The 57,671-nt window shown below is 64.7% G+C and carries 41 protein-coding genes and 1 pseudogene (1 of these 42 running past the window's edge); 17 read left to right on the forward strand and 25 right to left on the reverse strand.

What is annotated here, in order from left to right:
- Window positions 1-49: 49 nt before the first annotated feature.
- The 5 genes and pseudogenes from PXK01_RS13590 to PXK01_RS13605 all read right to left on the reverse strand — a co-directional run bounded on the left by PXK01_RS13590 (window position 50) and on the right by PXK01_RS13605 (window position 6,528).
- Entirely contained in the window at window positions 50-1,087 is a 1,038-nt protein-coding gene (locus tag PXK01_RS13590) for an ATP-dependent DNA helicase (protein WP_274860493.1), read from the reverse strand.
- A gap of 294 nt (window positions 1,088-1,381) precedes the next feature.
- Window positions 1,382-2,395 carry a hypothetical protein gene (locus PXK01_RS13595; RefSeq protein ID WP_274860494.1) on the reverse strand — a complete coding sequence of 338 codons (1,014 nt, stop codon included), beginning with the start codon at window positions 2,393-2,395 and terminating at the stop codon, window positions 1,382-1,384.
- Between the two features lie 93 nt (window positions 2,396-2,488).
- Window positions 2,489-3,067: a hypothetical protein gene (locus PXK01_RS13600; protein ID WP_274860495.1), complete on the reverse strand. Its 579-nt coding sequence runs from the start codon at window positions 3,065-3,067 to the stop codon at window positions 2,489-2,491.
- 138 nt (window positions 3,068-3,205) lie between these two features.
- Window positions 3,206-3,327: pseudogene (locus PXK01_RS22000) on the reverse strand (IS3 family transposase); the annotation flags it as partial.
- 537 nt (window positions 3,328-3,864) lie between these two features.
- Window positions 3,865-6,528 (reverse strand): PAS domain S-box protein, encoded by a 2,664-nt coding sequence (locus PXK01_RS13605; RefSeq protein ID WP_274860496.1) that lies wholly within the window; start codon window positions 6,526-6,528, stop codon window positions 3,865-3,867.
- Window positions 6,529-7,000: 472 nt separating this feature from the next.
- Between PXK01_RS13605 and PXK01_RS13610 the strand changes: the two genes are divergently transcribed.
- The gene (locus PXK01_RS13610) at window positions 7,001-9,646 is read left to right on the forward strand and encodes a methyl-accepting chemotaxis protein (protein ID WP_274860497.1); all 2,646 of its coding nucleotides are present in this window, start codon (window positions 7,001-7,003) and stop codon (window positions 9,644-9,646) included.
- Window positions 9,647-9,686: 40 nt separating this feature from the next.
- Here the strand turns inward: PXK01_RS13610 and glmM are convergent, their stop codons facing one another.
- The 9 genes from glmM to PXK01_RS13655 all read right to left on the reverse strand — a co-directional run bounded on the left by glmM (window position 9,687) and on the right by PXK01_RS13655 (window position 20,831).
- Window positions 9,687-11,030 carry a phosphoglucosamine mutase gene (glmM, locus tag PXK01_RS13615; RefSeq protein WP_274860498.1) on the reverse strand — a complete coding sequence of 448 codons (1,344 nt, stop codon included), beginning with the start codon at window positions 11,028-11,030 and terminating at the stop codon, window positions 9,687-9,689.
- A gap of 46 nt (window positions 11,031-11,076) precedes the next feature.
- On the reverse strand, window positions 11,077-12,351 hold the full coding sequence (locus PXK01_RS13620; protein WP_274860499.1) for a nucleotide sugar dehydrogenase: 1,275 nt from the start codon (window positions 12,349-12,351) through the stop codon (window positions 11,077-11,079).
- A gap of 240 nt (window positions 12,352-12,591) precedes the next feature.
- The gene (locus PXK01_RS13625) at window positions 12,592-12,834 is read right to left on the reverse strand and encodes a hypothetical protein (RefSeq protein ID WP_274860500.1); all 243 of its coding nucleotides are present in this window, start codon (window positions 12,832-12,834) and stop codon (window positions 12,592-12,594) included.
- Window positions 12,835-13,009: 175 nt separating this feature from the next.
- Window positions 13,010-13,717: a YjbF family lipoprotein gene (locus PXK01_RS13630; RefSeq protein ID WP_274849560.1), complete on the reverse strand. Its 708-nt coding sequence runs from the start codon at window positions 13,715-13,717 to the stop codon at window positions 13,010-13,012.
- A complete protein-coding gene (locus PXK01_RS13635) occupies window positions 13,714-15,942 on the reverse strand; it encodes a YjbH domain-containing protein (RefSeq protein WP_274860501.1) in 2,229 nt (742 codons plus the stop codon). Before PXK01_RS13635 ends, PXK01_RS13630 begins: the two co-directional genes overlap by 4 nt.
- A gap of 112 nt (window positions 15,943-16,054) precedes the next feature.
- Entirely contained in the window at window positions 16,055-17,941 is a 1,887-nt protein-coding gene (locus PXK01_RS13640) for a polysaccharide biosynthesis protein (protein ID WP_274860502.1), read from the reverse strand.
- A 327-nt stretch (window positions 17,942-18,268) separates the two neighbouring features.
- Entirely contained in the window at window positions 18,269-19,162 is an 894-nt protein-coding gene (gene galU / locus PXK01_RS13645) for a UTP--glucose-1-phosphate uridylyltransferase GalU (protein ID WP_274860503.1), read from the reverse strand.
- A gap of 102 nt (window positions 19,163-19,264) precedes the next feature.
- A complete protein-coding gene (locus tag PXK01_RS13650; protein ID WP_274860573.1) occupies window positions 19,265-19,876 on the reverse strand; it encodes a sugar transferase in 612 nt (203 codons plus the stop codon).
- 10 nt (window positions 19,877-19,886) lie between these two features.
- Window positions 19,887-20,831, reverse strand: coding sequence for an NAD-dependent epimerase/dehydratase family protein (locus tag PXK01_RS13655; protein WP_274860504.1), 945 nt, complete (start codon window positions 20,829-20,831; stop codon window positions 19,887-19,889).
- Window positions 20,832-20,974: 143 nt separating this feature from the next.
- On the opposite strand from PXK01_RS13655, the gene PXK01_RS13660 reads away from it, so the two are divergent.
- The 7 genes from PXK01_RS13660 to PXK01_RS13690 all read left to right on the forward strand — a co-directional run bounded on the left by PXK01_RS13660 (window position 20,975) and on the right by PXK01_RS13690 (window position 39,000).
- Window positions 20,975-22,090: a polysaccharide biosynthesis/export family protein gene (locus tag PXK01_RS13660; RefSeq protein WP_274860505.1), complete on the forward strand. Its 1,116-nt coding sequence runs from the start codon at window positions 20,975-20,977 to the stop codon at window positions 22,088-22,090.
- A gap of 177 nt (window positions 22,091-22,267) precedes the next feature.
- Window positions 22,268-22,750: a hypothetical protein gene (locus tag PXK01_RS13665; RefSeq protein ID WP_274860506.1), complete on the forward strand. Its 483-nt coding sequence runs from the start codon at window positions 22,268-22,270 to the stop codon at window positions 22,748-22,750.
- A gap of 53 nt (window positions 22,751-22,803) precedes the next feature.
- Window positions 22,804-24,003, forward strand: a complete 1,200-nt coding sequence (locus PXK01_RS13670) for a hypothetical protein (RefSeq protein ID WP_274860507.1) — start codon at window positions 22,804-22,806, stop codon at window positions 24,001-24,003.
- 92 nt (window positions 24,004-24,095) lie between these two features.
- Window positions 24,096-25,628 carry a class I SAM-dependent methyltransferase gene (locus tag PXK01_RS13675; protein WP_274860508.1) on the forward strand — a complete coding sequence of 511 codons (1,533 nt, stop codon included), beginning with the start codon at window positions 24,096-24,098 and terminating at the stop codon, window positions 25,626-25,628.
- 133 nt (window positions 25,629-25,761) lie between these two features.
- Window positions 25,762-26,640, forward strand: coding sequence for a glycosyltransferase family 2 protein (locus PXK01_RS13680; RefSeq protein WP_274860509.1), 879 nt, complete (start codon window positions 25,762-25,764; stop codon window positions 26,638-26,640).
- 193 nt (window positions 26,641-26,833) lie between these two features.
- The gene (locus PXK01_RS13685) at window positions 26,834-29,974 is read left to right on the forward strand and encodes an FG-GAP-like repeat-containing protein (protein WP_274860510.1); all 3,141 of its coding nucleotides are present in this window, start codon (window positions 26,834-26,836) and stop codon (window positions 29,972-29,974) included.
- A gap of 176 nt (window positions 29,975-30,150) precedes the next feature.
- Window positions 30,151-39,000: a beta strand repeat-containing protein gene (locus tag PXK01_RS13690; protein WP_274860511.1), complete on the forward strand. Its 8,850-nt coding sequence runs from the start codon at window positions 30,151-30,153 to the stop codon at window positions 38,998-39,000.
- Window positions 39,001-39,088: 88 nt separating this feature from the next.
- Here the strand turns inward: PXK01_RS13690 and PXK01_RS13695 are convergent, their stop codons facing one another.
- The 3 genes from PXK01_RS13695 to PXK01_RS13705 form a co-directional block, all read right to left on the reverse strand.
- Entirely contained in the window at window positions 39,089-40,333 is a 1,245-nt protein-coding gene (locus PXK01_RS13695) for a tetratricopeptide repeat protein (protein ID WP_274860512.1), read from the reverse strand.
- Window positions 40,333-41,904 carry a tetratricopeptide repeat protein gene (locus PXK01_RS13700; protein WP_274860513.1) on the reverse strand — a complete coding sequence of 524 codons (1,572 nt, stop codon included), beginning with the start codon at window positions 41,902-41,904 and terminating at the stop codon, window positions 40,333-40,335. The genes PXK01_RS13695 and PXK01_RS13700 overlap by 1 nt, the downstream gene beginning before the upstream one ends.
- 87 nt (window positions 41,905-41,991) lie before the next feature.
- A complete protein-coding gene (locus tag PXK01_RS13705) occupies window positions 41,992-42,780 on the reverse strand; it encodes a prepilin peptidase (protein ID WP_274860514.1) in 789 nt (262 codons plus the stop codon).
- A 152-nt stretch (window positions 42,781-42,932) separates the two neighbouring features.
- Between PXK01_RS13705 and gspG the strand changes: the two genes are divergently transcribed.
- The 7 genes from gspG to gspM all read left to right on the forward strand — a co-directional run bounded on the left by gspG (window position 42,933) and on the right by gspM (window position 47,654).
- Complete coding sequence (gene gspG, locus PXK01_RS13710) at window positions 42,933-43,367, forward strand: type II secretion system major pseudopilin GspG (RefSeq protein ID WP_274860515.1); 435 nt, start codon at window positions 42,933-42,935, stop codon at window positions 43,365-43,367.
- Complete coding sequence (locus tag PXK01_RS13715) at window positions 43,352-43,828, forward strand: prepilin-type N-terminal cleavage/methylation domain-containing protein (protein ID WP_274860516.1); 477 nt, start codon at window positions 43,352-43,354, stop codon at window positions 43,826-43,828. Before gspG ends, PXK01_RS13715 begins: the two co-directional genes overlap by 16 nt.
- Window positions 43,825-44,208, forward strand: a complete 384-nt coding sequence (locus tag PXK01_RS13720; protein WP_274860517.1) for a hypothetical protein — start codon at window positions 43,825-43,827, stop codon at window positions 44,206-44,208. The genes PXK01_RS13715 and PXK01_RS13720 overlap by 4 nt, the downstream gene beginning before the upstream one ends.
- A complete protein-coding gene (locus PXK01_RS13725; RefSeq protein ID WP_274860518.1) occupies window positions 44,205-44,909 on the forward strand; it encodes a type II secretion system protein GspJ in 705 nt (234 codons plus the stop codon). Before PXK01_RS13720 ends, PXK01_RS13725 begins: the two co-directional genes overlap by 4 nt.
- Window positions 44,906-45,832: a type II secretion system minor pseudopilin GspK gene (gene gspK, locus PXK01_RS13730; RefSeq protein ID WP_274860519.1), complete on the forward strand. Its 927-nt coding sequence runs from the start codon at window positions 44,906-44,908 to the stop codon at window positions 45,830-45,832. The genes PXK01_RS13725 and gspK overlap by 4 nt, the downstream gene beginning before the upstream one ends.
- An 89-nt stretch (window positions 45,833-45,921) precedes the next feature.
- Window positions 45,922-47,151, forward strand: coding sequence for a type II secretion system protein GspL (gene gspL / locus PXK01_RS13735; RefSeq protein WP_274860520.1), 1,230 nt, complete (start codon window positions 45,922-45,924; stop codon window positions 47,149-47,151).
- Window positions 47,148-47,654, forward strand: coding sequence for a type II secretion system protein GspM (gspM, locus tag PXK01_RS13740; RefSeq protein ID WP_274860521.1), 507 nt, complete (start codon window positions 47,148-47,150; stop codon window positions 47,652-47,654). Before gspL ends, gspM begins: the two co-directional genes overlap by 4 nt.
- A gap of 39 nt (window positions 47,655-47,693) precedes the next feature.
- Here gspM and PXK01_RS13745 read toward each other — a convergent pair whose 3' ends face one another.
- Window positions 47,694-48,200: a hypothetical protein gene (locus tag PXK01_RS13745; RefSeq protein WP_274860522.1), complete on the reverse strand. Its 507-nt coding sequence runs from the start codon at window positions 48,198-48,200 to the stop codon at window positions 47,694-47,696.
- Between the two features lie 127 nt (window positions 48,201-48,327).
- On the opposite strand from PXK01_RS13745, the gene PXK01_RS13750 reads away from it, so the two are divergent.
- Complete coding sequence (locus PXK01_RS13750; protein ID WP_274860524.1) at window positions 48,328-48,801, forward strand: type II secretion system protein N; 474 nt, start codon at window positions 48,328-48,330, stop codon at window positions 48,799-48,801.
- Window positions 48,802-48,834: 33 nt separating this feature from the next.
- Here PXK01_RS13750 and PXK01_RS13755 read toward each other — a convergent pair whose 3' ends face one another.
- From PXK01_RS13755 to rfbC, 7 genes are all read right to left on the reverse strand, one after another.
- Window positions 48,835-50,055, reverse strand: coding sequence for a type II secretion system F family protein (locus tag PXK01_RS13755; protein WP_274860525.1), 1,221 nt, complete (start codon window positions 50,053-50,055; stop codon window positions 48,835-48,837).
- Window positions 50,052-51,614, reverse strand: a complete 1,563-nt coding sequence (locus PXK01_RS13760; protein WP_274860526.1) for a GspE/PulE family protein — start codon at window positions 51,612-51,614, stop codon at window positions 50,052-50,054. Before PXK01_RS13760 ends, PXK01_RS13755 begins: the two co-directional genes overlap by 4 nt.
- Window positions 51,547-53,544: a type II secretion system secretin GspD gene (gene gspD, locus PXK01_RS13765; protein ID WP_274860528.1), complete on the reverse strand. Its 1,998-nt coding sequence runs from the start codon at window positions 53,542-53,544 to the stop codon at window positions 51,547-51,549. Before gspD ends, PXK01_RS13760 begins: the two co-directional genes overlap by 68 nt.
- A gap of 201 nt (window positions 53,545-53,745) precedes the next feature.
- On the reverse strand, window positions 53,746-54,627 hold the full coding sequence (gene rfbA, locus PXK01_RS13770) for a glucose-1-phosphate thymidylyltransferase RfbA (RefSeq protein ID WP_274860529.1): 882 nt from the start codon (window positions 54,625-54,627) through the stop codon (window positions 53,746-53,748).
- On the reverse strand, window positions 54,624-55,472 hold the full coding sequence (gene rfbD, locus PXK01_RS13775) for a dTDP-4-dehydrorhamnose reductase (protein ID WP_274860530.1): 849 nt from the start codon (window positions 55,470-55,472) through the stop codon (window positions 54,624-54,626). The genes rfbA and rfbD overlap by 4 nt, the downstream gene beginning before the upstream one ends.
- Window positions 55,473-55,539: 67 nt before the next feature.
- Window positions 55,540-56,592 carry a dTDP-glucose 4,6-dehydratase gene (rfbB, locus tag PXK01_RS13780; RefSeq protein WP_274860531.1) on the reverse strand — a complete coding sequence of 351 codons (1,053 nt, stop codon included), beginning with the start codon at window positions 56,590-56,592 and terminating at the stop codon, window positions 55,540-55,542.
- A gap of 3 nt (window positions 56,593-56,595) precedes the next feature.
- On the reverse strand, window positions 56,596-57,150 hold the full coding sequence (rfbC, locus tag PXK01_RS13785; protein WP_274860532.1) for a dTDP-4-dehydrorhamnose 3,5-epimerase: 555 nt from the start codon (window positions 57,148-57,150) through the stop codon (window positions 56,596-56,598).
- A 133-nt stretch (window positions 57,151-57,283) separates the two neighbouring features.
- Between rfbC and PXK01_RS13790 the strand changes: the two genes are divergently transcribed.
- Window positions 57,284-57,671: the 5' portion of a glycosyltransferase family 4 protein gene (locus PXK01_RS13790; RefSeq protein WP_274860533.1), read on the forward strand. The gene runs 860 nt beyond the window's last position; only the first 388 of its 1,248 coding nucleotides appear in the window; it begins with the start codon at window positions 57,284-57,286; the stop codon falls past the right edge of the window.

The raw sequence follows: 57,671 nt of genomic DNA on the forward strand, positions 1-57,671 counted from the left end.
CATCAACACCATGATTTATATAGGTAATGTCGAGTTCAGGACAGCGAAATCAGCGGGTTACTTGGGGAATACGGGCCCACTGGCTTCCCTGGGCCTTGTGCGCTGTCAACGCGTAACCATACCTGAAACGCTGAGTGTTTCTTAATTCCTTCCCGGACACTTCAGTTTCATCGCGAGCGAAGAAGTCCGGATGCACGCGCACGCGATAGATTTCGTTGCTCGGAAAGTCGAGTGATTTCAGTTCCAACGAAATGGTCTCCGCAAACCGTGATTTCTTCGGTTTGGAGACTACGGTGAACATGCCACCGTTAAAGATTCCCAGACCATGGTCATTGCGCTGGCACGCCAAGCGATCGCCAATCTCTGGCAGATCGCTAGTGCGCCCCAGCGCTCGACGAATTTCTTCGTTGTAGTGTCTGCGGGTGACGTTTCTACCGACCAGGAGCTGGTCCGCACAAAGGACTTCATCGATCTCAAGGCTCCCATCCGGCACCACACAGCTGCGTCCATATGAACCATACTTCAGCGGTTTGCCTTCGCGAATGTCAGTCGCTAGCCGCAGGATCGGGCTATCCTTGGCCTGACGGTGGATTTCGGTCAGCATTATGTCGGGCTCGGTGTTAGTGAAGAATCCGTCACCATTCACAGGAGGCAACTGAGCAGGGTCTCCCAACGCAAGAATAGGTGTGCCGAACGACATGAGGTCGAGCGCCAGATCATCGTCCACCATGGAGCATTCGTCGAGTACGATGAGGTCGGCATCTGCTGCCGCACTGTCCATATCAAGCCGGAAGCTGATTTTGCCATCCAGTCCCTTCTCTACCTGGTAGATCAAACTGTGAATTGTGGATGCGCCTTCACATCCATTGCGCTGCATCATCATGGCGGCCTTACCGGTGAAGGCTGCATAGACGACCTGTCTGTTCAGGCCAGCAGCCAAGTGTTTGGCGATGGTCGTCTTGCCGGTGCCGGCATACCCGAAGAGGCGGAAGACCTTGTCCGTCTGGGAGTCCTTCTTCAACCAGGATGCAACGCGGTCGAGTGCCGAAAGCTGCTGGCTGGACATGACAAAACGGGTGGCATTCATGTGTTTGTTTCCTTTTCAAGATGGGGAGCTCTCGCCCACCGGGCGCGGTTGGCAGGGGGATTGTTTCTCGGGGGCGGTCAGGCCAACTGTTTGTTCGCAAGAGCAGCGTTCGCAGGGCTGACTGTGTAATGCCCCCCTTGTTTCGGTTTGAACTTCAGGAGGGGTGTTCCGGAGGAAGCTAACAATTAGGGGAGCATTACATATCCGGGGGGAGTGTTCTGGTTTCCGGAGGGTGTAATACGTCCCTAATATTTTCTTCTTTCTTTTTACGCTGTGCTCGCAACACGGGGGGCATTACATGGCAACTTCCGGCGACGGAGCCGCATTGGCCTTAGATTTCATTGCACGCTGACGCGCGCGGTATTCGTTCACGCGCCTCCGATTTCCCCGCCTGTCAGCTTCGTCAATCGGATCAGCAAATCCCGTCTCGGAAAGTGACCTTGAAATAACTGACTGACGAGTCAGTTCGCATTCTTTACGCTGCTGACAGGAAGAACAGACAGGATTATCGGACACGACGATGCCAGGAACCCCAAAACAGCTCTGGTAGAAATCTTCCTTGCTCAGTGTCCGATAGTCGGTCTGTGTCAGGAGGCCGATGCCCATGTCCGCGCGTGCATTGCGTTCGGCATTTTCAGCTGCAGACCTTTCCAGGAAATCGCAACTGTCGATCCGAAAGTACTGGCGCTCGAAGACATGCTTTGCCACGAAGCTGTTTGTCGACATTGCGCCAGTTGAGACCATATCGATCAATTCAGAGCGAAACCGATGCTGTGCCGGAAGGCCCCGGTCAGAGTAATACGCATATTGGGGCATGCTTTTCATCCGGTTCAATTCCAGGCAATGGCGGTCGTTGTTCCAGAACTCCACTATCTTGGTCAGCCAGGCATCAAGTTTCTTCTCGTTGGGCCAAAGCTGATTAGGCTGCGGCGGTTGTCTATATCTGCGCGCGGCCGCAAATGTGAAAATGAACTCCAAGTAGGCAGGATAAGGCAAACCAATCTCGTCGGCTTTCTGGCGTGCGACGTAGAGCTGGGTCAGATGGGCGTTCCGTTTATGGAAATTCAGTTTGAAGCCGATCTTGATGTCGGCTGCGGTAGTGGCGTCGATGTTGGTGCGAAGATAATTTTTATAGGCCTCTATAAAGGACTTGTGGAACAGCCGGTTGGCATCCCAAGGCGTCAGAAAACGGTATTCTGGCCATTTATTCGGCATCAGCTCGGCTTCACGTGCGCGATACTTGGCGGGTATCAGGTTCAGAACGCGGTAGAGTTTGTTCAACCTGATGTCGTGTGCGGTTCTTGTCATTTGACATGTCTCCATCGTGCTGGGACCAGCCGTGCGGCTGAAATCCCAGTTTTTGGTTCGTATCTTGTTTTCAGGGAGGGTCTTGGGGGCGCGTCAGACGAGGTGTGTTTCTTCTGAACCCGCCTCCCAACGTCCATCTGTCCAGTGGCCCAGCTTCATGGCCGTGTCGCGCAGTTTGCGATACCTGCGGCGGGCCTGCTCGATCATGCGATAGTCGAGCCGATAATCTGGCGCTTCATAGTAACCGAGCCTCAAGCCTTCGATTTCGCGCATGAGATCACTTGCCCGCTTGTCGAGAAAGCGAGCCTGATCTTCACGAGGAAGACGATGAAGCTGAGCAAGTGAAGGCAGAGGAGGTATCCGGGGCGGAAGCATAGGAGCTTCGGTGGCCGAGCCAATCCCGTTAGTGTCAGCGTGTGTGATGTGGATCAGCTCGTGGTGCTCAAGGGTCTGCACCAGCTCATTGGCCATACCCAGAAGGCAGCGCACAAGCTCCGGCGCGTCTTTTTCACTATTAAGTTCATCGGCCATCCACTGGATCATGGAAAAGACCATGTCCTTGTCTATGAAATCGTGTTTGGCTCCGGAGAGAGACTTGCCATTGTTAATAGCGGAGGCATTAAGTGCGCAAACATCTACTGGTCCGCCAAGGCGGTTGGAGGTGGTGTCCATTTCGGCATCCTTATTTAGTGTGTGTTTAAGGCAATCCTCTGATTGCTTCCTTCATTATAGCGTTGAGGACGTCGGATTGCTGCGGATTGCTTCGATTTTCAAAATCTGATGGCCTTGCCCGGATTTAGTGGAGAGCGTTTAGCTCACTTTCCGGGCCTTTCTCTCGAATGCGATGGGGCTTTTCAATCCAGTGCTGAGTGCCGCCGTCGCGGATTGTAGAAGCCGTTGATGTATTGGAAGATGGCCAACCTGTGGTGCCTATGGCGTCGGTGAGCGTATACATTGCCTTGGTATGCGGAGCGACTGAAGCTGAATGTGGTGCCCGCCTCGGTGCCTAAGAGGCGGATCCCATTACCGGCACTTCCCGGCTGTCAAATTCGCGTGGCTTGCGCAGGGTGCAACTCCTGCGGCGTCTCTGCGCGCCTCGATATGGGGGAGTGAGATTTATGCTGGGACCACGGCGAGGAATGGCTCGACATCCCGGTAGGTCCCGCCGGTGCTAGACATGTGGAGCGAAGTCCTAGGTTTTTTCGATGGAGACGAGGGGGATGCACTCTGGCGCCGGGGTAGCTGGGCGTTTGGAAGCTCCTACGACCGCCAGAGCCGCAAAGTGCTCCCTGAATTTGCATAGAGCATTGGGTTGGAAAAGCTCAGTCGCTCTCGAACGGACAGTGGCCTAAACGAGAACGTGTAGCGGCATAAAACGGGACAAGTCTAAAGTGATTACATCGGTGCCCGGGCATTGCTGAGCGGCCTGCTTGGTGTTGTGATGCCTGCGGAAGACCAGGCCCCGCGCCTTATTGCAAGGGTTCGGACCTGGATCGGCAGCCATCCAGCATCCGGTCCAGCTCCCGGGCATGGATCGGCTTGCTCAGCACCGCGTCAAACCCTTCGCGCAGGAGGGCCGCGACCTGATCCGGCATGGTATGGGCGGTGACCGCAATGGCCGGTGTTGCGCTCTGGCCCTGGGCCCGGGTCTGCTTGCGGATCTCCTGCAGCGCCTCGATGCCGGACAGCCGGGGCATCGAAATATCCATCAACAGGCAGTCAAAGGCGCCGGGCTGCCAGGTGGCGACCGCCTCGGCCCCATCGTTGCACAGCACCACCTCATGGCCCATGCGGGTCAGCATCTTGTCGATGATCATCCGGTTGGTGGCATTGTCCTCGGCCACTAGGATGCGCAGGGGCTGCGCGGTGGTATGGTCCTTGCCGTCGGGCCTGGTCTTGCGCTCGGGGTCCCGGGATATGTCTGGCGCGGCGGTGGTCAAGCCCCGGTGCGGCAGCTCTTGCACGGCGGCGTCACCCGTGGACAGGGCGCCTTCCGGCGCCAGCGGCAGCGGCAGTTCTACGGTGACGGTGGTGCCCTGCCCGGGCGTGGACTTCATGTCGAGCCGCCCCTGCATCAGCGCCACCAGTTCCGAGACGATCGCCAGCCCCAGGCCGGTGCCGCCAAAGGCGCGGGTGGTGGAATTGTCGGCCTGTTCGAATTTGCCCTGGACCCGCTGCAGCGCTTCCTGGTTCATGCCGATGCCGCTGTCGCGGACCTCAAGGCGCAGGGCGCCCTCCTTGCTGATCCCGGCGGTCAACTGCACCTGGCCGGCTTGGGTGAACTTCAGCGCATTGCCGCAGAGGTTATGCAGGATCTGCCCGACCCGGCGGGCATCGCCCAGGCGCGGCTCTTCGGTGCCGGGCGCCAGCTCCAGCCTGAGGCATACGTCCTTGGCTTCGGCCACCACCCGATGCAGCGAGGCCACCTGCTGCAGCACCAAGGCGGGGGTAAAGGGCGCCTGGTCCAGCTCTTCCTTGCCGGCCTCGATCCGGGCCAGGTCCAGAATGTCGTTGAGGATCGACAGCAGCCCCTGCGCCGAGGTCTCTGCCGTTTCCAGCATTTCGGCCTGTTCGCCGTCCAGGGTGGTTTCCGACAGGAGCTGCAGCATGCCGAGGATGCCGTTCATCGGGGTGCGGATCTCGTGGCTCATATTGGCGAGGAAGGCGGATTTGGCGGCATTGGCGGCTTCGGCGCGGGCGCGGGCCTCGTCGAATTCGGTCACATCCACCCGCAGGCCCACCCGGCCCCCGTCGGGTGTGGCGCGTTCATAGATCTGCAGCACCCGCCCATTGCCGAGTCTCTGGCGCGTGGTGCTGCTTTCCTGGCGATGCTGCGCCAGCCGGCCGCGCAGCCATTCCTCTTCGCGGCCCTTGGCCTCTTCATATTGGCCATGCGCCAGCCCGTAGCGCAGCACGTCTTCAAAGCGGACGCCCTCCCGGATCACCGGGGCGCTGTCGGCGTAGATCTCGCGGTAGCGGGCATTGGCCAGCACCAGCCGGTCATCGGCATCGTAGAAGACCAGGCCGAAGCCTTCGGGCAGGGCCTCGATCGCGGTCACCAGCCGGGCATGGGCCATCTCGGCCGCCTGTTGGCTGGCATCGCGCTGGGTGGAATCCTCGACCATGGCCACGAACCAGGGCTGATCATCCATCATCAGCTGCAGGGTCACCTCGACCGGGTAGCAGCTGCCGTCCCGGCGCCGGTGGCGGGTCTTGAAGCGCAGGGTGCTTTGCGTGCCCGCGATCAGCGGCTGCACCATCTGCCGGAAGCTGTCCTCATCGTAATCGGGCTTGATATCCACCGGCGTCATCTGCGCCAGGTCCGCCATGCTGTAGCCGAGGTTGTCGCGCGCGCTCCGGTTCACCTCGGAGAAGGTCAGCGTCTCGGGATCGAAGATATAGATCTCGTGCAGGCTTTCCTCGATGATGCGGCCCAGCCGGGCACTGCGCATATTGTCTTCGGCGGCCTTCTTCAAAGGCGTGACATCGGTGTGGATCGCCACATAGCCTTCCAGCTGGCCATCGGGACCATGCAGCGGGGTGACATCCAGCACTTGCCAGTATTCCTCGCCCGAGCGGGTGCGGTTCAACAGTTCTGCGGTCACCGGTTCTTCGGCGGTCATGGCCCGGGTGATGCGGGCGGCGCCTTCGGGATCCATATGGGCGCTGTGCAGGATCTCGCTGGGCTTGCGGCCACGGGCCTCCTGAGCGCTGAACCCGGTGAGTGCCTCGCAGGCCGGGTTGATCCAGCGGATGCGCTGATCGGGGGTGCAGAAGATCACCGGGCTTTGCGTGGCCGCGGCCAGGCTGCGCAGGTGGCTGTAGAACCGGCGCCGCAGGAAGACCTGCGGCGGGGTCAGCTCCACCATATAGAGATCCGGACCCAGGGCGCTGATATGCCAGGTCTGCGTCCCTGGCCGCCCCGGCACCGTGCACTGCAGGGGGGGCATCTGCGGGCTCAGGGCCTTGCGGGAGATCGGTGGCGGCGAGAGGAATTCCGGACCTGCAGGGCCGTCGCGCAGCGGCACGGCCTGCCGGAAGGCGGCATTGGCCGCGACAAGGGCCAGCTCTGCGGTGATCAGCGCCATCGGAGCCTGCGCCGCCCCGATCAGGGCGATCAACCTGCTATCCATGTGGCTTTGCTCTGCCTTGGGCACTGGACACCTCGTTCAACTCTTAACTGACCCGGTCACACATGCCTGACCCGATCGCACCTGGCCTACCCATTCACATATGGCTCTGCTGGCCTGCAGGGCAACCGGCTGCCAGGAGCGCAGCCGACCGATGGGCACTGCCGAAAGGCACGTTAGCGACAAAACCTTAGCGGAGCCTTCAAATCAGAAGAAAAACCAGAACGGGAGTCTCAAGAGCGTTTCATGCGCCTGCACCGGGCGGACAGAACCTGCCTGCCTGCCCGTATTTGCCCCGTAGCGGCGCGGGAGAACAGGCAAATTATAGGTAAAAAGCAGGTGAGTTATAAAATAGTTTTAAACCTTGGGGCGATAGGCTCTGTCTGGTCAATTTGAGCGCGCCTGCATCCTCCGGCTGTTGGGAGGGGCAGTTGCGGCTTTCGGTTACGATCAACCTAGATACAGGTGGCAGAACATGACGCAGATGGCCTCTTCTGAAACGCAGCCCGCTTCGCGGCGGTTTCGTCCCTTGTCCAGCATCGGGGCCAAGCTGGTCCTGATCCTGCTGGCGATGGGCGGGGTCTCGGCCGGCGTCGGGGTGCTGGCCTTTCTGGTGTTTGGTCGCGTGTCGGATGAAATGTCGGTGCTGACCGGGGAGAAGCTGCCGCAGATGGAGGTCAGCGCCCGTCTGACCGAGGCCACCGGGCTGACCCGGACGGTGATGACCGATATCCTGCTGGTCGATGACGCGGGGGCGCTGGCCGGGGTCCGGGAGCGGGTCGATACCGCTGTCCGCCATCTGGGCGAAGGGGTCGCGGGGCTGCCGCCCGCGGTGCGCGCCGATTACGAGGTTCTGGCCGATGGGGCGGTGCAGGCGCTCAATGCGCTGATGGCAGCGCGGGCGACCACCTTTGACAGCGAGGCCCGGACCGCAGCGCAGATCGATGCGCTGCAGCTGCATGGGCAGGCGCTGCAGGTGCACCTGCTGGAGGCGGCAGAGCACGCCTATGCCGCGCTGTCGGATGGCGGCGAGAACACGATGGTCGCCCTGGAGGAGTCCCTGGCCGTTCTGGTGGAGGAGCATTTCACCAAGCTGCAGACCCTCTTGGAGGCCCAGGCGGAGATCAATCTCCTGTCCGGCGTGGCCATGGCCCTGGGCCAGACCCGGGAACCGGCGCTGAAGCGGGCCATGACGCAGATGGCCAAGGGCGCCAAGGCGGCGCTGGCCGATCTGCCCGAACGCCTGGTGGAGATGGAGGTGGATCCGGTCGAGGCGGGGATCGTCGAAGAGGCGCTGGTCGCCTTTGACCGCATGATGCGCGCGCGCCGCTCCGAGCAGAAAGAGCTGCGCCCGCTGGTTCTGGATCACCGCCAGGCCAGCGACAATGTGCTGATGAAGGCGATCGAGGATATGATCTTCGTGTTGGAAATCGTTGCCGAGGAAACCGCCGAGGAAAGCCGCGATGCGGTGCAAAGCCTCCTGGATAATGAAATCGGTGTGCTGAACCACCTTCTGGAGATGAACACCCAGGTCAATGCCCTGCAGCTGGCCGCCCTGCAGGTGCTGGCGGCCGACACCGTTCCCGAACTGCGCACGGCAGCAGATCCGTTGCAGGCGGCGGCCGAGGCCTTGCTGGCCTTCAGCGCCGACGAGGGTGAGGTGATCGCCAAGGATCTGGAGAAGATCGCCGAGGATGTGAACCCCGAAACCGGGCTGGCCGCCTCGCGCATTGCCACCATCAACGCGCGGGCGGAAACAGTGGCCGCCTCAAGCCAGGCGGCCGAGGCCGTGGCCACGATCGCCCGGCGCGCGACCGCGCTCAACGTGGACAACCAGGCCGCCATTGCCGAGATGGCCGCCTCGGTGTCGCGGGAGGTGAAGGCCTCGCAGATCCAGATGCAGAGCCTGCTTGTGGTCTCTGTCGTGGTGCTGCTGGCGGCGCTGCTGCTGACCCGGATCCTGATCACCCGCCCCCTGGCGCGGATCAGCGAAACCACCGAGAACCTGGCAGGCGGCGACATGAGCCCGGTTGCAGGCTTTGACCGTTCCAGTTCGGAAATCCGCCGCATCGCCCGGGCGCTGTCGGTGTTCCGCGACGGGCTGGTGGAAAAGGAAGAGATTTCAAAGGCGGCCGAGGCCGAGCGCCAGCAGAACCTGGCCCAGCAGCGGGCCGCGGTCAATGCCATCGGCGAGGGGTTGGAGCGGCTGGCCGAGGGGGATCTGACCGCGCGCATCACCGTCCCGATGAGCGAGGGCTATGCCAAGCTGCGCGCCGATTTCAACGCTGCCTTGGAGGCGCTGGAAGACTCCATGCACAGCCTCAGCCAGAGCGGCCAGTCCACCGCCAGTGGCACCACCGAGATTTCCGGCGCCGCCCGCGATCTGTCGGCCCGGTCGGAACATTCGGCGCAGACCCTGGCCACGACCGCGGCGGCGCTCAACCAGCTGACGGTCTCGGTGGACAGCACCGCGCGCGCCTCCGGAGAGGCGTCGGCCTCGGTGGAGACCGCCCATCGCAATGCCCGCGAAAGCCTGGAGGTGGTGCAGCGCACCTTTGCGGCGATGGAGGCAATCAAGGAAAGTGCCGCGAAGATTTCCCAGATCATCGGCCTCATCGACAGCATCGCCCAGCAGACCAATCTCCTGGCGCTCAATGCCGGGGTGGAAGCGGCCCGGGCCGGCTCTGTCGGCAAGGGGTTTGCCGTGGTCGCCTCCGAGGTGCGCAGCCTGGCGCATCGCTCGAAGGAGGCCGCGACCGAGATCGCCGAACTGGTCGCCGAAAGCCAGGAACATGTGGATATGGGCGCCGAACTGGTCGAACGCACCGGCGAGGTGATCAACGAGATCTCGCAATCGGTCTCGGGCGCGGCGGATCTGATGCAGAATATTTCCCGCGCCTCGGCCGAGCAGTCCAGCAACCTGCAGGAGGTCAATGGCGCGGTGGCCAATCTCGATGATGCCACCACCAAGAATGCCGCCCTTTTTGAAGAGGTGACCTCAGCCTCCATTGCCCTGTCGCAAGAGGCCCAGGCCATGGCGGCGGCGCTGGAGCGTTTCCGCACCGGCGGCGGCGCCGCAGCGGAAGACATGCCGGACGAGGCGCCGCGCCTATCGGCCTGATCCTGTCGGCCTGATCCCAAGTTCAGGCCTGGGCGGGTGATCAGGCGGTGGCGGCTTCGACGGCTTCGACCACCTGATCCACGGTCCGCTCAAGCAGCGCATCATCCTCGCATTCGGCCATCACCCGGATCAGCGGCTCGGTGCCGGATTTGCGGATGAGCAGCCGCCCCTGCCCGGCCAGCGCGGCCTCGGCCTCGCGGATTGCCGCCTTGACCGATGCCGTCTCAAGCGGGGTCTGACCGGCGCCAAAGCGCACGTTCTTCAAAAGCTGCGGCACGGGGTCGAACTGGCGCACCAGTTCGGAGGCCGGCCGCCCCGTCTGCACCATGGCCGCCAGCACATGCAGCCCTGCCATCAGCCCGTCGCCGGTGGTGGCGTAATCGCTCATCACGATATGGCCGGATTGTTCGCCGCCCAGGTTGAAGCCGCCCGCGCGCATGGCTTCGACCACGTAACGGTCGCCGACGGCGGTGCGCTCCAGCCTCAGGCCCTGCCCCTCCAGGAAGCGTTCCAGCCCGAGGTTCGACATCACCGTCGCCACCAGGGCGCCGCCCGCCAGCTGCTCGGCCTCGGCCCAGCGGACCGCCAGAAGCGCCATCAGCTGATCGCCATCGGCAATGGCGCCGTTTTCATCGATCACGATCACCCGGTCCGCATCGCCATCCAGGCAGATCCCCACATCGGCGCCATGGGCCACCACCATTTCGGCCGCCGCCTGCGGCTGGGTGGAGCCGCAGCCGCGGTTGATATTGGTGCCATCGGGGGAGATGCCCATGGGGATCACCTCGGCGCCCAGCTCCCAGAGGATTTCCGGCGCAGCGCGGTGGGCGGCGCCATGGGCGCAATCCACCACCACCTTGAGGCCATCGAGGCGAATGTCGCGCGGCAGCGAGGATTTCACCCGCTCGCCATAGCGAAAGCGCGCATCGTCAATGCGCTTGGCGCGGCCGATATTGCTCGCCCGGGCCGGCTCCACCCCGGTCTCGATCAGGGCTTCGATCTCCAGTTCGGCCTGATCCGACAGCTTGAAGCCGTCGGGGCCGAAGAACTTGATCCCGTTATCCTCGGCCGGGTTGTGGCTGGCTGAGATCATCACGCCGAGATCGGCGCGCATCGAGCGCGTCATCAGCCCCACCGCCGGGGTCGGCACCGGCCCCAGCAACAGCACGTTCATGCCGGTCGAGGTGAGGCCCGCGGTCAGCGCGCTTTCGAACATATAGCCCGACAGGCGGGTGTCCTTGCCGATCACCACCCGGTGCACCCCGCCGGCCTCGCGGCGGAAGTAGCGCCCGACGGCGGCGCCGATGCGCAGCGCCATATCGGCGGTCATCGGATAGGTGTTGGCGGTGCCGCGCACCCCGTCGGTGCCAAAGAACTTGCGCATGTTTTGTTCGTCTTTCCGTCAGGACGCCCCCGCTCCGGCGCAGCCTCTAGAGGCGCAGGTCCGAGTCTTCGGGGGGCAGGATGTATTTCAGATCATAAAGCAGCGCGCCCGGGGTGCCATAGGCGCGGAGGGCCTTGGCGCCCATCTGCCGGAAGGCGTCATGAGCCACCGCCAGCAGGATGCCTTCATAGGCGGCCATGCCGGGGCGCTCGACCAGGGTGATCCCATATTCCAAGAGCGCTTCTTCGGGGTCGGCATGGGGATCGTGCACCTCAACGATGAGGCCGAATTCCTCAAGCGTGCGCACCACGTCGATGACGCGGGTGTTGCGCAGATCGGGGCAGTTCTCCTTGAAGGTCAGCCCCATCACCAAGACCCGGGCACCCGCCACCGGCAACCTGCGGCGCAGCATCGCCTTGACCATCTCGCCGGCCACATAGGCGCCCATGCCATCGTTGAGCCGCCGCCCTGCCAGCAGGATCTCGGGATGGTAGCCCAGGCTTTCGGCTTTGTGGGTCAGGTAATAGGGATCGACCCCGATACAGTGCCCGCCCACCAGGCCGGGGCGGAAGTTGAGGAAATTCCACTTGCTGCCGGCCGCGTCCAGCACCGCCTCGGTGTCGATCCCCATGCGGTTGAAGATCATCGCCAGCTCGTTCACCAGGGCGATATTGATGTCGCGCTGGCTGTTCTCGATCACCTTGGCGGCCTCGGCCACCCGGATCGAGGGGGCCGGATGGGTGCCCGCCCGCACCACCTGGCGGTAGAGCGCATCGACCTTTGCTGCCACCTCGGGCGTCGAGCCGGAGGTCACCTTGACGATATCGGCCAGGCGCCGCGCCTTGTCACCGGGGTTGATCCGTTCGGGAGAATAGCCGACGTGGAAATCTGCATTGAAGACCAGCCCGGAGGCGGCTTCCAGCACCGGCACGCAGTCTTCCTCGGTGGCGCCGGGGTAGACGGTGCTTTCGTAGATCACCAGATCGCCGGGTTTTAGCACGCGGCCAACGGTGTCCGAGGCGCGCAGCAGCGGTGTCAGATCCGGGCGGTGGCTGGCATCCACCGGGGTCGGCACGGTGATGATATAGATCGAGCAACCGGCGATTTCGGTGGGATCGGCGGTAAAGCCCAGCTGATCGGCGCCCGCCAGTTCCTCGGCGCCGGTCTCCCGGGTCCGGTCGTGGCCCTGGCGCAGCTCATCGATGCGGCTGGCGTCGATGTCAAAGCCTAAGGTCGGGCGCAGCCCGCCAAAGGCCACCGCCAGCGGCAAGCCCACATAGCCCAGGCCGATCACGCAAATCCGCGCCTCTGACACGGTCATGTCGGATTGCTCATGGCCGGAGCACTCATGCGGGGGGTCCTTTCCTCTGCGGCGCCCTGGCGGTCAGGGGCCTTGGGGCCGTCTGACCTTCGGCTATAAACCGCGGCGCAGGGTGCTTCAACAGAAAGGCACCGGCGCCGCAAAGGGCTGCCGAAAAGAAAAAGCGGACCCGAAAGAGCCCGCTTCTTCAATGTCATTCGGCCTGAAACCGATCACCCCCAAAAGGGCGGTGCACCAAGCTTAGTTGTTGGTGGTTGTGGTGGTTGTGGTGGTGGTGGTGTCGTCGTCATTGGTGACAACGCCAACCACGACAGCTGCCGCGATAACGCCAGCTGCGATACCAGCTGCGCCGAGACCACCGCCGAGACCTGCTGCGCCTACGCCATTACCGGCACCACCAGCGCCTGCTGCGGGTGCGGCCTGTGCGGACAGGGAGGTTGCGGCCATGGTGGCCAGGGCAAATGCTGCGAAGAACTGTTTCATGATCCAAACTCCTATGGAGACCTTTGAGGGTGACCCTATGCCAGAGGAAGTTTCATTTCAACGAAAGGAAAGCCAATAACCTGTCGAAAAATACATTTTTTTTGACCGTTGCGCGAAAACCGCGCGTGGGTCCCCAAGTCGGGCCTCTGGTTGGGGGAAAATGGCGAAGAATCGCTCAAAGTGTCAACTGGCGGATGCGCATATATCCGATGGTGGGACCGGCCCATTGGCGCGATTGCCACAGATGGCCGCTGCGGGAATCAACCCAGTAGTCGTTGACCACCAGGCCAGATTCGCTTTCGCAGTGCTCCTGCAGGTGGCGGGTCTGATAGGTCAGCTCGACGATCTCGATGGTTTCCGGTCCCAGATCCGAGACCGTGCAGGCCAGGGTGAAGACTTCGGAGCGGTTGTCGAGGGCGGCAATTTCATAGCGCCGCGCCCCCTGCCCCCGGGGGCCCATCCTGCCGCCCGTTTCCGTGACCAGCGTCGAGGCGGACAGCATGTCGTTGCGCAGCCCGCGGGTGGCGGTCAGCACGCCTTCGCGCAGGGCCAGGGTCACCGAATCCTCGGTCACCCAAAGGGTCAGGGTGCCGGGGGTGCTGTCCTGTTTCACCAGCAAGGGGCGCAGATAGGCCAGCAGGTCGCTGTCCTCGACCCGGACCTCGATATAGGTGTCATCCAGACTGTCGAGCAGTGCCCGGGTCACCGGCGGGCGCTCTGGCTTGTCCTTGAGCCGCAGCTTCACCTGATCGCGCACGGTCTTCAGGATCTCCAGCTCAAGCCCGGCTTCCTGCTGACCACCGGTGCAGGCGGCCAGGGCAAAAACAGCGGCGACCGCGCCAAGGCTGTTGCGCAGAGCGCGGCGGATGCGTGGTGCGATCATTCCCAGGCCCTCGCCCGTTGTGCCGTCAGGCTGCTGCGATGCGCGTCGCGCACATCGCCGTAAAGCCCGCCGACGCCGCCGACCCGCTGGCCGCCGTCACGCTGGATCGGGCGGATGGTCAGCCCGTAGGCGTTGCGGCTTTCCTTGCCGATCAGCCAGCCCAGCGGGATGCGGAAATAGAAGCCCTTGTCAAAGGAGCCTTCGCCGAAATCCGCCGCCGAGACATTGGTGCGGGTGAAGAAGCCACCGACCTTGAAGCCGTTTTCGAATTCGCGGAACAGGCTGAAGGTGGCGCCGTAATCCCCGGCCAGGTAGCGGCCCACATCGACCTGCGCCTGGTAGTTCCCGCCCAGCTCCAGATAGGCCGAGGCATGGCCGGTGAAGGTCTTGTAATCGCGGAAGGAAAACCGCTGATCGTAATCGCGCTGGATGACGTAATTGGTCTCCAGCCCCAGCGCCAGCGGGCTGGAGACCGGTTTCCACAGCACCTCGCCCGAGATACCGCCATACATGGCCTCGAACAGGCCGGCACGCAGCCGGGCATAGAAATTATGCCGGGGCTGCCAGCTGCGATCCACATAGAGGCTTTCCAGGGTGGTGCCGTGCTGGGCGTAAAAGGACTGGTCGGTGCGCACATGGGGCAGCACCGAGTTCGAGGCGCGCCCGTCCTGCACATTGCCCCAGACCCGCTGGCGGATGGTCCCGGAGATGCGCCAGCCCGGTGTCGGCGCATAAGAGGCGGAAAGATCCACGCCCAGATCCATCCGGAAGGGCCGCGACGGGTCGAAATAGGCGGGATCCGCATAGGGGCTGATGGAATGGGAAAAGGCCGGATACAGCTCGCCCGAGAAGATCGCCGTCTCGGGCAGCGGCCCGGCAGCCGTCACGGCTGTGACCGCGGCCAGACCGTCCACCGCCTCGGGGGCGAATTCCAGATCCTCCAGGTCGCTGCGGCGCACCACCGTGGCCGACAGCCCCATGCCCGAGCGCACCGGGATGATGCGGAAGGTCTCGACCGAGGGCGGCAGCGCCCGCGCCATGGTGCGCGCCACCCGGCCCACCGCGATGGCATAGGAGCGATAGCGCGGGTTGCGGAAGCGCACCTCGGCCTCGGTGCCCTTGAGGTCGATCGCCTCCAGCACCAGCCCGTGCGACTTCAGGTCCTCGGCGACCAGGTCACGCACCTCGACCCGCTTGTTCTGGCTTTGCGCCCAGTCCTGGCTCCAGTGGGCCTCTTCGGTGGCCCATTGGCTGCGCGGCACGATGGGCGCCGGGGCGGGCACCTGTGTCGGCACCATCGGATGGCGCGGCTTCAGCTGGAACTGGGCGGTGACGCCGAATTCTGAGCCATAAAGATAATAGGCGCCGATCCGGGTGGTCGGGGATCTCTGGTACTCCAGGCCCAGGTTCACCTGCGACTTGCGCTCAAAGACATTGGAGGCCCGGGTCTCGGTGCGATAGGCGTCCGAGGAGTATTCCGCCTTGAAGGACCAGCGTTCATTGGCCTGCCATTCGACCCCGGCAAAGGGGGCAAAATCGCCCCGGAACCACTGGTCATAGGAAAGCTGCCCGCCGGTGCTGCCGCCGACAAAGCTGGGGCGGTTGCCGCCGGTCTTGCCGATCGCGCCATGAGAGCCAAGCCGCCCCCAGCCAAGCCCCGCCGTGATCTTCAACTGGCCGGGCACACGCCCCGCCGCGCCGCCAAAGCGCAAGGGCGGCGTTTCGATCCGCTTGGTGGCCACCAGATATTCCGCCGCATAGACCCCGGTGCCGGCAAAATCCTGCAGCCCCATGGTCAGCTCGGGCAGGTAGCGCCGCTCGCGCAGCAGCCGGAAGCGCACGTCGAAACCGCGGTCGTAATAGGTGCTGAAGCCAAAGAGGTTCAGATTGCGGATACCGTTGTAGCGGAAGGAGGCCGAAAGCCAGGGCAGCGCCTGGAAGGTCAGGTTGTAGCGGCTCTGGCCGCCGAACCAGGACAGGGTGGTGGCGAAATGCCCGTCCGGCAGCATCTCGGCGCTTGGCATGTCGATCAGACCGGGGGTGCCGTAGAAGTTCAGCCCCGGTGTGGGTGGCGGCGTCAGGCTGGGCGCCTCATGGGCGCCAACCCTTGCGGCGCTGGCAAACCCGTCGGCGCCGGGCGCGGATTGCGCCTGCGCGGCCCCGCCCGCAAGGAATGGCATCAAGAGCAGGCCAAGGAACAGCCCGCCTGCGCGGCGCCAAAACATATGTCTTCGAAAAGGGGCCACGGCGGTCCTGACTGTCTGAAAAATCCCTGTCTGCGCCGGTTAGATCACAGAAACCGGCGCTGGATCAACGCCCAGATGACCGCCCGCGCCATCATGAGGTGACACGGCTTGCCGGGGCTGGGGCCGGGGGCTGGGTGTAGCCTTCGACCCAATGTTTGACGACCTGCCGGGCCGCCTCTTCATCGCCCGAGACGATGACCTGGCGCAGGGCGCGCAGCAGGGCGGCGACCTCGATCTCCGACAGCTTGGTTTCGCGGGCACAAAAGATCTTCTGGTGGCGGGTGCCGATCAGCTCCTGGCTGAGCGTCAGCTCTTCCTCCATCTTCTCGCCGGGCCTGAGACCGATGATTTCAATGGGGATATCGCCGTCGGGATTGTCCTCGTCGCGGACCGTGTAGCCAGCCCCTTCGATCACCTGGCGTGCCAGTTTCAGGATCGAGACCGGCGCGCCCATGTCCAGCACGAAGACCTCGCCGCCCTTGGCTTCAGCGCCGGCCTGCAGCACCAGCTGCACCGCCTCGCTGATGGTCATGAAGTAGCGTTTCACGTTGGGGTCGGTGACGGTGACCGGGCCGCCGCGGCTGATCTGCTCCTGGAACAGCGGCACCACCGAGCCCGAGGAGCCCAGCACATTGCCAAAGCGCACCATGGTGAAAATCGTCTGTGCATGGCGGCTGGCCAGATCCTGCACGATCAGCTCGGCCATGCGCTTGGAGGCGCCCATCACATTGGTGGGGCGCACCGCCTTGTCCGAGGAGATCAGGATGAAGCGCTCCACCCCGGCCTGGGCGGCGGCCCGCGCCAGGGTTTCGGTGCCAAAGACATTGTTGGCCAGCCCCGGCAGCGGGTTGGCCTCGACCAGCGGCACGTGTTTGTAGGCGGCCGCATGCAGCACCACCTGCACATCATGGAGACTCAGCAGCTGGCGCACCTGGCGCGGATCGGTGACCGAGCCCAGAACCGGCACCACCTCGATGCCGGTGCCCGCGGTCAGCTGCATCATCTCCTGGTGCACCGTGTAAAGGCCCAGTTCCGAGAGCTCGAACAGCACCAGTTTCTCCGGGCGGCAGGCGACAACCTGGCGGCAGAGTTCCGAGCCGATCGAGCCGCCGGCGCCGGAAACCAGCACCACCCGGCCCGCATAGGAGGGGGCGGCGGCTTTCAGCGGCACGTTGCGGGCGGCGCGGCCCAGGAAGCTTTGCGGCGCCACCGGGGTCAGCTTGTCCACCAGCGCCTCTTCGCCGATCAGCTGGGCAAAGGAGGGCAGCGCCTGCACCTCCAGCCGCATGGCCTGCAGGTGCTGGGTGATCTTGGCCTGTTTCGGCTGGCTCTGCGACGGCATCGCCAGCAGCACCCGCTTGATTTCACGGTTCTTGACGATCTCCTCGATGCGCGCCGGGGAAAACACCGGCAGACCAACCAGGGTCATGCCCTGCAGGGACGAGTTGTCATCGACAAAGGCGACGGGATCGATCCCGTCATGGGCCTTGAGCGCCTGGGCCAGCTGGGTGCCGGTATTGCCGGCACCGTAGATCAGCACCCGGCAACGGGGCTGGGCGCGGCGATAGATGGCCAGCACCACCTGATGCAGCACGCTGCGCACCCCCACCTGGATCAGAAAATAGATGAGGCCAAAGATCACATGGGTGCCCGCGGGCAGGTCGGGACCAAAGAGATAGGTGAGGATGGCCACGGCACTTGCGGTGGCAAAGGCGACCAGCGCTGTCAGGGTCACCGCGTGGCGCTCATAGGCATTGAGCTGCACCATCGGCAGCCCCAGCCAGGCCGACATCGCCGCCATCACCGCCATGGCATAGGGCAGCACCGGCAGCATCATGGCCAGGGTGCGCAGGGCCGGGTCCGGCAGCGGTTGCAGGGCGAAGGTCAGCAACAGGGCCAGCGGCAAGAGCGCCAGGTCGATGGCCAGGAAGACATAGGCTTTCTGTTTGCGCGAGAGGGCGCTAATCAAGTTGAACATCTATCGCCCCCCAGCGACGTAACGGCCCTTATCGCAGGTGCTTTGCCATGGAACCGGATCCGCTCCGATTCCCTGCCTGGAACACTGGACCTGCGACTGTCGCATGACACCATTCTATACATGCCTTGAACGCATTCTAAATTTTGACGCCGAATGGGTCCCTACAATCCATTCAGTTTACAAAAATCAAATGCGACTTTCCAATTCTTACTCTGTTTTCCGTATATCGCAAAATGCCGACAAGCGGAAACCTGCTGAACGAGACTCAAATTCCGGAGGCTCGCATGGCCGCAGGCAGTAAGCGCAGATAACAGTCGCCGGTGCAACCTACTCGGCAGCCCGGGTCACCCCCGTCACCGTGTTCAGGTAGCCCATCAGCTCGTCGCGCAAATCATCGCGGGCGAGCGCGAAAGAGACCGTGGCCTGCAGGAAACCCGCCTTGGAGCCGCAGTCAAAGCGCTGGCCCTGGAAACGGTAGCCGTAGACCGGCACGTCCTGCTCGATGTCCTGGGCAATCGCATCCGTCAGCTGGATCTCGCCGCCCGCGCCCTGCTTCATCTTGTTGAGATTGCGCAGCACCGACGGCTCCAGGATATAGCGGCCGATCACCGCCAGGTTCGAGGGCGCCTCGCCCAGGGCCGGTTTCTCCACCATGCCGCGGGCCTCGACCACGGCGCCCATGTCCTCTTTCACGTCCAGAACACCGTAGGCGCTTGCCTTTTCCGGCGCGACTTCCATCGCCGCCACCATATTGCCGCCGGTCTCCTCATAGGCTTCGACCATCTGCTTGAGACAGGGGGTGTCGGCCGCGATCACATCGTCTGGCAGGATCACCGCAAAGGGTTCATTGGCAATCAGGCGCCGCGCGCACCAGACCGCATGACCCAGGCCAAGCGCCTGATGCTGGCGGATATAGGCGATGGCGCCGCTGTCCATATTGGTGTGCTTCAGCGCCTCGAGCAGCTCGGTCTTGCCCTTCTTGCGCAGCTCCTGCTCCAGCACCGGAGAGTGGTCGAAATAGTCTTCCAGGGCGCCCTTGCCGCGCGAGGTGACGAAGATGAATTCCTTGATCCCCGCCGCCCGGGCCTCGTCGATGGCGTATTGCACCAGAGGCCGGTCCACCAGGGTCATGATCTCCTTGGGCACCGATTTGGTCGCCGGCAGAAACCGCGTCCCAAGCCCCGCTACAGGGAAAATCGCCTTCGTAACTTTCTTGCGCATCCAGGATCGTCCTATGACTTGTAAAAAATGACGCCCCCTTCTTGCAAAGATACGCGGCAATCACAACCAAGACGCTTGTTCGTGGGATGACTGGGGGCTGTTTCAGCCGCGCCGGAAGATATTGCCGATGGTCTGAAACACCAGGTCGAAATCAAAGCACATGTTCCGGTGGCGCTGGTAGATCAGGTCAAGCCGCGCCTTGGCCGGGACGCAGACGCGCGAATAGATGGCATCGGTTTCCTCGGGGCTGTTACAGCGCTCCAGGAGGGCTGCCTCGTGCTTGTGATAAGTGATCGAGGCAAGGCCCGTCACGCCGGGGCGGCTTTTGAGCACCTCGCCGTAAAGCTCTGGATGCGCTTCCACATATTGGCGCAGGGGTGGGCGCGGGCCGACAAAGGACAGATCACCCTTCAGGATGTTCCACAGCTGCGGAAATTCATCCAACCGCTTGCGCCGCAGCCAGGCGCCGGTCGCGGTAATCCGTGCCGCCTTGTCACCACCGGAAACGCCGCTGTCCTCCTCCACCACGCTCATGGTGCGCAGTTTCCACAAATTGAAAGGTTGATCCGGCGTCTTCATGCGTTCCGCCACATAGAAGACGGGGCGGCCCTCCTTCAGCAGGAGCCACAGGAGCAGCAACAGGAGAATCGGTCCCAGAATCACCACCAGGAGGGTGGCAAAGAAAAGGTCGAACAGCCGTTTGTCCCAGGTCATCTGCGTCCCGTCATCCTTCAAGGGTGTCATTCACTGCGGCCAGCGCGGTCCATTCTGCCACCATCTGCGCCGGATTCGCGGGCGCGGGCGCGCTCTGTGTCGGCAATAGCGCGATCAGGCGGCTCACATCCAGAGCCACTTCGCCGATCACCGTCTCGGGGGCCGGGCGCGGGCTGAAATCCAGGCCCGCGGCGCGCAGGAGATCGCCCATCTCGATTGCGCCGGGCTGTGCGACATTGATCACCCCCGGCAGATCCGGCGCGAACAGCAGTGCGGCCAGCACCTGCGCCAGGGTGCTGGGGCCGATATAGCTGCGCCGGGGGGTGCGCCCATCGGCAAGGCAATCCAGCTGGAACCCGGCCCGCCAGCCACCCAGGATCGCATCCAGCCCGGCAATATTGCCGATTCGCAGCATAGAGACCTCGACTCCCAGATCATCGGCCAGCGCGGCGCAGCGCGCCTCCATCTCGGCCTTGGCCAGACCATAGGGGCTGGCGGGCTGCAGCGGGGTCTCTTCCTGCAACAGCCCGCTTTGATTGCCATAGACCGCCGCCGAGGAGGTGAGCAGCACCCGCGCGCCCGTGGCCGCACCGGCGCGCAGGGCGGCCTCGCCCAGGCGGATATTGTCTTCCATGTCCGCCCCTCCCTGCCCTGCCCGCGCGGGTGTGACACCGGCCAGGCAGAGAATCGCCGCGCAGCCCCGGGCCGCCTCTGCCAGGGCTTTCGGATCCTTCAGCGGGTCGAAAATGCGCCAGTCTTGCGTCTTTTGGCTGTCTGCCGGTCGCCTGCGGGCCTGCCAGCGCAGGGAGACCGGCTCGGGCACCGGGACGGGCAGCCCCCTGGACCAGCAGCGGCGCAGGGTCCGGCCAATCCGGCCACTGGCCCCCAGCACCAGAATGGCAGCCCCCCCCATATCCGCGCTGCCTGCGTCCGAACTGCCTGAGTTTTCTGCCATCTGGTCGCCCTGTTATCTTGTGCCTTGCGAAGGCCGAGATACCGCTTGTTGTTGACGCATCGCGCTGGCCCGGTATTTTGCCCTGCAAAACCACAGGTCCGAAACCGGATCGAAAATCAAGCCGTTTTGCGGACAGGGGCCCCATGCGTTCTTTCATTTCACTGCTCGCCGTCGCCAGCCTTTCCCTGTTGCCCGCCGCCTGCGGCCGCCTGCCAAGCGGCGCCCCCATCAGCGAGGAAATCCTGGCCCAGTCGAATGCGCCGGATGCGGATTTTGCCCTCTATGCCGTGACCCGCGCCTTCCTGCCCACGGTGGCGCAATGGCCCGAGACCGGCCAGAAGAATCATCGCAACTGGATCCAGGCCAGCCAAGGCGCCAAGACCCAGATCATCCAGGGCGGCGATACGCTGACACTGAGGATCTGGGACAGCAGCGACAATTCGCTGCTGACCTCAAGCGAGCAGAAGATGGTGCAGCTGCAGGATGTGCGCGTGGCCTCCAACGGGACGGTGTTCATGCCCTACGTGGGCAATGTGAACGTGCTCGGGCTGACCCCGGATCTGGCGCGGGAAAAACTGCAGAAAGAGCTGGAAGCCATCGTGCCTTCGGCGCAGTTGCAGCTGGATATGATCGAAGGACGCGGCAATTCGGTGGATCTCGTTTCCGGCGTGGCCCAGCCCGGCACCTATCCGATGCCCGATCGCAATTACTCGGTGATGGGGCTGATCTCGGCCGGGGGCGGCATCAGCTCCAACCTCAACAACCCGCAGATCCGCCTGGTGCGCGGCAGCAGTATCTATGGCACCTCGGTGGAGACCCTGCTGAACAATCCGCGGCTCGATACGCTGTTGCGCGGCGGTGACCGGGTCTTCGTGGAAGAGGATGAACGCTATTTCCTCTCCTTCGGCGCCACCGGCACCGAGGATCTGCATATCTTCACCAAGGACGAGATGTCGGCGATGGATGCAATGTCGGTCGCGGGCGGCTTTCAGGACAGCAGGGCCGATCCCGAGGGGCTGCTGATCCTGCGCGAATACCCGGCCTCGGCGGTGGCGCCAGGGCAGCGTGGCCCACGCCAGACCCGGGTGGTCTTCACGCTGGATCTGACCTCGGCGGACGGGCTGTTCTCGGCCCGCAAGTTCGAGATCAACCCGGGCGATCTGGTCATCGCAACAGAATCCCCGATCAACGACGCACTGACCGTTTCCAACATCATCGGCAACTTCTTCGGCGTCTTCAGCCGCATCGGCATCCTGTAGATCTGAATCATCCATAGATTGAGTAACACACGTATAGATTGCGCCCCCAGGGAGACTGCGGACCACATGTGTGCGAAAATGCCCGCATCTTTAGCAATTCTCATTGATCTGTGAGGGTCAAATCGCGAAACTGTGATCGCATCCCTGCCGAAACCTTCAATGAGTGAAGATTGTCCCGTGCCACGCTTTTTCCTGTCTCGATTGGGGGTCCGTTTCCCGCACCACCCCATTGCTACTGAAGCGGTCACGGCCCTTGTCCTGACGGGGTTTCTGGCTTTGGGTTTCGGTTTTGCCCCCGGGAATGCGGCAGCGGCAACCGTCGATCCGGTGCAACAGCACAATTCCAATGCGCTCTGGTTCGAGAACTGGATCGGCCTGGGCAATGCCACCCTGGTGGTATCGGGTCCTGACGGGAAAGTGAGCCAGGTCTTTGCCAAGGAAGGCACCCCGGTCTTCGAACTCGGCCGCGGCGAGGTGCTGGATGGCATCTACCGCTACGAATTGAAGGCCGCGACAGAGGAAACGGTCAAGATCGTGAACCCGATCGACAACGGTCGGGGCGACCCCGCCACCAGCCGCCAGGCTCCGTTTTACATGAATGGCTCTTTCACGGTGTCCCGCGGGGTGATCATCACCCCGAACGAGATCCGGGAAGAGTAATCGATACATATTTCGCGGCCCCAGCAGTGCCGCTCGACCAGAGGATTTGAACCATGACACATGCACTCCACCGTGTTCTTGCAACGGGTATCAGCGCCGCGGCCCTGTTCGCAGGCGCCGCGCAGGCCGATGAGGTCTTTATCCAGGATGTGATTGTTCAGGGCAGCCTCTGCGTCGGCTTTGACTGCGTCAATGGCGAAAACTTCGGCTCCGACACCATCCGGATGAAGGAAAACAACACCCGGATCAAATTCCAGGATACCTCCAATAGCGCCAGCTTCCCCACCGTGGACTGGCAGCTGACGGCCAACGAAAGCACCAACGGCGGGCTGAACAAGTTCTCCATTGAATCGATCGACAACAGCCGGATCCCCTTCACGGTGGAATATGGCGCCGGATCAAATGCGCTTTATGTGGATGACGGCGGCCGCATCGGTCTTGGCACCTCTGCGCCGGTGGTCGAACTGCATGTGGTCAATGGCGACAGCCCGACCCTGCGCCTGGAGCAGGATGGTTCTTCCGGTTTCGCCGCCCAGACCTGGGACCTGGCCGGCAATGAAACCAACTTCTTCGTGCGCGATGTCACCAACGGCAGCCGCCTGCCCTTCAAGATCCGCCCCTCGGCGCCGACCAACTCGCTCTTTGTGGATACCGATGGCGACATCGGCCTTGGCACCGCCAGCCCGGATGCGCGGCTGGATGTAAGGGGGAGCGCTAATCAAACAGCGATGAAAGTGGTCAGTGGCGGGGGTAGCGATCTGGCGAGTTTCGAGGGCGTTGGTACGCAACTCATGTATCTTGAGAGCACAGACGGGGGCGCGGCGCAGTTCCGGATCAAATCCAGTGGCGGTAATCGCCGCGTCATCGGCATGACAAACGGCGGCTCGATCCAGTCACAGATGGTGCTGGGCACAAACGAGATCCTTTTGGCTGGCCCGACGGATGCCGGCGCAGATCTCTGGGCGCGGATCAATGCCAGCGGCATCTTCACCCAAGGCCCCTCCTGTAACCCGGGGCCCTGTGACCGGACCTTCGATGCCAGCTACTTCACCCCTCCGAGCATCGAGGAACATGCTGAATTTATGTGGGAAAACAGCTACCTATGGGGGGTTGGACCGACCTCTCCCGGGCTGTCGTTCAACCTGACCGAAAAATCAGCGGGCATGCTGCACGAGCTTGAGATTGCGCATATCTACATCGAGCAGCTGCACAACCGCCTGAATGCGCTGGAAGAACAGGTCCTAACCAAGTAAACGGATCCCGATCCAATTGCGATGCATGCACCGCTGCGTTCCTTACGGAATGCGGCGGTCTGTGTGCGAATACACTCCATATCCGGTGGTCCATGAAATACCTGAATGCGCTCGAACTGTTCCATGACACCCTGCAACCCCGCTCCTATGTGGAGATAGGCTGCCGCCATGGCATCAGCCTGCGGCTCGCGCGCTGTCCCAGCATCGCCATTGATCCGGATTTCGAGATCACCCGGACGCTGTCGGCGCCGACCCGTATCTTCCGCGCCGCCAGCGATGATTTCTTCCGCGATCAGGACCTGTCGGCGCTGCTGAACGGCCAGGTCGACCTGGCCTTTGTCGACGGCATGCATCTGGCGGAATACGTGCTGCGCGATGTGCTGAACCTAGAGCGCCATTCGGACGGACGCAGCGTCATCCTGATCGACGACGTGCTGCCGGAAGAGATCGAATGGGCCAGTCGCGAGAGAGTGACCCAGGCCTGGACCGGCGATGTCTACAAGATCATCCCCTTCCTGCGCCGCCACCGTCCCGATCTTGAGATCACCGTGTTTGACGTTGAAATGAAGGGGCTGGCAGTGATTCACCGCCTGGATCCGGCGCAGCGTCGCCTGCAGGGCAATCTGAACGAATATGTCGCGGCGCTGGAAGGCGATGAATACGCACTGGACTCGATCGAGGCCATCCGCGCCAGCCTGGCCCCGCGCCCGGCCGAGGAGCTGCCCGCCTTCGTTGCCGCCCTTAGGTCTGGACGTGGCAATATCCAGCCTGCCCGGGATGCAGCGCAGACCGGTCCCTACCTGGATCTTCTCAAACGCAGCCTGCTGAACGAGGTCTATCTGGATGACGAATTGCGCATCCTTTATCTGCGCAACTGTATCGAAGGCCGGGACAGTTATGATTATGCAACCCTGCACGACATCCGCGACAGCAAGTGCGAGTTGCTGGAAGATCTAAAAGTCAGCCGCCAGATCGGCCGGTTTCCCCAGCGTAAGATCGAGAAATCCGGCTTCAGCCATACCATGATGGGGCGGCTGCGGCTCGACAGCCTGCATCACTGTCTTGATCATGTCCTGGCGCAGGATATCCCCGGCGACTTTGTGGAATGCGGTGTCTGGCGCGGCGGCGGCTGCATCATGATGGCAGGTTGGATGAAGGCCCATGGCATCAGCGACCGCCGGGTGTTCGTGGCCGACAGTTTCGAAGGTTTGCCACCGCCCAGCATGGAGCAGGACGGCACCCTCGATTTGTCCAAGGAGAAATTCCCGCAACTGGCGGTTTCGGAAGAGACCGTGCGCGGTAATTTCGAGGCCTATGGCCTGCTGGATGACAAGGTGCATTTCCTCAAGGGCTGGTTCAAGGACACACTGAAGGATGCGCCGATCAACACCATCGCCCTGTTGCGGATGGATGGCGATCTTTATGAATCGACCATGGACACGCTGGTGGCGCTTTATGACCGGGTCAGCCCCGGCGGCGTGGTGGTGGTCGACGACTACGGCGCGCTGGAAGTCTGTCGCCAGGCCGTAGACGATTTCTTTGCCGCCCGCGGCGAACCGGTGCCGCAGATGCATCGCATCGACTGGACCGGGGTCTATTTTCAAAAACCCGCTGTTGCATACTGATCCCGGCAATCGCACTCTTCCTCGAAGCCACATCCCGATTATCACCGAACTCTGAGCCGCCTCCGGCGCGTATCCAACCTCCACCAAAACGGAAAGCCGCCCAGATCCTAGGAGGCCAGGCAGAAAGGCCGACATGAAACTGTCCATCGTCATCATCTTTCACAACATGCGCCGCGAGGCCACGCGCAGCCTCTTCAGTCTGTCGCCCACCTATCAGCAGGCCGCGACAGAAGACGACTACGAAGTGATCGCCATCGACAACGGATCGCAAAGCCCGCTGGATCCGGAGACGGTCACGCGCCAGGGGCCGAATTTCCGCTATTATTTCCATGACACCACCTCGATTTCCCCGGTTGAGGCGATGAACCTAGGAGCAGAAATGGCGCGGGGCAAAAACCTGGCCTTCATCGTCGATGGTGCTCGTATGGCCAGCCCCGGCCTGATCTCTGCCAGCCTGCAGGCGCTACGGCTCGCGCAAGCGCCCTTCATATCCTCCCTGTCTTGGCACCTGGGGCCAGATGTACAGAACAAATCCATGCTGGCAGGTTATAACCAGACTGTCGAGGACGAGCTTATAGAGCGGATCGGCTGGCCTGAAGACGGCTATCGCCTGTTCGAGATTTCGACCATTGCACAATCCTCGCGTCCCGGTTTTCTGGGTGGCATGCCTGCGGAATGTAGCTGGCTGGTGCTGCCGCGCTCTGTGTTTCAGCAGATTGGCGGCTATGATCCGGGCTTTCAGACTGGTGGTGGTGGCTTGGTGAACCATGATTTCCGCAACCGCGTTCTTCAAGTTTCCGGAATTTACCCAGTCGTCCTGCTGGGCGAAGGGGTCTTTCACCAGTTCCATGGTGGAGTGGCCACCAATATCCCGCTGAAAGATCATCCGATCCATCTTTTCAAGGAGGAATATAAAAGGCTACGTGGCACTGATTATTCTCCGTTCCCCTGTCCGAATGTCCGATACTTTGGGCATTTCCCGACTACGGCCAGACAGTTTCTTGCCAATTAGAAACTGGGCTTCTCAGACCGCCTGAAAAATACAGTTGCTAGGTGTTTGATCCCACGGTTTGATGGTGGATGATCGGCGGGCCATAATGATTTGGATCCTTTTCCTTTTTCTCAACCGTTGGGTTACCAGAAAGTTCTTTGTCCGGTAATCTTCTCAGATCAGTTTTCTGTCCTTTATTGAAGTCACCGGCACAATGACCCAGATCGCCACTCCCTTTCGCAACACGCGCCTGATCCTGTCGCTGCTGATCGTTGGCGTGCTGGCCTATCTGTTCTGGACCGGCTCGCGCTATCCGGCGCTCAATGAAAAGGCGATGATGTCGGGGGCGATCCAGCTGGAAGACCCCCTCAGTTTCGAGGCGAAATACCAGCTGACCGAGGCCATGGGGCTGGTTGAGCGGATCTTCTATTCCACCCTCAACTGGATCAACACCAACAAGAAGGGGATGACATTCGGCATCCTCTTTGCCGCCGCGCTGATGACGGCGCTCTCCTACCTGCAAAAGCGCAGTTTTTCCGGAGCCTTTGCCAACTCGGCGCTGGGGCTGGCGATTGGGGCGCCGCTCGGGGTCTGCGCCAATTGCGTCGCGCCCATCGGCAAGGGGCTTTATGCCTCGGGGATGCGGGCGGAAACCACGCTCTCGGCCATGGTGGCCTCGCCGACGCTCAATATCGTGGTGCTGTCGATGCTGTTCTCGCTGCTGCCCTTCTATATGGCGGTGGCGAAACTGGCGCTCAGCCTGGTGGTGATCCTGGTGGCGGTGCCGCTGCTGTGCCGCCTGTTGCCGCAGACCCAATTGCCCGCTCCTGACGTCACGGCCCCCGCGCCCACCCCCTGGAGCAGCCGTGAACTGGGCCAGCAAAAGCGCGACAGCCTGCCTGCCGCGGTGCTGGACGTGGCCTGGAGTTATCTGAAAAACCTCTGGTATGTCATCAAGTTGACGGTGCCGATGATGCTGCTGGCGGGATTTCTAGGGGCCATTGTCGGCACGCTCTTCCCGCAGGATCTGGTGACCGGGCTCGGCTTTGGCATCGCCGCCCTGATGGCGCTGACGCTGGTGGCGCTGTTCCTGCCGGTGCCGATGGGGTTTGACGTGGTGCTCTGTGGTGCGCTGATCGCCGCCGGGCTGGCGCATGGCTATGTGATGGCGGCGCTTTTTACCTTAGGCAGTTTCTCCATCTACTCCTTCATGATCATCACCCAGACCCTGGGGCTGCGGGCGGCGGCACTGATGGCGGCATTGATCGGCAGCCTTGGCTTTGCCGCCGGGATCGGCGCCCATGCCTATCACGACTGGCAAAGCCGGCGGGCGCTGGAGATGCTGCTGGGAGAGACCTCCCCGGCACCGACCCCTCCCGCGCCTGCTTTCTGGGGCGCGGCCCACGCGGCGACGCTGGAGGGGATCACCGTCAGCGGCGCGGATGCCGATCGCATCACGGTCACGGCAACCCCCTTTGCGCCGCCCTCGCCTGCGAATGATGCGCTCTTTACCCGGCTGGAGGCCCGCGAGCTGGGCATCGACAAGCCGGTGGAATTCACCATGCGCGACATGTGGCCGCCCTTCTGGGAGGGGCGCAGCCTGTCATCCGGCGATATCGATCGCGACGGGGACATCGACCTGGCGGTGGCCTCTACCGAAGTGGGGCTGTATCTCTATGCAAACGACGGGCGCGGGCAGTTTTCCCGCATGCCTGTGGATCTGGGCGCGCTGAGCGATGCGCCGATCTTCAACGCGGCCCTTGCCGATATCGACAATGACGGCTGGCCGGACCTGTTCCTGACCACCTATCTGCAAGGCAACTACTGGTGGCGCAATGTGAACGGGGCCTTTGGCGCCGAGCCGCCGCGCCCCGTGCCCAACACTCCCGAAACCCCGCTGACCATGGCGCTCAGCTTTGCCGATCTCGACGGCGACAGCCATCTGGACGTGGCGCTGGGGAATTGGGCGGCGGGCTGGTACCGGCGCATTCCGGGCGAGGAATCGCGCAACCGGGTGATCCTCAACACGGATGGGCAGCTGAGCGGCGCGCAGCACCAGGATCTGCCCGGCATTCCCGGCGAGACCCTGTCGATCCTGTTCAGCGATTTTGACGGCGACGGGCACAGCGACCTGATCGTCGGCAATGATTTCGACATCCCCGATTACTTCTACCGCGGGACTGGCACCGGCGCGCTGACCATGGTGACCCAGCCCGAGGGGGTGATCCCCCATACCACCACCACCACCATGGCGGTGAAGGTGGCGGACCTGTTCAACGACGCCCGCCCCGAGATCTACCTGGCGCAGATCGCCGGGCGCTCCTCCGGGGTGTCTTCGCGGCTGAAGATGCAGCCGCTCTCGAAATACTGCGCGGGCATTGTCGATGCAGAGGCGCGCGCCACCTGCGAGACCAATATGGCGATCAAACAGTGGTACAAGGCGGGCAACAGTTTCGACCCCACCTACGCCGGGCGCTGCCAGCAGATGCAGGGGCGCTATGGCGCCGAGTGCAAGGCGATGCTGATCAAGGATCTGGCGATCCAGAAGCGCGATGCTTCGGTCTGCACCCTGATCCCGGCCAGCCAGCCGATCCCGCGCGCCTATTGCGATCTGCATTTCAAACCGGCGCGCAGCCCCCGCGCCGATGAGATCGCCCTCAGCCACCCGCAGATCCTGCGCTCCAACGTGCTCTTGGAGCGGCAGGCGGATGGCGCCTTTGCCGATACCGCCACGGCGCATGGTCTTGAGGTGGGCGGCTGGAGCTGGGACACCAAGGTCGCGGATTTCGACCAGGACGGCTGGCAGGACATCTATATCGTCAATGGCACCTGGGTGCCGAACGAGGTTTCCCCGTCGAACCTGTTCTTTCACAACGATGGCGGCACAGGCGACGGCAGCCTCAGCTTTACCGAGGCCTCGGGGGAATTTGGCCTGGAAGACTACCTGATGACCGCCGCCGCCACCCGCTTCGACATGGATGGCGACGGCGATCTGGACCTTGTGACCCATCCCGTGAACGGGCCGATGGTGGTGTTTCGCAACAGCGCGCAGGGGCGCGCGGGGGGCGGCCAGGCCCTGATGGTGGCGCTGGAGGATCATATCGGCAACCGCGACGGCATCGGCGCGCGGCTGGTGCTGGAATTGGCGGATGGCAGCCAGCAGATGCGCGAGATCCAGCTGGGCGGTGGTTTCATGAGTTTTGATGCCCCGCAGGCCCATTTTGGCTTGGGGGCCGCGGCACAGGCCACGGCCTTGCGAATCCTGTGGCCCGGCGGCGGCGAAAGCCAGGTTGAGGGCCCGCTGGAGGCCGGTAGATTGTATCGCATTCTACGCGCGCAATCTTCTGGTGAATAAAGCCAAATAGTGACACTCTGCAAAAGAGTTTTAAAAACAGGCTGTTTTAAATATTCCTGCGTTGCCGGGCGGGGGGCGAAGGCTTTAGCTTGGCGACAACATGTCTGGCAGCGGCGCCGCGCCCAACGACGGACCGGCTGGACGATTGTGAAGACGAAAGAATTTCGGGGACGGATATGACCACGCTTTTGCCCAAGATGCTGCGCAGCCTTGTTCTGGGCCTGTTTCTGTCGATCGCAGGCGCGGTTGCACTGACAGGTCCCGCTCTGGCGACCTCCCCCACCCCCAGCTTCAGCACCACCTTCTCGCCGAATACGATCACTGCGGGCGGCAATTCGACCCTGACCTTCACCATCACCAACAACAGCGGCAGCGCGGCGGACAGCCTCGGGTTTTCCGCCACATTGCCTACGGGCATCACCATCGCGGCGGGCAGCCAGAACAACAACTGCAACAGCAGCACCTTCACCGCCACTGCGGGCGGCACCACGATGAGCCTTGCGGACGGGCGCCTGGGCAATGGCAGCAGCTGCACCATCACCCTGCCGGTGACTTCCAGCACGGTGGCCACCCATACGTTCACCACCGGCGATCTGACCTCGTCGCTGGGCAATTCGGGCAGCGCCACGGATGATCTGACCGTCAACGCCGCCGCCAGCGACTTCACCAAGAGCCTTAGCCAAGGCACCATCGACCGTGGCCAGACCACAGTCCTGAGCTACGATATGGACATCACCGTCGCCTCGGGAGGGGGGTCGGCCAGTTTCTACTACGTCACCCCCTCTTTCAGCGAAACCCTGCCGGCCGGGCTGACCTTCAGTTCGCCGCTGCGGCTCACCAGCGATTGCGGCGGCGCGCTCACAGCAGATACGGCCAGCGGCACGCTGGAGTTTGACGGCCCCACTTTCCAAGCTGCCGGGAGCTATACCTGTACCGTCACCGCCGAACTTCTGGCCGAGACCAGCGGCACCTATGTGCTGGAGAATACGGTCACCTATAGTTCTCTCATTTCCGGCTCGACATCCACCGCCAGCACAACGCTGACGGTAAATGCCGCGCCGAGCGCCGGGCTGGATCTACTGGCGGCCTTTTCGCCCAGCCGTGTCTTGCCGGGCAGCAGCTCGACCCTGACTTTTGACCTGACCAACCTTGATGGCAGTGACAGTGCCAGCAACATTGGCTTCACCTTCGACCTGGATGCGATGCTGAGCGGGCTGGCGGTCTCTGGTACCCTGCCTTCCAACCCTTGCGGTACCGGCTCCACCCTGTCGGGCACGTCTCTGCTGACCCTGTCGGGTGGCGCCCTGGATGCACGTAGCAGCTGCAGCTTCTCGGTCGATGTCACGGTGCCAGGCGGCGCGACGGCAGGTGATTTCAGCCAAAGCAGCAGTGCAGTCTCTGCGACCCTTGGCGGTGCCCCCTATACAGGGCCGACCGCAACCGCCGCGCTGAGCGTCGAGGATTCCGACCTGGTTGCGCCAAGCCTCACCAAAAGCTTTGATGACCCGGTCGCACCCGGCGACACGGTCACGCTGACTTATACGCTGAACAACAGCAGCAGCCAGGCGGCCAGCAATATCAGCTTCCAGGACATCATCCGAAGCCCCTCTGGCCTCAGCCTCGTCAGCGGTACCGGCACCCAATGCGGCGGCACCGTTAGCGCCCTATTCGCTTCCGGAGAGCTGCAAGTCCAGCTGGTCGGCGGCACCCTGACGGCCGGGGACAGCTGTACCTTCCCGCTCACGCTACAACTGGATGCTGCCACCGCGCCCGGTGACTACCCGGGCACGTCCAGTCTGGTGACCGCAACCATAGCCGGCACCGCCGTTTCCAGTGTCAGTTCCAGCGACACGCTGACGGTTGAGGGCGGCGCCAACCTCTCCTTCGTGAAAAGCTTCGACGAAGATTTTGCCCAGGCCGGCGCCGATACCGGGCTGACCTTCACCATCTCCAGCGCGGCTGAATCGCCGAGCACCGCCACCGCCATCGCCTTTACCGACGATCTGAGCGCGATGCTGGCCGGGACCAGCTTCAGCAGCCTGACCACCAATACCTGCGGCGGCAGCCTGACAGGGACCACGACCCTATCCTATAGTGGCGGCACCCTGGCGCCCGGCGACAGCTGTACCATCGCACTGGATATCGCCATCCCCGGCGGCGCCTCGGGCACCTTGACCAATACCACCTCCGGCCTGACCGCAACGGCAGGCGGCGAGGCGGCGACGGCACCGGCGGCCTCGGATTCCATCGCGATCCTGTCGGCCCAGCCGCTGACCCTCAGCGCCGCCTATGATGCCAGCAGCGTTCTGCCCGGCGACACCGTCACCCTGACCTATACGCTGACCAACCCGAACAGCACCGCGGGCTATTCCAGCATCGGCTTCACCGACGGCTACCACAGTGTGCTTTCCTCGTTGGCGGCCAGTACCATGAACCTCTCGTCGGGGTGCAGCGGCGGCACAGCCAGCGGCACCCACACCGGCATCTTCTCCGGCATATCTGTGCTTGCGACTGAAACCTGTACGATTGATGTCACCCTGACCGTGCCCGCGGGCGCCGCTGACGGCAGCTACAAAACGACCACCTCCAACGTCACGGCCAGCCTCAATGGCAGCGGTGTGTCTCTTGGCCAGATGTCGGCCAGCTTCGATGTCAGCACCGATCTGATCAATATGACCAAGGCCTTTGCCACCAGCCCGGTTGCGGCGGGGACTACGGTGGATCTGACCTATACGCTGACCAACCTCAGCAGCACCAAAGCCCTGGCGGGTCTCGCCTTTACCGACGATCTGGATGCCGCCCTTTCAGGGCTTGCGGCCACCGGCCTGCCTGCCAGCACCTGTGGCGGCACCCTGTCGGGCACCTCGACGATCAGCTTTGCCGGCGGCAGCCTCGCGGCCGGGGCGAGCTGCACCATCACCGCCACATTGGCCGTGCCCTCGGGCGCAGCAAGCGGCAGCTACAGCAGCACCTCCAGCACCACCAGCGGCATCGCCAATCCCGGCGCCGTGGCCATCACCGGCAGCGATGCAAAGGCAACCGTGACGGTGCAATCCACCGCTGCCCCCAGCTTTGCCAAATCCTTCAGCTCGACTGGCATCCCCCAGGGCGGCAGCAGCACCCTGACCTATGTGATCACCAACAATGATCCCAACAATGCCATCAGCGATCTGCGATTCTCCGATGATCTGGATGCGGTGCTCTCTGGCATGACCGTCAGCGCAGGCACCGGCAGTGACCTGTGCGGCGCAGGGTCAACCGTTTCCGGCAGTTCCACGCTGACCCTCAGCGGCGGCACCCTGGCGGCAGGCGCCAGCTGCAGCATCGACTTGACCGTGACCCTGCCTTCCGGAGCGGCACTTGGCAGCTATACCAGCACCTCCAGCACCCTGACCAAAGGCGGCAGCTATGCCGCAGCGGCGGCCAGCGCCAGCTTCACGGTGGAACCCGCCCCGACGTTCGACAAGGCCTTTGCCCCGACCTCGGTTGCGCTTGGCGGGACCTCCACCCTGACCTTCACGGTGGATAACAGCGCCTCGGCCATTGCCGCCTCGGCGCTCGACTTCACCGATACATTGCCCGCAGGTCTGGTGGTGGCCCCCACCCCCAATGCCTCGACCACCTGTACGGGCGGCACCCTGACCGCGACGGCGGGCGCGGGCAGCATCGCCTATACCGGCGGCACCGTGGCGGCGGGCGCCAGCTGCAGCGTCGTGGTCGATACGCGGGCGCTCAGCGTCGGCAGCCTCGCCAATACCAGCGGCGATCTCACCTCCTCCTCGGGCAATTCCGGCAGCGCCAGCGCCACGCTGACCGCCACCGCGGCGCCGATCCCCGGCTTTGCCAAGAGCTTTGCCAGCGCCAGCGCCCCCCTGGGCGATGTGGTGACCCTCACCTTCACCGTGGACAACGCATCGGCCCTGATCGAGGCCAGCAGCCTCGATTTCACCGACACCTTGCCTGCGGGCATGGAAGTGGCGGCAACCCCCAATGCCTCCACCACCTGTACGGGTGGCAGCCTGACCGCAGCGGCGGGGGCGGGCAGCATCAGCTATAGCGGCGGCACCGTGGCGGCGGGCGCCAGCTGCAGCGTCATGGTCGATGTGACCTCCACGGCGGCGGGTACTCTCAGCAATACCAGCGGCGATCTCACCTCTTCGCTGGGCAATTCCGGCAGCGCCAGCGACACGCTGACCGCCACCCCCGCACCGATCCCCGGCTTTGCCAAGAGCTTTGCCAGTGCCAGCGCCACGCTGGGCGATGTGGTGACCCTCACCTTCACCGTGGACAATACATCGGCCCTGGTCGAGGCCAGCAGCCTCGATTTCACCGACACCTTGCCTGCGGGCATGGAGGTGGCGGCACCCCCCAATGCCTCCACCACCTGTACGGGTGGCACCCTGACCGCAGCGGCGGGGGCGGGCAGCATCGCCTACACAGGCGGCACCGTGGCGGCGAGCGCCAGCTGTACCGTCATGGTCGATGTCACCTCCACGGCGACGGGCACCCTCAGCAATACCAGCGGCGATCTCACCTCTTCGCTGGGCAATTCGGGTGCGGCATCGGACAGCCTGAACATCCCCGCAATCGCCATCGATTCCCCCCTGGCCACGGATGATGTGGTCAATGGCACCGAGGCGGGAAACCTCACCCTGTCGGGCACAAGCAGCCTGATCGAGGATGGGCAGAGCGTCACCCTCACGGTCACCGACAGCACCAGCGGCAGCGTCAGCGGCACCACCAGCGTTTCGAGCAACGCCTGGAGCACCAGCATCGATGTCACCGGCCTGGCCGATGGCGCGCTCAGTGTCAGCGCCACGGTCACCGATCAGGCCGGCAGCGGCAGCGCCACAGCCAGCGCCAACCTTTCCAAGGATGCCACCGCGCCCAACGGTCATAGCGTCAGCTTCGATCAGGATCCCCTGGGCGCCGCCAATGAAAGCGCCGCCAGCTTCACCTTTGCCGGAGCCGAAGTGGGCAGCGCATTCAGCTATTCGATCTCCTCGGATGGCGGCGGCAGCGCTGTCAGTGGCAGCGGCACCATCGCCACGGCCACCGACCAGGTGACGGGCCTTGACCTGTCGGCTCTGGGCAGCGGTACCCTGACCCTGTCGGTGGTTCTGACCGACACCACCGGCAACGCGGCCAGCGCCGTGACCGACACGGCAACCAAGGACACCGCCGCGCCGGGCCTCGCCTTCGACAGTCCCTTGGCGGGCGATGATCTGGTCGGAGCAACCGAGGTGAGTGCCACCTCCATTTCCGGCACCACCGCCGACCTTGGCGACGGGTTGACCGTGACCGTGGTGGTCACCGACAGCGCCAGCGCCACAGTGACCGGAACCGCCACCAGCAGCGGCAATGCCTGGAGCCTGGACATGGATCTCTCCGGCCTGGCCGATGGCGCCCTCAGCCTCACCGCCGATGTCAGCGATGCCGCAGGCAACCCGGCGCCACAAGCCACCGCCAGCCTGACCAAGGACACCGCCGCACCCAGCATCGCCTTCGACAGCCCGCTGGCGGGCGACGATGTGATCAGCGACAGCGAGGCCAGCGCCACCACCATTTCCGGCACCACCGCCAACCTTGGCGACGGGCAGGTGGTGACCGTGGTGGTCACCGACAGCGCCAGCGCCACGGTCACCGGAACCGCCAGCACCAGTGCAGGCGCCTGGAGCCTGGACATGGACCTCTCCGGCCTGGCCGATGGCGCCCTCAGCCTCACCGCCGATGTCAGCGATACCGCAGGCAACCCGGCGCCGCAGGCCACCGCCAGCCTGACCAAGGACACCGCCGCACCCAGCATCGCCTTTGACAGCCCGCTGGCCGGAGACGATGTGGTCAGCGACAGCGAGGCCAGCGCCACCCCCGTGTCCGGCGCCACCACCGATATCGGTGACGGGCAGGTGGTGACCGTGGTCATCACCGACAGCGCCAGCGCCACGGTGACCGGCACCGCCACCAGCAGCAGCAATGCCTGGAGCCTGGATATGGATCTCTCCGGCCTTGCCGATGGCACGCTCAGCCTCACCGCCGATGTCAGCGATGCCACCGGCAACCCGGCGCCACAGGCCACCACGAGACTGACCAAGGATACCGCCGCGCCCAGCGGATACAGTGTCTCCTTCGATCAGGACCCCTTGGATGAAACCAATGCCAACGCGGCCAGCTTCACCTTTGCCGACGCCGAGCCGGGCGCCACATATGACTATTCGATCACATCCGATGGCGGCGGCAGCGCCGTCAGTGGCAGCGGCACCGTTGCCACGGCGGCCAGCCAGGTCACCGGGATTGATCTGTCGGGACTGCCGGACGGCACCCTGACGCTGACCGTGACGCTCAGCGATACGGCGGGCAATAGCGGCGCCCAGGCCACGGATACCACCGCGCTTACGGCCAACCCGCCCACCGCCACCCTGAGCGGACCGGACGAGGCGCAGAGCGATCCCTTCACCGTCACCCTGACCTTCAGCACCGCGGTGACCGGCTTTGCCCTGGACGATCTGGAGATCGACAATGGCGCGGCGTCGGACCTGAGCGGCAGCGATGACAGCTACAGCTTTACCGTGACCCCCGAGCATGATGGCACCGTCACCATCTCCCTGCCTGCGGGAGCTGCGCAAAGCGCCGCCGGCACGGAGAGCGCCGCCGCCGATGCGATCGAGGTCACCGCTGTGCTGACCGGCACCCCGGACCCGAACCCGCCCGCCGACAATGACGGCGACGGCATTCCCGACCACCTGGAAAGCAGCACCGCCGACCGCGATGGCGATGGCATCCCCGATGCCGAGGACTACGACCCGCAGGGCTATTTCTACTGCGAGGACGACGGTCGCATCCTGTCGGGTGGCGGGCTCACCGTCACCGGGCCTTCGGGATCGAACAGCAGTGTCGGCATCGCCAATGACATCAATATCGTGCGCGATGGCTCCAGCGGCGAATACCAGTGGTTCGCCCAGCGACCCGGCACCTATACGGTCGCCTATAGCTACCCGAGCACCGGTATCGCCAGCACCGCGCGCCTGTCCTCGGGCACGCTGGATGTGACCTCGCTCTTGCCGTCCAACCCGGCGGTGATCGGCTCGACCGAGTTCGGTTCCACCGGCTTCCTGGCCGATAGCTCGCTGGCCGCCAACCCGGTGTTCTACGATACCTTCGTGATCGAGGCCGGCGACCCCAACGTGCTGGCCAACAATATCCCGATGACCCAATGCGCCGAGAACCCGGTGACGCTCAGCGCCGTGGACAATGGCGCCGAGGCCAATGGCGGCACCACGGATACGGTGGTCTTCACGGTGAGCCAGGACCGGATTTCGACCCAGGATACCGTGATCAGCTACAGCCTGGGCGGCAGCGCCACCGGCGGCAGCGATTACACCGCCCCCAGCGGTTCGGTCACCATCACGGCCGGCAATACCCAGGCCACGGTGGAGATCACCGTGCTGGAGGACGTGGTGATCGAGGGCAACGAGACGCTGACCCTGACCCTGAGCGCGGTGACCGCAGGCGATGCCACCACCCAGCTCAGCACCACCACCAGCGATCTGACCGGCTCGGCCAGCATCACCGATGACGATTTCGCCATCGTCTCGGTCAGCAATGACGATCTCATCGCGTCGGAAAATGGTCGCGACACGGCGGCGATGTCCTTCTGGCTCGAGGGTCAGCCCACATCGCCGGTGCGGCTCAACTTCGCGGGGGATGCGCAATGTACCGTCTCGCCCGCGACGCTCACCTTCCGGTCCGGCAATTTCGCCACCCCCCAGACCCTGACGATCACCGCCATCGACGATGAGCTGGTGGAAGGCACCCACAGCTGCCAGCCCACGGTGACGGTGACATCAACCGACAGCAATTTCGACGGTTTCGTCCTAGCCCTGGCGCAGGTGCAGATCCTGGATGACCTTGTCGACCAGATCCGCGACCGGCTGACCGAAGTGCTGAAATCCGATCTCGAGGAAACGATACGCACCCAGCAGCGCTATTTCAGCAATATCTCCAAGGGCGCGCTCACCCGTCTGCAAACCGGGCAGGAGGGGCTGGGCTGCGGCACCCAATCGGCCTTTGACGTGGATGGCACGGTGCAGATGGTGGATGGCACCGGCGGCACCGACGGCACCTTCGGCTATGATGTCTACAACTGCCAGACCGGCAGCCGCGAGATCCTGGACGGCAGCTTCACGCTCAACCGGACCGAGGGCATCGGCACCCAGGCGCTGCTGCAATTCTCCCGCCAGCACGAACGCTTCCTGTCGCAAAGTGACCTGCGCGGGCGCTTCTGGGGTGGCTATGTCAGCCGCAACAATGTGACCGACCTGGCGGATGGAACCATCACCGGCTTCGGTGTCAATGGCGGCATCTACGGCGCCCGCGAGCTGGGTCAGGGCTTGTTCCTGGACTATTACGCCGCCGCTGCCATGGGTCATCACCGCTACCGGCTGGACTTCGCAGCCCTGCCCACCCGCATCCATGCCCGGGGCAGCTATGACTATGCCGCCGCCTTTGCCGGGGCCGCGATTTCCGGCCAGCGGGAATATGAGCGCTTTCTCCTGACCCCGCGTCTGGGCCTGGATCTGGCCTATGCCAGCGTCGGCGATGCGGATGTAACGGCCAGCCAGCTGGGACAGGTCGATACCGGGCGGATCGACATGCCGGATTATGACGGCGGTCGCATCTTCCTGGAGCTGGAATTCGCAAGCCTGCCCGGCACCCTGGCGGAGGGCAGCCAGAGCGCGCAGATCCGCACCGCCCTGGCGCCGCGCTTTGCCTGCGAGATGTCCTCCTTTGACAGCGACACCGACTGCGGCTTCGGGCTGGCCTTCAGCCACGAGATGATCGATGCGCTCAGAGGGATCAGCTATGCCTTCTCGATCGATTTCGAACAGCTCGACGACACCGACCGGCTGAGCCTGGACTTCAGCCGCGAGCGCCGCTTTGCCGCGGGACAGGGCGCGGTGGTGACCCGGCTGTCACTGCCCACCACGGAGAGTGTGCAGATCGAACACGGGCTGCGGCTGGATTTCTGATCCTGCCAGTGCCCGGACCTGCAAAAGCCCGCCCTGAAATATCGGGGCGGGCTTTTTGCACTGTCAGATCCCGCGCAGAACAAAGGCATCAGCGGGTAGAGCGCGCCTCGGCCATCTGCTGCGCCGCAACGATCTGCTCCGGGGTCATCCGGGTCGACAGCTCCGCGCTCAGCCTGCGGGCCTCGGCCAGGCCGGCGCTGCCCGCCAGCACCAGCCACATATAGCCCAACTCGTAATCCTGCGGCAGGGCGCGGCCCTCGAAATACATCAGCCCCAGATTGGCGCGGGCCGCCGGAAGCCCCGCCTCGGCGGCCCGCTGCAACAGAGCCGCGGCCTGCCGCTGGCGGGCATGGCCCTCCTGCCCGCCCGAATCCCCCCCGTCCTGCAGCAAGAGCCAGCCCAGCAGGAATGCGGCCAGAGGATCGTCGGCCTCGGCCCCCAGCCGCAGCAGGGACAGGGTTTCGGCGCTGCCGTCAGGCGGGGTCAGGCGCGGATCGAAAACGGCACCGGGGCGCAGCTCCAGCCCCGAGGATCCGGTGCCTTCGGCCCCGTCTTTGCCGCCGCGCCCGGCCCGGCGGTAAAGCTCGACCGCCAGCGCCTCGTTCAGCGGCACGCCAAAGCCGTTTTCATACATGGTCGCCAGATTGCCGAAGGCCACCGCCAGCCCCTGATCGGCGGCCGCCTGGAACAGTTCGGCGGCGCGGGCATAATCCTGCGGCACCCCTTCGCCGCGCACATAGATCAGGCCGAGGTTGTTCTGCGCCCGCGCATGGCCCGCGGCGGCAGGGCCTTCATAGAGGTCGCGCGCCCGCAGCGGATCCTGCGGCACGCCCCGGCCGTTCTGGTAAAGCACGCCAAGGCTGACGGCGGCCTCCTGGTGACCCAGCTCCGCCGCCTGCCGGTAGAGATCGGCCGCACGGGCAGGATCGCCGCCATCGGGGCCCTCGTCCAGCACCGCCGCCAGATCAAACAGCGCCTGTGGCCGGTCCTGCCCCACGGCAGCGGCCGCCGCCCGTTCCAGCCAGTGGACTGCGGCGGCATGGTCCTGCTCCACCCCCAGCCCGTGATGATAATAATGTCCCAGCCGCCCCTGTGCCGCCACATGGCCCTGACCTGCGGCGCGGGCAAACCACTCCACCGCCAGCCTGTAGTTCTGCACCACACCCCGGCCCTCCTCAAGGCGCAGCGCCAAGGCATATTGCGCCGCGGCCCCGCCAGCCTCGGCCGCCTCTTCCAGCTGCACCAAAGGCGCGGCGCTCCAGTCGCCCTGCGCCGAAACCGGGCTCGACAGCACCGCACCGCACAGCGCCAGTGGCAGCAGGGCCCGCCGCATCAGTCCTGCCCCACCGCCGCAGAAGCGTCGGGCGCGCGGGCGCTGTCGAAAAAGGCGCGCGCCGCCCGCTGCGCCTCGGCCAGCTGCTCCGGCGTCATCAGGTCGGCCACCACCGAACGGGTGTCCAGCGCCTCGGCACTGCCGCCCGCCGCCGCGATATTGAGCCATTTATGGGCTGCCACATAATCCTGCGCGACCCCCGCACCCTGCACATGGAGCCGCCCCAACTGGTATTGCGCCTCGGTGTCGCCCGCCTCTGCCGCCAAAAGCAGCAGGGCAGCCGCCCCTTCGGGATCCCTGTCCTGCCCGATCAGCCACAGGGCATAGGCGGTCTGGGCCGGACGCAGGCCTGCTTCGGCGCGGAGGCGCAGCCAGTCCTCGGCGCCGGTATCTCCGGCTTTGCTGGCGGCCAGGGCCCAGGGCACCACGTGATGGGGCGCCAGCAGCCCTTCGAGCTGCCCGGCCCCGGCCATACGGCCCAGGTGCTCTGCCGCCGCGGGGCTGCCCTGCTCCACGGCGCGGCGATAATAGCTCACCGCCTGCGCCAGATCCGGGCTGCCCGTGATGTGACCCTGTTCAAAGGCCCCGGCCAGATCGAAGCTGGCCCGCGCCAACCCCGCATCGGAGGCACGGCGCAACAGCAGCAGCGCGCGCGGCAGATCCGCCGCCACCCCGTGACGCCCCAGATAGGCCGCGCCCAGGCTCGCCATGGCGCCGGGATCGCCGGCCTCAACCACATCCGACAGCCAGCGCACCGCCTCGGCCGGGTTGGCCTGGACCCCGTCACCGGTCAGGTATTTCTTCCCCAGCGCAATGCGCGCTTGCAGAAAGCCCGCCTCGGCAGAGCGCATGAGCCAGTTCAGTGCCGCCGGTCGGTTGCGCACCGCGCCCTGGCCGCTGTCCAGCGCATAGGCCAGGTAGAACTGCGCCTCCGCATGGCCTGCTTCGGCGGCCGTTTGCAGCCAGCGCAGCGCCTCGGCGGTATTTTCCGCCGTGCCCGCGCCCCGGGAATAGGCGCGGCTCAGCTCGAAAGCGGCGTCCACATGGGCGTTTTCCGCCGCCGCCAGCAGCCAGGTGAAGGCCTCGGTGGGGTCGGCCTCAACCCCGGTGCCATTGCCATAGAGCAGGCCGAGGTAATATTGCGCCTCCGCATTGCCGCGGGCGGCGGCGGATTTGAACAGAGCAGCCGCCCGCACCGGATCGCGCGCCGGGCCACCCGGCATGGCACTGAGGTACAGCCGCGCCAAGAGCACCGCCGCCTCGGCATGGTTCTGCGCCACCGCCTGCTCCAGCCAATGCTGCGCGCCCGAAGGGTCACGCGGCCCGCCGCGCCCCTCCAGGAGCACCCGACCATAGCGATACTGCGCCAGGGCGGTGCCGGTCTCCTCGGCGTGGCGTTTCAGCCCCTGGCGCACGAAGACGAAATCCCCCCGCGCCCAGGCCTGTTCGATGGCCGCCATCTCGGGACGCTCTGGCGCCTCTTCGGCCCAGGCCACCCCGGGCAAGAGCAAGGGCGCCGGAGCGGCGGGCAGGCAAAGAGCGAAAAGAACGAGCAATCTGAAACGGGCCATGGATCTCACGAAGTCTTGGGGCTGAACAGGCAGGCGTCCGCCGGACCCTATGCGCTGGCAGATGCAAGATCAAACCCTGTTGCCAGCTCAGACCGGTAGCAGATGCGCCGCCCGCAGCCCCCAGAGAAGCGCCGCCGCCGCGCACAGCGCGGTGCCGAAGGGCAACGCCTGAAACCGCAGCGGTCCCCGGCGGGGCTTTGCGCCGGACAACAACCCGCCCAGGAGCGCCAGAAGCGCGCCGATCAGCACCAGAAGCGGCAGATCCAGCGGTCCGGCAAAGGCCCCCAGGGGCGCCATCAGCTTGACATCACCAAGGCCCAGACCTTCGCGCCCGCGCAAGGCCCGATAGCCGATACGGATCATCAGAAAGCTGCCACTGCCAAGGGCCGCGCCCAACAAGGCCCAGCCAAGATCATAGCGCGCCATATCGCCGCCGCCCGCGTCCAGCCAGATCCAGCCCAGCACCAGCAAGAACAGGCAGGCGGTCAAGACATCCGGCAGGCGCAGCCACAGGATATCGCTGACACCCAGCGCCAGCAGCAGCCACAGGAAAAGGCAGGCAGGCAGCACCGCGCCAGGACCGCCCCCAGCCGCCAGCGCCAGAACCGCCGCGCCAAGCGCCAGAAGCTCGATGTAGAACAGCCAGGGCGGAATGCGCGCGCCGCAGTGGCGACAGCGCCCGCGTGACGCGAGGAACGACACAAGCGGCAGCAGATCCAGCCCTCCAAGACGCCTTCCACAAGACCGGCAGGCCGAGGGTTGCCGCAGCACATCCTCGCCCCGCGCCAGCCGGTCGGCCAGCACGCCCAGGAACGAGCCCACCGCCGGGGCCAGCAGCAGAAACAGCAGCAGCGGCAAAAGATCGTCCCTGCCCATCTCAGCCCTGGCTCCCCTGTCGCATCGCCTCTCCAGCTCCGGGTCTTTCCGGTCATGGACAAGCCTTCCTCCCCTCCACTATCATGCTGGCAGACAAAAGAAAGACACCCATGCCGCGCCCTGCCTGCCCTGCCACCCGGCCTTTTCCCCCCATGACCCAAGACCGCCGTGACGGAGGGTTTTCCCTGCTCGAACTGATGGTGGTGGTGGTGATCCTGTCGATCCTGGCGCTGGTGGTGGTGCCGCGGGTGATCGACCGCCCCGACCAGGCCCGTGCCGCCCGCGCCAAGGCCGATATCGCCGCCATCGCCAGCGCGGTGAACCTCTACCGGCTGGACAATTTCCGCTATCCGACCACCGAACAGGGGCTGGCGGCCCTGGTCAGCCGCCCGACCAGCGATCCGGCACCGGAAAACTGGGCCGAGAACGGCTATATGGATCGGCTGCCGACTGATCCCTGGGGCAAGCCCTACCAATATCTCGCGCCCGGCGTGCACGGGGATTTCGACATCTTCACCTATGGGGCCAATGGGGTGGCGGGCGGCAGCGGCGCCGATGCGGATATCGGCTCGTGGGCGCTGAAATAAAGCCTGTTCAGCCACGGGGCCGCCCCGGCACCGACGGGTTTTCCCTGATCGAACTGCTGATTGCCGTAGCCGTACTGGCGGTGCTGGCGGTGGGCGCCAGCCTGGCGCTGCCCCGGTCAGGCGCAAGGGAGGGCGGCGATCTGGCCCTGTTTCGCAGCCAGTTCACCACCGCCCGCCAGCTCGCCATCACCGGCCAGCAGAGCCGGGGGCTGATGATCACGCCGCGAGGGCTGCAGCTGGCCTCGCGCGACGCGGAAGGCTGGCAGGTCTCCGAGCGCATCCTGCCCTGGCGCGGGCGCATCGCCTTTTCCGCTGACGGATCAGCGGCAGGACAGGCAGACAGCCCCGATATCCTGCTGCTGGCCGATGGGCAAAGCACCGCCTTCGAGATCCGTTTTGGCGGCGGCGCGGGGCGCTGCCAAAGCGATGGCTGGACGGGGCTGCAATGCGACGACGATTGAGACATCTCCTGTCCCGTCACAGGGGCACGGCCAGCGCCGGGCTGACCCTGCTGGAGCTGGCCGTGGCGATCCTGGTGCTGGCCCTCGGCAGCCTTGCCGCGACCCGCAGCAGCGATCAGTCCCGCCGGGCCATCGGAGGCGAGATGCCGCGCCTCCTGGCCGGTATCGCCGCTCGCAACCGCGCCGAGGAGCTGCAGCTTTACGGGGCGGCGGGTGCGCCCCTGCCCCGCCATGTGACCCTGGGCGGGCAGTCCTTTGACATTGCCACCGAAACCGAAGCCACGGCGGGCGGGCTGTTGCGCGCCACGGTGACCGCTCGCGCCGCCAGCGGCGAAGGCGCCACGCTCATCCTTTACCTGCCGCAGGGCCTGCGCCCATGAGACGGCTTGGCCCTCAAAACACCTCGGACCGGGGGCTCAGCCTGATCGAGCTGGTGGTGGCCATGGCGATCTTTGCCCTGGTGGCGGTGATGGGGACCCAGGCGCTGACCGGCATGCTGCGGATGCGCGACGCCCTGACCCTGCGGGCCGAGCAAAGCGCCACCCTGGCCCAGGGCATCAGCCTTTTGCGCGCCGATCTCTCTGCCATGGTGCCGATGCTGTTCTACCCGCCCGGCCGCGCCGCGCCGCGCTCGGCGCTCAGCTTCTCCGGCCCGTCCGGCACACGGGATCTCGCCCTGTCGCGCGGCGGCGCCCAGAGGCCCCAGGAGATCACCGCAACCGTAGCTACCGCCGGATTGGGGCTGCAGCGGGTCGAATGGCAGCTGCGGCAGGGACAGCTCAGCCGCCGGATCTGGCCCGCACTGATGCCTGCGCGCGCCACCGCCCTCAGCCCCGCGATGCCGGTCCTGCAGGGGGTACGCGATCTGCGCCTGCGCAGCTATTGGACCGGGGTCGGCTGGATAACCGGCACAGATCCCGGAGGTCTTGTCCCGCAGCAGATCACCGGCGGTCAGGCCACCGATGCGGACAGCGGACCTAGCGCGATCGAAGCCTATTCGGACAGGCTACCGCTGGCGGTGGAACTGGTGATCGAGACCGAGGATTTTGGCGAAATCACCCTTGTGGAGACCCTGAAATGAGGCCTCCGGGAGCAGAAAGGGACAGCGGCTTTGTACTGGTCAATGCGCTGGTAATCGTCGCCGCCCTGGCGATGCTGGCCACGGTGCTGTTGGTCCGGGCCGAAGGCGGGCGGGCCCGGCTCATGGCGGGGCTTGAGGCGGATCAGCTGACCCTGGCGCTGGATGCCTTTGACGCGCTGGCCCAGACCCATCTGGCGCGTGAAAGCGTGCCGGATCTCGTCCTCCCCGCCCTGCCCCTGGCCCGGGGCGAGGTCGCGGGACAGGTCACCGATCTGCAGGGGCGCTTCAACATCAACTGGTTGAGCGATCCCGACAACCTCTGGGCGGCGGCGACCTTCGAGCGGCTGCTGCGCCAGCTTGCCCTGCCGCCGCAAAACGCCGAGGAGATCCGCCGCTTTCTGCAGCCCGGCGCGATGGGGGTGCAGGAGCGGGCCGCCTGGCTGCGCCTGGATCCGCCGCTTGATCCCTTAGGCGGGCCGCTGCTGAGCGCCGACCAGCTGGCCGATCTGCCGGGCCTTTCCCCGCGAAGCTATACCCGGCTGCGCCCGCTGATCACCGCCCTGTCCGCCGACAGCCGCCTCAATGTGAACAGCGCCCCGCCCGAGATCCTCATGGCCATTTTGCCCGACCTGCCCCCCGCCGCCCTCGCCCGGCTGGTTGCCGCCCGCGCGCAGGAGCCCTTTGTCTCGGTCGAGGCCTTTCTGATCGCCGCCCGGCTGGAGGCAGCGCTGGACGAAGAGGCGGAAGAAGACCCGGAGCCCGCCCTGCTCAGCCCCGATCAGCTGACGATCCATTCCGCCTGGTTCCGCATCGACAGTGAAGCCCGGCTGCAGCGGATGTCGGCGCGACGGAGCGGGATCCTGTTCCGCCAGAGCAGCGGCCGACGGCCAGAGCAGGTCTGGCAGGTGACCTGGCGGCCATGACAGGACAACAGATGCGCATTGCACTTGGCCTCGCTCCCCCCCATTCTGCGCCCAGTTCCACCGGACCCCCAAAGGAGACCGCCGCAAAAATGTCCGCCCCCCACCCCGATAGCGCAGCGGATGCAGGACCGGACAGGGCGATCATCCGACTCGGCAGCGGCACGGCGGATCCGCGCCAGGTGGTGAGCGTGCCGGGCACCGCGGTGCCGCTTGTCGCGCTGGATCTGCCCCAGGGGCTGCGCGGCGCGGCGCGTGAACAGGTGGCCCGACGTCAATTGGCCGACCGGACCGGACAAAAAGAAGGCACGCTGGATCTGCGCCCCTGCCTGCTGCCCGCCGCAAAAGGCGCTGCCGCCGAGCGCTGGACCCGGGTGCTGACCGCAGATCCTGCCTGGCTCGCGGGGCTGCGACAGATCCAGGCGCGGGCGGTCTTGCCCGATTACCTGACCCTGCCCGCCGCACAGGGGGTCTGGACCCTCTCCGCGGACCGGCTGACTGAGACAGGCCAGGAGATCATCATGGCCCGGCTGGGATTGGAGGATGGGTTTAGCGCCCTGCCCGCCCTGCTGCCGCTGATGCTGGAGCAGGCCCTAAGGGACGCTCCGCCCCCTGCCGCCCTGTTGCTGGCAACACCGCTGCCTGCTGAAACCGAAGCTACCCTTGCCAATATGGCCGCTACCCATGCGATCCCCGTCGCCCGCGACATCGAAGGGATCACCGCCCTGGGCCTGCCCCGCCCCAAGATCCTGGCTCATGGGGAGCTCGCCTGCGATCTGCGCCACAACCCGATGGCGGCGCGGGCGCGGCTGGCGCGCCGGGTGCTGCCCTGGCGCTGGCCCGCGCTGGCGCTTTTGCTGGCTGCCGGGCTTTGGTCTGCCACAGAGATCACCGCAACCCGGCGCATCGCAGCGGAAACCGCCACCCTCAGCGCCCAGACGCAAACCCTGGTGCGGCAGCATTTCATCCCCGATGGCCCGCTTCTGGATCTGCGCCTGCAGGTGAGCCGGGCGCTGGCGGATCTGCGCAAGTCCTCGGGCACCGGAGAGACACAAAGCGATCCGCTGGAGCTGACAGCCCGCGCCGCCGAGGTGATCGCCGCCGCCGGGGCCCAGCCCGATACCTTGAGCTACCGCGCCGGGGAAGGGCTGCGGCTGGGGCTGCAGCTTGCGGATTTTGCCGCCGCCGACCGCATTGCCGCGGATCTGCGCGCCGCCGGTCTGGCGGTGGAGGTGGCCGACCTGCGCGTCAGCGACGATGCGCCCGGCGTGCGGGGAGAATTCATTGTGACGCACCGCTCCGGCCAGGAGGGTCGCCCATGACCGCCCGGCTGATCGACATGCTGTTGCACCTCAGCGGGCGTGAGCGCATGCTGCTGGCAATCGCCGCCCTCTTGCTGCCGCTCAGCCTGGGGATCAGCCTGCTGCTGCCCCTGCAAGAGCAGCATGCCGCCGCCCGCACGGCCCGCAGCGACGCAGAGGCCCTGCAGGCCTGGGTCCTGGCGCGGATCGATGAAAAACAGGCTCTAAAAAGGGATGCTGCTGGCCATGCCCGCGCCCCTGTCGGCGCCCCGATCGGCACCAGCGGGATTGAACAGGCCTTGATCGAAAGCCGGCTGCGCCCCGCCTTGAGCGCGCTTTCGGCCGCGGCCAGCGGAGATATCGATCTGCGGTTTGACCGGGTGGATTTTCAGGCCCTGGCGCGCTGGCTCACCGCCATGCATCCCTCTTGGGGCTATACACTCGACAGTTTCCGCATGGAGGCGCTGGAAGAAGACCCCGGATATATCGCCGCCTGGATCAGCCTCAGCCCGGCGGAAAGCTGATCGCAAGACCCGTCAGAAGCGCCCCCTTTGGAGGCCCTGTCAGAGCGCCTTGAGACGGGCCGCAATGCTGGCGCGGCGCCCGGCCATGGAGCCGAGCGGATCGAGATCCGCATGAGATTTCACCACCTCGCCCAGGGCCGCCTGTGCGGCCTTCAGCTGCGCCTTGCCCGGCTCCACCTGGCCTTGGGACAACAGGACCAGCCCCTGTTCATGCTGTGCCGTGCCCTGCACCGCCAGGGCCGCGCCGCGGGCATCGCCCTGCTGGCGGGCGGCCAGATCGCCGGCGATGCGGGCAGCCTCGGCGTAGTTGCCGCTGCGCAGTTCGGCATGGGCATATTCCAGTTGCAGACGGGGTGCGAGCGGGCCGGCCTGGCTCAGCAGTTTCTGATAGCCGCGCTTGGCACGGGCATAATCGCCAACCTCCAACGCGTTGCGCGCCACCGCATATTGCGACTGGAAACCGCCGCCGATGGTATCGCCGCAGCTGCCCAGGAGAAGGCCCGCGCAAAAGACCAATCCGGCTTTTGAAAAAGATCCCGCCTGCATATCCGCTCTTTTCATGTTTATGTACCCGGAAAAATTTACCATCTTTGCCGGGGTGCGTCTATCCGGGCGCGCCGCTTCGCCATCGGCTGTGGCCTGGCGGCAAAGAGAACCAGTTCAAAGGGATGCCATGCGCCTGATTGCTGCGATATTGACCTTGATGGCGCTGGCCCTGGCGGGTCAGGCGGGCCATGGGCTGTGGCAGGAGCTGAGCCGACCGCCCGCCGCGCCGCTCGAGATACGCGCCCCCGGTGACGGCAGCAGCGCCGCCCCGGCCCCCGCGCAGATCCAAAGCCGCCCCTGGCCTGCCCTGTTCGGGGAAAAACAACCGCCCCGGCCACCAGAACCACCAAAGCAGACCAAAAGCGAACCGCAGCCGCCGCGCCCGCCGAAACCGCCGCTCGACAGCCTCGGCTATCATCTGAAGGGCGTGGTGCAGGTCGGCCAGGATACCTGGGCCATGGTCGCACATCCCAGCGGCGAGCAACTGCTGCGCGCGGGCGATTCCTTACGCGCCGGGATCACCGTGGCGCGGATCGATCACGACGGGCTCTGGATCAGCCGGGAGGGCGATGCGCCGGAATTGCTGGCCTTTCCCGAATAGCCCTGCCCGCTTTGATCCTCAGCCCGAGGATCCTCAGCCCGTGACCGCCGCCTGCAGATCAAAGATCGGCAGCAGCACCGCCAGCACGATCACCAGCACCAGCGCCCCGACCAGCACCATCAAAACAGGCTCTAACAAGGCGGAAATCCGCTTTCTCTCGGTCGAGAGCCGATGTTCGGTCAGGGTCGCGGCGCGCGCGCTCATCCGCGCGAGACGCACCGAGACCTCGCCGGCGGCAATCAGCTGACGCGCCACGGGGGGTAGGAACGAGAGCCGCTCCAGCGCCGCCGACAGGCTTTCGCCCTGGCGCACGGCCCGGGCGACCGCCTCGCCTTCATGGCGGAACCGCGCCACGGTCAGAACCTCCCGGGCGCTGTCGGTGGCGCTCAGCACCGCATGGCGCGCGCCCAGAACCAGCGCCAGGGTGCGCAGATATTGCACCGCCGCCGCAAGCCGCATCAGCCGCCCCACCACGGGCAGGCGCAGCAGGATGCGGTCGGCACGGGCGCGCAAAGTCGGCACGCGGGACACCGTCACCACCAGCACAGCCAGGGCCAGGGCCAGCCCGGCAAGCAGCAGCACATGGGCGCGGATCCAGTCCGACACCGCCAGCACCGCCACCGTCAGCGGCGGCAAGGGGCGGCCGGTGTGTTCGAACATGGCGACGATCTCGGGCGCCACATTGACCATCAGGATACCGCAGACCAGCAGCGAGACCGCCGCCACGAAACCGGGGTAGATCAGGGCGCTGGCGATCTGCGCCCGATCGCTGCCCTGCTGTTCCAGATGATCGGCCAGTTCACCAAAGACCGCAGACAGCTCCCCGGCCGCCTCGCCCGCGCGCAGGGCCGCCAGGTAATAGGGGGCAAAGCCCGCGCCGCTTTGCGCCAGCGCCTCGGAGAGATCCGCACCTTCCAGAAGGGCGGCACGGGCTGCCGCGGCCACGCGCTCCAGCGCCGGATGACCGCCTGTGCGCACCGCCTCCAATGCGGCCTCCACCGGCAGGTCTGCGGCCAGCATCACCGCCATCTGCCGGGTAAAGACCGCCTGCAGATCGGCCCCCAGCAGGGCGCGCCGCATCAGGCTGCGGCGCTGCCGGGCGTCCTGTGCAGGCGTTCCGGCTTCGCTCAGTTCGGCAACGAAGAGATCCTGCGCCGAGAGCTGCTGGCTGGCGTCGGCCTCGGTTTCGGCCACCACGGTGCCGCTGCGCCGCCGCCCGGCGCTGGTATAGGCGATATAGCTATAGGCCTTCACGCCACATCCCCAACCACGCGCAGCACTTCCTCTAGGCTGACATTGCCCGCCGAAGCCGCCAAAAGCCCCTGACCGATCAGGCTTTCGCCCGCCCCCAATGCAAGATCGCGCATATCGCTTTCGCTGGCGCCCCGGTCGATGGCGGCGCGCAGATCCTCGCCCACCTCGGCCATCTCGAAGATGCCGCAGCGCCCGGCGTGCCCCGTCTCATTGCAGGAGGGGCAGCCCTTGGCGGCAAAGACCTGCCCTGGCACCGGCACCCCGTGGCGGGAGAACAGCGCAGCCTCTTCCGGGGTCGGCGCATGGGGGCTGCGACACTCCACACAGAGACGCCGCAGCAGACGCTGGGCAATCACCCCGCGCAGGGTGGCGGCAATCAGGAAATTGTCGATGCCCAGGTCGCGCAGCCGCACGATGGCCCCGACCGAGCTGTTGGCATGGAGCGAGGAGAACACCAGATGCCCGGTCAGCGCCGCCTGGGCTGCGGTTTCGGCGGTCTCGCCATCGCGGATCTCACCCACCAGGATCACATCCGGGTCCTGGCGCAGGGTGGCGCGCAGCCCGGCGGCAAAGCTCATGCCGATCTCGGCGTTGATCTGGCTCTGGCTGATGCCGGGCAGGTCATATTCGATCGGGTCCTCGACGGTGACGATATTGCGCCCGGTCCGGTCCGCCAGCTGCAACAGGGAATAGAGCGTGGTGGTCTTGCCAGCACCGGTGGGGCCTGTCGCAAGGATAATTCCATTCGGGGAGGCGGCCAGCCGGTGCAAGAGCGCCTGCTGATCGGCGCTGAGGCCAAGATCGGCCAGCGGCATCAACCCGGCGGAGCGATCCAGGATCCTCAGCACGACCCGCTCGCCGTAATGGCCCGGCAGGGAGGAGACCCGCGTGTCGATCTGCCGCCCGCCAAGGGACAGCGGGATGCGCCCGTCCTGCGGCAGGCGGGTCTCGGCGATATCCAGCCCCGCCATCACCTTCAGCCGCGAGACGATCCGCTTCACCGGCACATCGGCGCGGTCCATCACCTCTTGCAACACGCCATCGATGCGCATGCGCACGCGCAGCCCCCCCTCGTGCGGCTCGATATGCAGATCCGAGGCACCACCCTGCACCGCCCGGCGCAACAGCTGGTTGACCAGCTGGATCACCGGCGCATCGCCCGGCTCGTCCAGGAGGTCGCGCTGGCGGCGGGCAAAGGCCCGTTCCTCCAGGTCGAAACTCGGCTCTGTCGTATCCTCGTCGGGGCTGCCCTGCTGGTAGACCCGCGCCAGCGCCGCCTCGAAACCGGGGCCATCCACCACCTCGCAGCTGAGAGCCCGGGCCAGATCCCCATCTGCCGCGATGCGCCGCTGCCCCTCGCGCAGGCCCAGGGCGGTGGCGCCAGGGCCGGCAATCAGCCGCGCGCCCTCCAACAGCACCTGCTGATCACGGGCAAAGGCAAAGGGCAGCCGCAGCGCCCCGCCCGAACTCGCCTGCCCGGTTGCGCCCGGATCACTCCTGCCCGGAGAAGCGGAGCCTGCTGGGGAGCGGCGGGAAGTTTCGGCGTTGCGCGACATCATCGATAAATCCGGCATCAAACGGTTGGTTCAGATCGGCGCCGTCAAAGGGCAGCGCCCCCAGCGAGGTACGCGGGTATCTTCCGTCATCCACCGGCGCGATGGAAGCGCTGACCTCCTGCGCCTTGCGGGACAGCTCACGGGTCAGCCGCCGCGCCTCGGCATCCGAGGACACCACCTGCGGGCGCAACAGCACCAGAAGCACCCGCTGGTTGCCGCTGGCATTCTTGCCGCGAAACAGCCCGCCCAAAAGCGGCAGTTCGGCCAGGCCCGGCACCTTCTGGCTGACCGCGCCCGATCCGTTCTCCAGCAGCCCGCCCAGCATGATCACCGAGCCGTCACTGACCAGCGCCGTGGTGGTCAAGGAGCGCCGCGCGGTGATCTCACCGCCGGATGACGCCGTGGTATTGGTGAGGTTCGACACCTCCTGCTTGATCAACAGGCGCACGGTGCGGTCGGCATTGATCTGCGGTGTGACGTTCAGGGTCAGGCCGACATCCTGGCGCTCGATGGTCTGGAAGGGGTTTTCCACCGCGCTGCCACCGCTGACCGTGGAATAGCTGCCGGTGACGAAGGGCACGTTCTGCGCCACCACGATCTCGGCCTCCTGATTGTTCAGGGTCAGGATCGAGGGGGTGGAGAGCAGCCGGGTGGAATTGACCGAGGTGATCGCGGTCAGAAGGCCGACGATCCCGTCGCCATCCTTGTAGCGCCCGCCGCCAAAGACGCCGCCATTGCCGATGGTGGGCGTATTGCCGTTCTGCACCGCCGACATCACGCTGATCAGGCTGCTGCGCCCGGGCAGGGAGAATTGCGCGCCCCCCACCAGGGCATCGTTCAGCACCGCACCGAACTGCACCGAGAGATCCGACAGCCCCTGCACCGACATCTCGAAGATCACCGCCTCCACCAGCACCTGGGTCGGGCGGCGGTCCAGGTGGCGCACCATCTGCACGATTTCCGCGATGCGCTCCTGCGGGGCCGAAATCAGCAATGTGTTGGTCTGCAATTCGGGAACGATCCGGATCGGGGCGCGGGCCGCATTTGCATCGGTGGAATTCAGCGTGCGCATCACCACATCGGAAATGGTGGCGGCATCGCCGTAGTTCACTTCCATCGTGCGCGACACCACCGTGTCGCGCTGCTGGTCCAGCTCATCCACCAGCACCCGGATCCGGTGGCGCATGTCCTCGGCCCCCGAGACCAGAAGCGCGTTGGAGCGCCGGTCCACGCTGACGGTCGAGCCATCCGGCACCAGCCCCATGGATTGCACCACCTGCAGGACATCGCCCGCATTGGCGTTCTGCAGGCGAATGATCTCGATCGGGGCGGTGCGGCGTGGCTGGTCCAGCTTTTCGATCAGCCGGGAAATGCGGTTCAGGTTAGCGCCGCGATCCGACAGGATCAGCATGCGTGCGCCGGGCACCGGGGTGATCACCGCCTCGGAGGGCAGAAGCGGGCGCACCACCTCGATCACCTCCTGCAGGGGGATTTCACGCACCGGGATCACCCGGGTCTGGAACCCCTTGGGCAGATCCGCACTGGCGCCCGAGGAGAGTTCACGCGCCATGTTCATCGGAACGATACGGTCGGCCCCCGCGCCTTCGATCACGGTCAGGCGGTTCAGTTCCAGCACCGCCAGGAAGACCTCGTAAAGCTCCGTGGCCGACATTTCCTCGGGCGCCAGCACGGTGACCGTGCCGCGCACGCCCGGGTCGATCACAAAGCTGCGCCCGGTGGTTTCCGAGACGATTTCCACGAAGCTGCGCAGATCCGCATCGCGCAGGTCCAACGTCACCTGGGCGCGTGAGGGCTGGGGCAGCAGCAGGACCAGGGCAAGGATCCCGGCACAGGTCGCATCACGGGCCGCAGCACAAAGCTGCCGCCAGCCCTTTGCGGATCGCAAGAACCGCTTCTGTGCGCATCTGTCCATGATCTGCTCTTCTCGACTATGGCGGTGTTCGACGCAGCCCGCCGCTTCCTGTTTATTGCTGCACATCATACTCGGGCGTGCACCAAAACACAGCGGTTTTCTGAGCCCCCAACTGCAACACAGAGAAATGTGGCCCGCGCGCACGAGCGCGCTCAAGCCGGTCCAGAACCGGCTAGTCGGAAACAGCCTTCTCAGAAGCGATCAGTCCAGCAGCCGCTCCAGATAAGCGCCATAGTCGTTTTTCTTGAAGAGATCCGCGCGGGCCTGCATCTGCTGATCGTCGATCCAGCCTGCCTCATGGGCGATTTCCTCAAGACAACCCGTCTGCAAGCCTTGGCGTTTGGTCAGCGTTCGCACGAAGTTGCCCGCATCCAGCAAAGAGCCATGAGTACCGGTATCAAGCCAAGCATAGCCGCGCCCCATGGTTTCCACCCGCAAGGCGCCTTCATCGAGATACATCTGCAACAGATCGGTGATTTCCAGCTCACCGCGCGGCGAGGGCTGCACCCGGCGGGCGCGTTCCGGAGCCGTACCATCTAGGAAATAAAGTCCCGTCACCGCATAGTTCGACGGCGGCACGGGTGGCTTTTCGATGATCTGGCGGGCCATGCCATCGCCGTCGAATTCCACAACACCATAGCGTTCGGGATCGGCCACGTGATAGCCAAAGACCGTGCCCCCGGCCCCCTGTGCATCCGCTGCCGCCAGCAGGCTAGGTAACCCGTGACCAAAGAAGATATTATCCCCCAGGACCAGTGCCGAAGGAGCGCCATCCAGGAAGTCCTCGGCCAAGATATAGGCCTGTGCCAACCCGTCGGGGCTGGGCTGCACCACATAAGAGAGCGAGACCCCCCATTGGCTGCCGTCTCCAAGCGTGCGCTGGAACTGCTCCTGATCCTGCGGCGTGGTGATCACACAGATCTCGCGGATGCCCGCCAGCATCAAGACCGACAGCGGATAGTAAATCATCGGCTTGTCGTAGATCGGTAGAAGCTGTTTCGACACCCCCATGGTGATCGGATAAAGCCGGGTGCCAGATCCCCCCGCCAGAATGATGCCCTTACGTGCGGTTTGCGCAGTCATGCACTTTCTCCCAGGTCCTTCAAAATCTCATTGAGTCCCAACCGCCAGTCGGGCTGGGAAATACCAAAAACAGTCTCTAACAAGGCGCAATCAAGCCTTGAATTCAGCGGCCGCTGCGCCGGGGTGGGATAATCGCTGGAGGGGATATCCACCACCTCGCAAGAAAGCCCTGCGCGGGCAAAGATCTCGCGGGCGAACCCGGCCCAGCTGATTTCAGGAGTTCCGGCAAAATGATAGGTGCCGCTCTTGCCCGGATCCTGGATCAATTGCTTGGCTATTTCCAGGCAGGCCGCAGCGATATCCCGCGCCGGGGTCGGCGCGCCGATCTGATCGGCCACAATGGTGAGCCGATCGCGCTCGGCCCCGAGCCGCAGCATGGTCTTGACGAAATTGTTGCCATGACATGACACCACCCAGGAGGTGCGCAGGAGGACATGGGTGCCACCCGCCGCGCGCACCGCCTCTTCACCGGCCAGCTTGGAGCGGCCATAGGCGCCAAGGGGGCCGGTTGCATCCTCAGGCCGCCAGGGAGTCTCGCCGCTGCCATCAAAGACGTAATCGGTGGAGAGGGTCACGAAGGGAATCCCGAGATCGGCTGCCGCCCGCGCCATGGCGGCGGGGGCGACACCGTTGATCACGGTGGCCAGCTCTTCTTCCTCTTCGGCGCGATCCACCGCCGTATAGGCGGCGGCATTGATCACGGCGACAGGCGCCCGTGCGCGGATAATCTCCCCGCAGGCATCGGGATCGGAGAGATCCGCCTGATCGCGTCCCAGACAGGCCACACCATCATGCGCCGCCAGTTCACGGGCCAGTTGGCCGGTTTTGCCGAAGACAAGGATCATGGTTTTTTCCCGCAGGCTTTTGCCTGGCCGATAGGCTCGGGCGCTGCCCTTGATGACGCAAGACCGCTCACTTACCGGTCCCCAGCCGCTGGCCGACGCCGTGACGGTCCTGCAGGGCGCGCCACCAAGGCTCGTTATCCAGATACCACTGCACGGTCTTCGCCAGACCTTCCTCCACCGTCACCGAAGGACGCCAGCCCAGTTCATCGCGGATGCGCGAGGGATCGATGGCATAGCGCGCATCATGGCCCGGGCGGTCGGTGACAAAGGTGATCTGCTCCTTGTAGGGCAGACCGTCCTGACGCGGGCGTTTTTCATCCAGGATGGCGCAGAGCGTCTGCACCAGCTCCAGGTTGGTGCGCTCATTCTCACCGCCGATATTATAGGACCGCCCCAGCACGCCCTTTTCCAGCACCAGCAGCAGCGCATCGGCATGATCCTCGACGTAAAGCCAGTCGCGGATATTTGAGCCATCGCCATAGATCGGCAGCGGTTTTCCCGCCAGCGCATTGAGGATCACCACCGGGATCAGTTTCTCCGGGAAATGGAAGGGGCCGTAGTTGTTCGAACAGTTCGTCAGCACCACCGGCAGCCCGTAGGTCTCGGCCCAGGCGCGCACCAGGTGATCAGAGGCGGCCTTCGATGCCGAATAGGGCGAGCGCGGATCATAGGCGGTCTCTTCAGTGAACATCACCTCAGGGTCATTGGGCAGCGATCCGTAGACCTCGTCGGTGGAGATATGGTGGAAGCGGAAGCCATCGGGGCGGCCCGCCTCGAGCCAATATTTGCGCGCTGCCTCCAGCATCTGATAGGTGCCGGTGATATTGGTCTCGATGAAATCTCCGGGGCCATCGATCGAGCGGTCCACATGGCTTTCGGCGGCCAGGTGCATCACCGCATCGGGCTTATGGGTCTTGAACACCCGATCGAGCGCGGCCCGGTCGCGGATGTCGGCCTGCTCAAAGGCGTAATTCGGGTTCTCCGCCACCTCGGCCACGTTTTCCAGGCATGCGGCATAGGTCAGCGAATCAAGGTTCACCACCTGATGGCCGCGGGCAATTGCCAACCGCACCACCGCAGAGCCGATAAATCCGGCGCCGCCCGTCACAAGTATCTTCATAGGTTATCCTTCCCAGGTGAAGGGGCTGTCGAAGTCGGCAAGGACGGGGGCTGCAGCATCCTTGTCCGACAGCACCGGCGCACCGTCAAAACCCCAGTCGATGCCACAGCTGTCCCAAGCCACGGCACCATCACAATCAGGCGCGTAATAATCGGTACATTTATACAGGATCTCGGTGTCGGGCGCCCGGGTGATGAAGCCATGGAGGAATCCCTTGGGCACCAACAGTTGCTTGCCGTTTTCCGCCGTCAGCTCGATGCCGAAATGCTGCCCATAAGTCGGCGAGCCTTCGCGAATGTCCACCGCCACATCATAAAGCGCGCCACGCCCGCAGCGCACCAGCTTATCCTGAGCATGAGGAGGGGATTGGAAATGCAGCCCCCTGAGCGTACCCACCTGCACCGACAGGGAATGGTTGTCCTGAACAAAGTCCAGATCCAGACCGTGATCCGCCATGCACTTGCGATTCCAGCTTTCACTGAAAAACCCGCGCACATCCCCGAACCGGGCCGGGGTCAGTATCTTCAGCCCAGCGAGTGGCGTATCCTCAATCTGCACGGCCTATGTCCTGTCTTATCTTCATTTTCAATTCGCCGTACCCTTAGCAATCTCGCTTATGGTTGTCACCGTGAAACAACCAGAGACCAACCAGCCGCTTGCCTCTGTCTTTCGGACGAGGCATCCATAACGCATGAAACTTCTCTTCGTCCATCAGAACATGCCCGGCCAGTACCGGGAATTGATCACCTGGCTGGCAGAGCGCCCCGAGGGCCACGAGATCTATTTCCTGACCCAGCGCAACGACATCCACCTGCCCGGCGTCACCACGGTGACCTACAAGGCGCATCATGCCCCCGCCAAGGACGCCTATGGGCTGTCAAAGGACTGGGAGACGGCCGCCGGGACCGGCATCGGCGCGGCGCTGGCGGCAAGGCAATTGCAAGGGGAACGCGGCTGGACCCCGGATATCATCATCGGCCACACCGGCTGGGGCGAATTGTTGTTCATGAAAGAGGTCTGGCCGGATGTGCCGGTGATCGGCTTCTTTGAGTATTTCTACCGCACCTCCGGCGGGCTGG

It is taken from the genome of Phaeobacter sp. PT47_59 (genome assembly GCF_028890025.1).
Taxonomy (GTDB): Bacteria; Pseudomonadota; Alphaproteobacteria; order Rhodobacterales; family Rhodobacteraceae; genus Phycobacter.

Excerpts from the sequence above, each read along its gene's own strand:
- rfbA (WP_274860529.1), bottom strand. The coding sequence starts at position 54,627 with ATGACTGCGCAAACCGCACGTAAGGGCATCATTCTGGCGGGGGGATCT.
- PXK01_RS13620 (WP_274860499.1), bottom strand. The coding sequence starts at position 12,351 with ATGACCGTGTCAGAGGCGCGGATTTGCGTGATCGGCCTGGGCTATGTG.
- PXK01_RS13685 (WP_274860510.1), top strand. The coding sequence starts at position 26,834 with ATGACCCAGATCGCCACTCCCTTTCGCAACACGCGCCTGATCCTGTCG.
- PXK01_RS13650 (WP_274860573.1), bottom strand. The coding sequence starts at position 19,876 with ATGACCTGGGACAAACGGCTGTTCGACCTTTTCTTTGCCACCCTCCTG.
- PXK01_RS13750 (WP_274860524.1), top strand. The coding sequence starts at position 48,328 with ATGCGCCTGATTGCTGCGATATTGACCTTGATGGCGCTGGCCCTGGCG.
- galU (WP_274860503.1), bottom strand. The coding sequence starts at position 19,162 with ATGCGCAAGAAAGTTACGAAGGCGATTTTCCCTGTAGCGGGGCTTGGG.
- PXK01_RS13690 (WP_274860511.1), top strand. The coding sequence starts at position 30,151 with ATGACCACGCTTTTGCCCAAGATGCTGCGCAGCCTTGTTCTGGGCCTG.
- gspD (WP_274860528.1), bottom strand. The coding sequence starts at position 53,544 with ATGGACAGATGCGCACAGAAGCGGTTCTTGCGATCCGCAAAGGGCTGG.
- gspK (WP_274860519.1), top strand. The coding sequence starts at position 44,906 with ATGAGGCCTCCGGGAGCAGAAAGGGACAGCGGCTTTGTACTGGTCAAT.
- PXK01_RS13695 (WP_274860512.1), bottom strand. The coding sequence starts at position 40,333 with ATGCGGCGGGCCCTGCTGCCACTGGCGCTGTGCGGTGCGGTGCTGTCG.
- PXK01_RS13595 (WP_274860494.1), bottom strand. The coding sequence starts at position 2,395 with ATGACAAGAACCGCACACGACATCAGGTTGAACAAACTCTACCGCGTT.
- PXK01_RS13625 (WP_274860500.1), bottom strand. The coding sequence starts at position 12,834 with ATGAAACAGTTCTTCGCAGCATTTGCCCTGGCCACCATGGCCGCAACC.
- gspL (WP_274860520.1), top strand. The coding sequence starts at position 45,922 with ATGTCCGCCCCCCACCCCGATAGCGCAGCGGATGCAGGACCGGACAGG.
- PXK01_RS13610 (WP_274860497.1), top strand. The coding sequence starts at position 7,001 with ATGACGCAGATGGCCTCTTCTGAAACGCAGCCCGCTTCGCGGCGGTTT.
- rfbD (WP_274860530.1), bottom strand. The coding sequence starts at position 55,472 with ATGATCCTTGTCTTCGGCAAAACCGGCCAACTGGCCCGTGAACTGGCG.
- PXK01_RS13680 (WP_274860509.1), top strand. The coding sequence starts at position 25,762 with ATGAAACTGTCCATCGTCATCATCTTTCACAACATGCGCCGCGAGGCC.
- PXK01_RS13605 (WP_274860496.1), bottom strand. The coding sequence starts at position 6,528 with ATGGATAGCAGGTTGATCGCCCTGATCGGGGCGGCGCAGGCTCCGATG.
- PXK01_RS13670 (WP_274860507.1), top strand. The coding sequence starts at position 22,804 with ATGACACATGCACTCCACCGTGTTCTTGCAACGGGTATCAGCGCCGCG.
- PXK01_RS13745 (WP_274860522.1), bottom strand. The coding sequence starts at position 48,200 with ATGCAGGCGGGATCTTTTTCAAAAGCCGGATTGGTCTTTTGCGCGGGC.
- PXK01_RS13760 (WP_274860526.1), bottom strand. The coding sequence starts at position 51,614 with ATGATGTCGCGCAACGCCGAAACTTCCCGCCGCTCCCCAGCAGGCTCC.
- PXK01_RS13655 (WP_274860504.1), bottom strand. The coding sequence starts at position 20,831 with ATGGCAGAAAACTCAGGCAGTTCGGACGCAGGCAGCGCGGATATGGGG.
- PXK01_RS13705 (WP_274860514.1), bottom strand. The coding sequence starts at position 42,780 with ATGGGCAGGGACGATCTTTTGCCGCTGCTGCTGTTTCTGCTGCTGGCC.
- PXK01_RS13725 (WP_274860518.1), top strand. The coding sequence starts at position 44,205 with ATGAGACGGCTTGGCCCTCAAAACACCTCGGACCGGGGGCTCAGCCTG.
- PXK01_RS13635 (WP_274860501.1), bottom strand. The coding sequence starts at position 15,942 with ATGTTTTGGCGCCGCGCAGGCGGGCTGTTCCTTGGCCTGCTCTTGATG.
- gspG (WP_274860515.1), top strand. The coding sequence starts at position 42,933 with ATGACCCAAGACCGCCGTGACGGAGGGTTTTCCCTGCTCGAACTGATG.
- PXK01_RS13675 (WP_274860508.1), top strand. The coding sequence starts at position 24,096 with ATGAAATACCTGAATGCGCTCGAACTGTTCCATGACACCCTGCAACCC.
- rfbB (WP_274860531.1), bottom strand. The coding sequence starts at position 56,592 with ATGAAGATACTTGTGACGGGCGGCGCCGGATTTATCGGCTCTGCGGTG.
- PXK01_RS13640 (WP_274860502.1), bottom strand. The coding sequence starts at position 17,941 with ATGTTCAACTTGATTAGCGCCCTCTCGCGCAAACAGAAAGCCTATGTC.
- glmM (WP_274860498.1), bottom strand. The coding sequence starts at position 11,030 with ATGCGCAAGTTCTTTGGCACCGACGGGGTGCGCGGCACCGCCAACACC.
- PXK01_RS13600 (WP_274860495.1), bottom strand. The coding sequence starts at position 3,067 with ATGGACACCACCTCCAACCGCCTTGGCGGACCAGTAGATGTTTGCGCA.
- PXK01_RS13700 (WP_274860513.1), bottom strand. The coding sequence starts at position 41,904 with ATGGCCCGTTTCAGATTGCTCGTTCTTTTCGCTCTTTGCCTGCCCGCC.
- PXK01_RS13630 (WP_274849560.1), bottom strand. The coding sequence starts at position 13,717 with ATGATCGCACCACGCATCCGCCGCGCTCTGCGCAACAGCCTTGGCGCG.
- PXK01_RS13590 (WP_274860493.1), bottom strand. The coding sequence starts at position 1,087 with ATGAATGCCACCCGTTTTGTCATGTCCAGCCAGCAGCTTTCGGCACTC.
- PXK01_RS13660 (WP_274860505.1), top strand. The coding sequence starts at position 20,975 with ATGCGTTCTTTCATTTCACTGCTCGCCGTCGCCAGCCTTTCCCTGTTG.
- gspM (WP_274860521.1), top strand. The coding sequence starts at position 47,148 with ATGACCGCCCGGCTGATCGACATGCTGTTGCACCTCAGCGGGCGTGAG.